Raw genomic sequence first — 56,400 nt, 5'->3', positions numbered from 1 at the left:
TCATCCTGAGCCAGGATCAAACTCTCCATAAAAGTGTTTGTCTAGCTTCAAAAAATAAATGTTGACGTTTTGTGTTTCGTTCAGTTTTCAAAGAGCTTTTCTTGCTGACAAGATATTATCTTACAGCATCTTGCCACATTTGTAAATATCTTTTTTAAAAATTTCATTTCGCTCACTGACGAATCAGCGGCGGAATCAAAATATAACATAGGATTGATTGTTACGCAACCCCTATACTACAAAAACTTTTCACATGCCAACAGCATGACATAGAGTCTATTTCTATACCATTCATGATAAGAAAAGCTCCTATGTATGGCAGAGAAGAAGGGATTCGAACCCTCGCACCGGTATCCCGGCCTACTCCCTTAGCAGGGGAGCCCCTTACAGCCGCTTGGGTACTTCTCTATAATGGTGCGGGCGAGAGGACTCGAACCTCCACGGTGTTGCCACCACTAGCACCTGAAGCTAGCGCGTCTGCCATTCCGCCACGCCCGCAAATACAATTTGCACAGCCATTCAAATCAGCTTTCGTAAGCCGCGTTCTGTTCATGCTGCGCTGCAAACGGACTCTGTCCTCGCACAAGCATGGAGAATCATCTATCTCATGGCATATGCCATGGCGCCGGTGCGGTTCTGTTTCCCTGCCGGCGCTTCCCTGACCAATATTTAGGTTTCTCGCTCGTGGGGTTTACCTCGTTCCACCTCCGCCGTTTCCAGCAGAGCTTCGTCACTGTGGCACTTTCAGAGTAGTAAAGCCATATCCAACCGGACTTAGGCTTGTTCCCCGCCGTCAGCCAAAGGCTGCCCCGGCTTTCACCGGGCACGAACACTACAAGCATCACAGCTTGTGCGAGCACGGACTTTCCTCACGGAGCAAGAGCTCCGCGCGATTCTCTCGGGCTGATTTGAATGGATGCAAAATGCGGCTGAGAGGACTTGAACCTCCACGATGTTGCCACCACTGGCACCTGAAGCCAGCGCGTCTGCCATTCCGCCACAGCCGCATGTCTGGCGGAGAGCGAGGGATTCGAACCCTCGATACGCTTGTGACGTATACACGATTTCCAATCGTGCTCCTTCGGCCTCTCGGACAGCTCTCCGTATTTCCATCGTACTGATCTCGTTCAGCACATACTCATCATACATTATAAATCGCGTTTTTTAAATATATATTTCACTTGTACTTTTTTCCAGAAAGGATTCTTTTTCAAACACAATCGTCATGCACTGTAGAAAGCCGGAGATTCGGCTTTCTACAGTGCATGACTGAATATAATCGGACCCTCAGGCGCTTCATTTTCCGCATCAGGCTCGATTGTAATCGCAATCGTATCCCATTTCTCCTCCGGCACAGAGTAAGCCACCGCACCGTCCCCTTTCTCATTCGGCACAAAGGTGCCGGCACGGTACGGTTTTCCGCCCTTCAGCAGCCAGACTTGATACACTTGCTTTGACTGCAGCGCCTGTAAGCCGCTGGCCTGCACAAGCACTTCTGTTTTGTCCTTCTTCTTCAGCAGCATCGCCGTTGCCTCGGCATGCGTGGAATCTGCGGGCTGCAGACTGACAGTCCGGTCCAACTGATCTACGACCACCTGCTGTGGCGTGTCATTCCCTTTCATAAGCCAATATGCGTTGCCAAGCAGCGATACAAGCAAGGCCGCCGCCAACAGAGGCTTCTGCCATTCCGTCTTGCGCACTGCAGAAGCAGGCTGTTGCTCTGCCAGGACATTTCCCAGAATACGCTGCTTCATGCCCGCCGGGGGCTCCGCCTCTTCCACTGCATACGGCAGACCTTCCGTTAGTTCCGTCCACTCCCGCAGCTCTGCCTGACAGCTCTTACAGGAAGCCAGATGGCTTTCGAAGTTCACCTGCTCTTCGTCTATTAATGCTCCGTTAAAATAGTCCAACAGCTTTTCACATTGCTCCTGTTTCACTGCTTCATCCCCTCCCGTCCCAGTAGATGTTTCCGTAAGTGCTGTAAGGCCAGCCTGATTCTCCCCTTTACTGTGCCAAGCGGGATTTGGCACACGTCAGCAATGCTTTGCTGAGACATAGCCTGAAAATAGAAGAGGTCGACAATTGCCTTTTGCTCTTCTCCCAGCTCTGACATGGCCTCCCGCAGCCGCGCCCCTTCTTCCTTCCATTCCACAAGCTCTTCCACACCCGGCTCCTGGCTGGCCAGAGCTTCCGGCACCTCTGCCATCTGCAGCGTTTGTTTATTTTTGCGCAGCAAATCAATGCTGGCATTACGTGTGATGGTTAACAGCCAGGAAGAGAATTTTCCCTTCGTGCTGTCATAAAGCCCCTTTTTTGTCCATAGCTTCAAAAACACATCCTGTACAGCCTCTTCCGCAAGCTCCTTCCGGCCGGTCATCCGGTAAGCAAAGGAAAACAACAGCTTTTCATATTTATCGTACAGCTGCTCCAGCGCCTGCCTGTCACCCTGCAGAACGCTCTGATACAGACTTACATCTTGATCGTTCATACAGCTCTCCTTTGTCATCATAATTCCAATTCACTTCAGTATAGCATGCGGAAACATAAAAGATGTGTGCGCCCCAACAGAAAAAGCACCGCTGCAGCGATGCTTCTTTTCTTATTTCATTTGCGGTGTGAGCGACAAACTCATTTGCTTGCCGTCACGGTAAATTCCCAATGTCACTGCTTTTCCGCTTGTTGTTTTTGTATATAAATATTTACGCAGATCCGTCACAGTTCCGACTGCCGTGTTATCAATGGAAACAATGACATCCTTGGCCTTCAGCCCCGCCTGCGCTCCCGGTGAACTTCCTTCCACGCTTGTTATGACAATCCCTTTCTCCAGACTGGAGGGAACAACCAGCTCCCCGCTCTGTATATACTGCGTCAGTTCACTGAGATTTTTCAGGCCCACCCCAATATACGGGCGCTCCACCTTTCCACTTGTCATCAGCTTTTCCACAATTGGAACCACATCTGCACTCGGAATGGCAAAGCCGAGGCCTTCCACACCTGTTTCGGAAATCTTCATGCTGTTGATGCCGACAACCTGTCCGGCACTGTTAATCAGCGCGCCGCCGCTATTGCCCGGGTTAATGGCTGCGTCCGTCTGGATGACATTCATATCCCATTGTCCTGCAGAGGTGGATACAGGGATGCTTCGGCCGGTACCGCTCACAATCCCTTGTGTCACTGTACTGGACAGGTCCAGCCCAAGCGGATTGCCGATGGCAACAACCTGTTCTCCCGTCTGCAGCTTGGAGGAATCGCCGAAGCTTGCTGCCTTGGCGGCATACTTGCTGTCCATTTTAATAACAGCAAGGTCCGTCAGGGAGTCCGCCCCTACAATTTGCGCCGACACCCGTTTTCCATCCGTCAGAGCCACTTCAATCTTGTCAGCTCCTTCGACAACGTGGTTATTTGTGACGATATAGGCCTCATTGCCGGATATTTTGAACACGACGCCTGATCCGGTGCCGCTATCCTTGTCGCTGCTGCTTTCCTGGTAAAAGCTGCTTGCTTTCTGCATGTTCACAACGCCCACAACTGCCGGCTTCACCTGATTAATGGCGGAAATTAAGTCTGTTGCAGCAGCCGCTGTCTGCTGCACTTCTGCCTTCGGGGTCTCCTGCGCCGGCTGAGTCTGGTTCTGCTGCACCTGGTTCAGCTGGGCCGTTGTCTGCTTGAAAAATCCCGGAAGCAAACCGCTCTGCTCCAAAACGGGAGCGCCATATATGGTCAGCATTCCCCCGATTACAGCTCCTACTATAGAAGAAGTGAGCACGGTGAACGCTCCTCCTGATTTTTTGACCGGCATGGGTTTCTCTTGTTCTTGTATATACATTATGGATGGCTCCTCTCCTGGAAATCTTCTTGTTGCTCCAAGTATGACAGCCAATTCTTAATTCTTACTTAAAACAGTCCAAGGGTAACATGTATATAAAAAAGGGCAGCGACGGCTGCCCTTTCCCATTTTCCTTAGTATGAATACAGCTTCGAAAAGATCTGGAAGCGCTCTGCCGCAAGTGCAACATCCGGGGCCAGAAAACCGGCCGCGCTGTCCGCCCAGCCTACCTGCTGCAGGAAGTACAGACTCTGGCGGCTGTACAGGAGAGGCGCCAGGCACATCGCAATATTGAAGATGCACAGCCGCTCCTCCTGCGGATACGGCAAATGCAGCGCATCCAGATAGGATTCAATGATCTCCTGTTCTTCTGCGGTCCACCGGGCATCCTGTCCAGCCTGCAGGTGTGTCCGGGCATCTGCCAGCAGCTTGCTTAATGAAAAGAACGGCAGTGTAACCACCGCTTCCTCCCAGTCAAAAATCAGCCGGCCGCCGGCAGTCAGAACAACATTTCCGGTATGCAAATCCAAATGATACAAAGACAGGGGACAATCAAAATGGGAAAGCACTCTGCAGGCCTGCTGCACTTGCTCCCGCAGCCTTGGAAGGGTTGCCTCATCCGCCAGCAGCTTCAGCTGCTGCTCCGGAATGTGGAACTGTTCCATCAGCTGTGCCGCGTTTTGCCGCCACTCGGGCTGATACACTGCTTCCAGCCTGTCCAGAAAAGCAAGACAGGCTGCCTGCACCTCCTCTACACGGAAAAGAGGCACATCCGGCTTTTCTTGCTTGATCAGGGCAGCAGCCTGGTTTTGAATCTCAGCCAGCGCCACCGCCGTCTGCTGAAAGTCCGCCAACGCCTTTTTACTCTCCAAAGCCGGAGGAAAAGGCTCAAACAATAGCCATGTCTGGTCTCCAATCGTCTCTCCGGCAACCAACTTCGGAACCTGGACGGAATGCAGCCTTCCCAGAAGCCTGTAAATGGCCGGTGAGGTCTGGAAAACCGGCAGAAAGCCAATTTTACAGACATACTCCCGGTCTCTCGCATGAAATGCAGCCGTGATCCCCCAAGCATTCGAGCGAAAAATCTCCGTTGGACCCGCAATACTTTCAGCGCCGGTTACACGCTGCAGCCAGTCCTTTACCGACTGCAAAGATACCTTCTGTTCCTGCCATTCCTGTTTCATTCCGCCTCTCCTTTACGCTGTGCCAGCCAATCCCCGCGCAGCAAGGAGAAGCAGCACTGATCTATATAGCCATCCCCGGCGGATGCGTAGCCGCGCAGCACGCCGTCCTTCTGGAAGCCGACAGACTCCAGCAGCTTCATGGATGGCACTGCGTCCGGATTTGTGAATGCCTCCACCCGATAGAAGGCGGCTTCCTCAAAGCTGTAGGCAAGAAGGGCTTCCATAATCTCTGTCATGTAGCCCTTGCGCCAATATGGTTTGCCTAAGTCGTAAGCAATCTCCACCCGTGAGCCTCTGTTCGTCTCCCATCCATTGTAGCCGCAGGTGCCGACCAGCTGGTTGTCCTCTTTACGAACAATCCCCCAGCGAAATGCGATTCCTTTTGCAAACAAATCATTCATGAAGCGGATCAGGCCCTCTGCCTCCTCTATGCTTGCGAACGCTTGAACCCCCATATCCCTTGTCACATCCGGATCAGACAGGTTGGCCAATACAGCCGGCGCATCGTCCGACTCCATGCCGCGCAGCAGAAACCGCTCTGTCTCCAAGCGGGGAATTGCTTGAAATAGTCTCATATAAATGTCTCCTCATCCTCTTCAGTTCTTCCAAATCATACCACAGTCCGCAGGCGGCTGCGTTATGGATTTGTTCCTTTCTTTGGACATATTCGGAGGCATTCCGCATACATTTAGAACGGAACATGCCCTGGCGCGCGGGGTGTACAACGCTCAGTTTGCACTGAGCTTTTTCAGGAGGTAATCATGATGAAACGAAGTCGCATTCTCCCCCTCATCCTCATGCTGACGGCAGCAATCCTGTTGTTTGCGGCCTGCGGGACGACGAAGGAAGCAGCTGCCCCGGCAAAGGACAAGAAGCCTGTATTTACATTCGGCATGAGCGGCTTGTATAAGCCCTTCAACTATCGCGAAGGCGGGAAGCTGGCTGGATTTGATGTAGAAATTGGCGAGGCGCTTGCGGAAAGAATGGGCATGACACCGAACCCGGTTACAAATCCATGGGAAACCATCATCCAGGGCCTGCAAGCGAAAAAATATGATGCCATTCTCGGCAGCATGGGCATTACCGAAGAACGGAAAAAAAGCGTGTCCTTCTCCACCCCTTATTACCGCTCGGGCGCACAAATTTTTGTGGCCAAGGACAATACCGGCATCCAAACGCTGGAGAGCTTAAAGGGCAAGAAGGTCGGCGTTGTAAAAGGAACGACCTTCCGGGCCTTGGTGCAGCCGTATGCCGGCCAAATTGTGGACTATGACAGCGACATTACCGCGCTGATGGATATCCCGACAGGACGATTGGACGCTGTGGTGACAGACCAAATGGTGGGCCTGCGCATGATGAAGGAAGGCAACGACAAAATCAAGGATGCCGGCCAGCCGCTTTCCACCGATGAAATTGGAATTGCCGTGCGCAAGGAAGACAAAGAGCTGCTTGAAAAAATCAACAAAGCATTGGATGAAATCATCAAAGACGGCACATACGACACCATCAGCCAGAAATGGTTCGGCCGCAGCATCCTCGGAACCAAACAGCCATGAGCAAGGACCGGTCCGGATGATTGATATTCTGATTGCAACATTCTCTGTATTCCCTGCGGCAGCGCTGTTGACCCTGAAGCTGACCCTTGTATCGCTGCTGCTCGGGTCGGCTGTAGGTCTTGTCTTTGCCTTTCTGCGCATCTCAAAATACAGAATGCTGCGGGCGCTTGCCCACGGCTATATCGGCCTGGTGCGCGGCACCCCGCTGATTGTACAAATCGCCATTTTGTATTTTGGCATTTCGTCTGTCGTGGTCCTGTCCCAATTTTGGGCCGGGGCACTGGCGCTCGGAATTCATAGCGGCGCCTACATCGCCGAGATTTTCCGCGGAGCCATCCAGTCCGTTGACCGGGGGCAAATGGAAGCATCCCGTTCGCTCGGCCTGTCTTACGCGCAGGCCATGCGGCATGTGATTCTTCCCCAAGCCTTCCGGTGCTCCATTCCGCCGCTTGGCAATCAATTCATCATCGGCCTGAAGGACTCCTCTCTCGTTGCCTACGTCGGCATGGCAGAGCTGTGGGGCAGCGGTTTAACGGAAGCCGCCTCCAACTTCCGCCAGCTGGAAACATACATGGTAGTGGGATTATACTATCTTGTGCTCATCCTTCTATTTACGTATCTCGTTGGCTTGCTGGAGAAGCGTTTGGGGACTTGAATAAGAAAAGGCTGGCTCAAGTATCACTTGAACCAGCCTTTCTCTTTGGACTGCGTAATGGCTTCAATCCGGTTTTTCACTTCCAGCTTATCCAAAATCGTGGAAATATAATTGCGGACCGTTCCGGCTTTAATCCTGAGCTCATCCGCAATTTCCTTCGTATTCTTGCCGTCGGCAACCAGTTCCAGCACTTCCTTCTCCCGGTCGGTCAATGGATTTTCTGTCGTGCCGTAAGCATCCTCAATCAGCTCAGGCGCATAAATGCGTCTGCCGGCCATGACGCTGCGGATGGAGTTGGCCAGTTCTTCACTCGGGCTGTCCTTCAGCAGGTAGCCGCTGACCCCCGCCTTTAAAGCCCGCTGAAAGTAACCGGTACGGGCAAAAGTGGTTAAAATAATGACCTTGCACCCAAGACCTTTGATTTCTTCGGCAGCCTCCAGCCCGCTCTTGCCGGGCATCTCAATATCCATGATACAAACATCAGGCTGAAGCTTCTTGACAAGCGCCACTGCCTCTTCTCCATTCGAGGCTTTCCCGACCACTTCCATATCCTCCTCCAGGCTGAGCAGCGAACCGAACGCGCCAAGCAGCAGCTTCTGGTCTTCCGCAATCACAATCGTAATCATGGTTCTCCCTCCTAATCCGTCTGTTTCACATCATTGGGAACCCTGAGGATGAGGGTCGTCCCATTGTCCGCCAGCAGCTCCAGGCTGCCATTCACAAATTCCAGCCGCTCCTTCATCCCCACAAGCCCATGCCCCTGCGACAGGCTCTCAGCCGTCCCTTTAAAGATGCCGTTATCCCGGACCTCGATAATGATTTCCTTCCATGTCTGCTCGATGGAAATCCAGCATTGCGTTGCGCCGCTATGCTTTACAATATTCGTGACGGCTTCCTTTAAGCACATGCTTAATATATTCTCTGTCAGCAGAGATACATTCGTGAGCCGCAGCTCCTCCACCCCGTTCAGCTGGATTTGCGCCGCCTCCAGCAGCTCCTCCACCCGGACAAGCTCATCCTTTAAGCGGATGCCCCGCATGGAGGACACCATCTTCCGGACCTCATTGAGGGCCGTACGGGCAGTTTGCTGAACATCCTTCAGCTCGTTGCGCGCCTGCTCCGGATTTTTCGTGATCAGCCTTCGCGCCAAGTCGCTTTTTAGACCAATGAGGGAAAGCTTCTGCCCCAATGTGTCATGCAGGTCTCTGGCAATACGCTGCCGTTCCTCCAATTTCACCAGCTCGGCAATCCGCTTATTCGCATCCTCCAGCTTTTCCTCCAGCTGTCCCATTTCCTTCCGATTGCGGATGGTGAAGGGCAGCAGAATAATGCTGATCCACACAATCACCACAAAGGGCAGCTGCTTCAGGAAGAAATTTTCCTGCAGAATGATATTGTAATTGATTGAAATGGAGGTCCCGATTAAGTGAATATAATACAGGACAAGAAAGGCCGTGCGATTTCGAATATTGCCGATCAGATATGCCAGGAAAAAGGCGAAGTAAATGTAGCTGAACACGTAAAGCGCAGTCAGGGAAAGCACAATCAGGATGCTGGTCCAGACATAAATGCTCCAGCCTTTGGCAATAAAAGCGATACGGTAAATTACAAAGAAGACAAGCGTCAGCAGAATGCCGGCCGCAATCTGGAGCGTGGACGACGCCTGCAAAATGAAGTAAAACGGCAGAATGCTGAGGATGGTCCAAATATACGGGGAAATCCCACTGTTCTTCAAAAAGCCAACATATCTTCTAATCATATCGAGACCTCATTTATGGAATGCTTTTCTCTATTGTAGCACGAACAGCCCCTGCTATATGCCGGAAGCGCTCGTCTTCGACACATAGAGGGGCTGATTTGCTACGGCTTTGTTTGGACGGAGACAGCCTTCACGTTCTTCAGCTGCTTCAGGTAGCTGAAGCCTACGAAGTTGTTGCTCTCCTCATCCCACAGACGGAACTTCAGGGACTGCAGGCTTGTTGCCAGCGTAACCGTCGGAACATGCGCCAAATCCGCTGTGTTGTAATGGGCTGCTTCCAGTTTATAGTTTGGCACGCGCGGGCTCAAATGGTGCACATGATGGAAGCCGATGTTGCCGGTCAGCCATTGCAGCAGCTTTGGCAGCTTATAGAAGGAGCTTCCTTCCACGGCAGCCAGCACATACTCCCAGCGCTCATCCTCTTCAAAGTAGGAATCCTCAAACGTATGCTGTACATAAAACAGCCAAATACCAGCCGCTCCGGAAATCCAGAAGATGGTGCCTTGCACAAGCAGGAAGGACTGCCAGCCAAGCAGGTAGCAAAGCAGAGCCACAATGGCAACAATGACAACATTCGTCAAATACGTGTTCAAGCGCTCATTCATGCGTGCGCCTTTCCGGTTGAAACGGTTTTTAATGACAAATACATAGATCGGACCAAGCACAAACATTACAAACGGATTGCGATAGATACGATAAGCCAGCTTCGTCATCGGCGTTGCTGCCAGATACTCATCCACAGTCAGCATCCAAATATCGCCGACTCCGCGTTTGTCCAGGTTGCCGCTTGTTGCGTGGTGTACAGCATGGTCATGCTGCCATTGGTGATACGGAAACAGTGTCAAAATTCCCGTGATTGTACCAAGAACCTTATTGGCCGTGCGGCTCTTGAAGAAGGAATAATGACAGCAATCGTGAAAGATGATGAACATCCGTACCAGGAATCCAGCGGCCACCACAGCGATCGGCAGCGTCAGCCAGTAAGAAACAGACAGACTTTGATAGGCAAGCACCCATAGCACGAAAAACGGCACAATGGTATTGAAAATTTGTCTGACACTATCTTGTATATTTGCCCCTTCATAAGGCGCCATTTGTTTACGCAGTGCAGCTTGTTTTTGCTTCGACATGTGTACCCATTCCCTTTCTTCTTCATGTTATCTCCCATTATAGAGAAGAGAGTCACAGCTGTGCAGACATAGGTGTCATACACAAAACCATGACAAATGTCATAGTCGGTTGGAATAGCTTTCCACATCAAAGTTTCTGCACAAAACTGCCAAATTACACCGACATTTTTGTGTCTAACGAAGACAATTTTATTTTTCAGCAGTCTGAAAAAGGGAGGCGGGCTCTCTTCCTTTTATTTGGCTGCCCGCGCTTCCCGAATAAAATCCCTGACCTTTGCCTTATAACGGCTGATCCATCTCCGCAGCAGCTGCGGCATCTTTTGCTTTTGTTCAATGCCGGAGCGGTACACCCGCACGTGTACATACTGATGCTGTCCCATCACTCGGACAACAGCCTTCTGGATGCGGTGCACCCTCAGCTTGACCGGCTCCTCCAGCCGCAGCGGCACAAACTGCTGAAAGTTCAGACAGGTGCAGCTCACACAGCACAGCCAGCGGCCGCGCTCCATATCCGGAATTTGTGAAATGCTTCCTTGAAACCGGACTGTATGGCCATCCCAGAAGAATGTCAAGGGCACATGCACATCCAGCAGCTCCCCATGCCGCCGCAGCTGCAGCCCCACCTGTAAATGCTCACGTACAAGCGCAGTGGCTTCCTTTTCCGGCAATCGAATATGTCCTTTTACTGTGATGCCGGCTGCTTCATACTGAACGAAGGAACAGATTGCCTCTACATTCTGCAGCTGCACCCTCCTGGTCTGTTGCAGACGCGCCTCCGCCAGCACCTGCAGCCAAGCCTCCGCCACCCTTTCTTCCGTAAGCCGGCTGACAGAAGCCTTCGCTTCCAGGCCAAGCCGTTCAGTTTTATCCTTATTTGCAAATAAATCAATCATGGCAGCCGCCAGTGTCTGCCTGTTTCCCGGGATCAGCAGGCCGTTTCGCTCATGCTCAATGAGGTCCGCGGGACCGTACTTACAATTATAGCTGATTACCGGTGTTCCTTCGTTCATGCTCTCTGCCAATGACATGCCAAAGGCCTCTGATTTAGAAGTGCTGATGGAAAAGGCCGCCTGCCGATATACGGCTCCAATATCTGCCGTAAAGCCCTTCACCTGTACATGCTCCTGCAGCCCCAACCGCCGGATGAGCCGTTTGTACTTCCACTCCTGTTCCCCAAATCCCCAAATCTCCAGCTTGGCCTGCGGCACCTGCCGTACGACCTGCCGCATCGCTTGAATGGCATGGGGAATTTGCTTAATTCCTTCGTATCTCGCCGCCATTACTACCTTGTACGGGTCCCGTTCTGCCAATGCCGACGCTGCCGGGACAGGATGGCCGATTGTATGAATCGTTTGCAGCGGCCCAAAGCGCCGCCGAATGTCCTCTGCCTGGCGTTCTGTCAGTACAATTAACGCGTCCAGCCTCTGCAAATTTGTAAAAATCGCTTCATTTCCCGGAACGAGGGAGCTGCCGTACTCATAAGGGAACTGTAAATGATTGCTGTGCAGCACCGCCGCTTTGGCGACATCGGGATGCTTGAGACCCAGCATGAAATGTACCGCAAAGCGTCCGTCCGCCACTACAACCGGCTGCTCCCGCTGCCGCAGAAAGCCTTGTACAACATAATCCCGGAGCTGGCGCATGCTTTTGAAGGATTTGCGCACTTCGTTTCTTTCATTGTACCAAATACACGTTTTGACCTTTCCTGTCTTCGCATCATAGGAGCAGCTCAGGAAGCACACACCATCCGGGCGGAAAAACCATTCCCAAATGACCCGTTTCGTTTTCAAGTGAAAGCAAGTCCGCTTGCGCAGGCGCCCTTCCCGGTCATACAACTCGCGCATATCACGGCTTCTTCCGTTTCCAAAGTATTCAATCCATTGCAGCTGGCCGTTCTGGTAGCCTTTCACCTTTTCCTTCCGCCCCTGCCGATAGCAGTAATATACCCCTTCCCGCTTGCGGTCCTTCCGAATAATATATCCAGGCTCTTCAGGCGGGTGCAGATGTACAGCCTTGCTGCTCCGGCTGCAATCTCCCATTAGAAACTCGTACAAGTTATACAGCTTCATGCCTTCCTGCCAAAGCCCGGCCTGCTTCAGCCGGGAAAGGGTATACTCGTAATCCGGATTAAAATCAAAGGTAATGAGGCCAATTTCTTCATAATGCTTGCTCAGCATACAAGCGCGGCGCAGCATGGCCTTTGTCATGCCGCCGCTGATCAAGTCCATTTTATACTTCATAAAATACAAGCCAGAAGGATTCATAGATTTCCGCTCCCTATCCCACAAAACTATTCCTAGCATGGTCAACAGAGAAAAATCTATACAACCAGAAAAGCGCAGCCGGCGGAGCTGGACACCAAAGAAAAGCGGCCGGAGTCCTCCTCCAGCCGCTTTTTTCATCCTTGCTGCAAATAGGTGTCCAACAGCCGGAACATGCTGTGCAGCTTGTCCTTTGGAACATCCGCATACAAGTCCCCGATGCTTGCCTCATAATAACAGCCGCCCTCGCCGTTTTCGCGCAGGTTCCCCGTAAGACCGATACCGGTTTCCCCGTACAGCTGAATCAGGATTGGCTCCACTGTTTCCTTCGGCAGGCTGAAGTGGACATGAAACATGTTGGATACAGGAACCGCCGGTCTTGTCTGCACAGCATGGCACTCATTGAACAAGGCTGCCAGTTCTTTGGCCTCCTCATAATATTGCTCCATTTTATGGACGCGCTGCTCAAAGTAAAAATCAGCACTTACAATGTATGGATACAGGCTGATCAAATCGCCGCCATGCCGTCTCTTCCACACCTTTGCCTCTTCCATAAACGGCTTGTCTCCCGCCAGAATTGCCCCTGCAATGCCGCCGATTCCCTTATACAGAGAAACATAGACACTGTCGAACAAGGCGCAAATCTCTGCTGCTGTCTTCTGATAATACGGCAGCACTTCAAACAACCGGGCTCCATCGAGATGAAGCCGGATTCCTTTTTCGCGGCAATATGCTGAAATCGCCTCCAGTGTCTCATAGGATGGCAGCTGTCCGCCAATTTCACGCTGCGGCAGCTCCAGCAGCAGGCAGGCAATCTCCTCCTGCAAGCCTGTCACATCCTCCAGTTCAATCACCCGGTCCTTGTCCGCCAGTAAAATCGGCTCCAGATGATGCAGCTTCTTCGGCCCATCCTGCTCATGAATTTCCAGGTGGCAAAGCGGGTGATATGCCACCTTCCTTGTTCCCTTCTCATCACACCACATGCGAAGGGCAATCTGCTGGGCCATGGTGCCGCTTGGAAAGAATACAGCTGCTTCCTTCCCCAAGCAGGCAGCCAGCTTGTCCTGAAACTGTTCAATGACCGGGCCGGCACCGTAGATATCGCTCTCCATGAGGGCATCCACGTCCCGGAAGGCATCCTGCAGCACGCTCATGTTGCGGAAGCCATGCCCGCTCAATTGATATTCCGTTCTCTTTAACGCTTCTAGTAATGATAGCTTGTCAGTCAAGCTGCCTCACTCTCCCTGTTCAGGTTATGTCGATTCTCCAACCATAAAGCTCACTCTCCATTTTACTGGAATTCCTCTGTATTTACCCGAAAAATGCACAAAAAGGACAGCGGGGCTGCCCTTTTATACGCTTGCATTCCCAGTGTGGGGCACCGTCTTCTTTCTCTTCCGAATGATCGCTTCAGCCACATACAGATTAATGAGAATCCCAGCGGCAATTGCCAGCGGAAAGCCCGCTGCCATGCTCATCCCGGCCATCACCAGCAACGGCATAAGCACACGGAAGGTCAGAAACACGAGCGTCACTGCGTAGCTCCGCAGCATCCAATTCTCATGCCCGGCCGCATCACGCTTCAGAATACGCCGCAGTCCAATCCATGTCGTCGTAAACCAAGCGGTATTGAGGATAAGAAACCCAATGGTGGAGCCAAGTCCGCCGGTTGCGTAAAATGCCAAATACACGCCGGCCGGTACACTCACAAAAATAGAGTACACATAGATTCTTCCCAGCAGCCGATGCACCCGCAGCCTTCTTCGGCTCCATCGCAACAGCTGTACGGAGCCTGTGATCAACGCCGTTGCGCCTGCAGTAATATGAATGTAGAAGAAGATCTTCCACACATCGAACGGAAAAGCAGGCTGCATGAGCTTCGCCGCCACGATTCCGGCATTCCGCGGATCGTTCCAGAAGTACTGCACCCCAATATACAAAACAGAAGCCAAAAGGATGAGATACCCCAACCAAACAAACAGATTTGCTTTGCTTGCTTTCATTCTGTCCATTCCCCCCTAAAGTCCCCGGAGCATGGCCTCTACCTGAAACCGGCTGAAATCGCCCGTATCCCAGCCGAACCCCGGAAATGTAATAAGCAGTGATGTCGTTCCATGCAGGGAGGCCCACAAGGACTGCGACACGAGCCTCACATCCTGCCGCTGCAGCACACCTGCCTCCATCGCCTCCCGCACCAGCTCCTCAAGCAGCCTGAAGCCTTCGTAGCGGTCATTGTCCGGCAGCGCCACATGCTGCAGCTGATCCAGATTATCAATAAAAATCAGCTGATAATACTGCGGTTGCCGCAGCCCGAATTGGATGTAGCCATGCAAAGCCGCACGCAGACGCTGTTCAATGCCTTGTTCCCGGCATTCCTTCACTGCCGCCTGCAAGCAACGGAGAAACTCACCGTAGCAATGCCGCAGCAGCTCCACCAAAATCTCTTCTTTGTTGGCAAAGTAGCTGTAGATGGCAGTAGCGGAGTAATCAATGTGGGCGGCAATTTTTCGCATGGACACATGTTCATATCCCTCAGCTGTAAACAAGTGTACCGCCGCACGCAAAATTTCCAGTTTCATCTCGGCAATCTCTTGCTCTTTCTTTGCTTTACGCCCCATTCTGCCATTCATACCCCTTTTAATTTAACACTGTTATATTTTTATTACACTGTTAATGATATGCTTCAGCTACCCACCTGTAAACCTCTGAATTGGATTATTTTTCAAAAGATAAAGCTCTGTTTTATAATTTCTAAAGGAAGGGGGCATCCAAATTGGATCGGATTGAAAAAGCCATGCAGCAGGCAAAAGCTTCTTTACGGATTTCAGGCTTGGAGATAACGCAGGAACTGGAGGAGCTGGTGCGCGCCGTGCTGGCAGGCGCCATATCAGAAGAGGAATTTCAGAAACAGGCTCTCGCTTTGGCCCGCAATCACAAATAAAAAAGGAAGCTGCCTCTGCAAAAGACAGCTTCCTTGCCAATCAGCCCAAATCTACGTTGTGATACACGCGCTGTACATCATCCAGATCCTCAAGCGCGTCAATCATCTTCTCAAACTTCGCCAGTGCATCCTCCGGCAGCTCCACTTCATTTTGCGCCAGCATCGTAATTTCCGCCACAGTAAAGTCCGTCACGCCGGCAGCCTTGAACGCCTGCTGCACCGCGTGCAGATCGCTCGGTTCGGCATATACGATCACATGGTCTTCTTCCTCCAGAATATCACGCGCATCCACGTCTGCTTCCATCAGAATCTCCAGTGCTTCCTCTGCCGTTTTGCCTTCTACGCCGACTACGGCAATTTCATCGAACATGTAAGCAACAGAGCCGCTCACACCCATGTTTCCGCCGTTTTTGCCGAATGCCGCGCGTACATCGGATGCTGTACGGTTCACGTTGTTTGTCAACGCATCCACGATTACCATGGAACCATTCGGTCCAAAGCCTTCATAGCGCAGCTCGTCGAAGGTCTCGTCAGAGCCGCCCTTTGCTTTGTCAATCGCGCGGTCAATGATTGCTCTAGGCACGTTGTATGTCTTGGCGCGCTCCAATACAAAGCGCAGCGCCTGATTGGATTCCGGATTTGGCTCACCGCGTCTTGCCGCCACGTAAATTTCACGGCCAAATTTTGCATAAACCCGGCTTGTATTTGCGTCCTTGGACGCCTTCTTTTCTTTAATGTTATTCCATTTACGACCCACTGTACTCCACTCTCTTTCCGCTTTCAATCTGTAACTATAGAATCCCTTGCTCCTGCATCAGAGGAGACTCCCATCCATTATTATACTATGACTCCCTTTTTTCAACAAACGCCTTACACCGGCAGCCGGTAGACGAGGAAGCGTTCATACGGATTGTGCTCAAGCCCCGGCAGGGTGATGTCCGCCCACGGTTCAAACGCTGTCTCCGTTTCCAAAAAGTACATATAGTCCTCCGAGGCATAATACAGCACCAAATCCATCTGCCGCGGCGCCTGCTCTGCCGAAGCCAAAATCCGGTGCACCACATTCCGAAAAATCTGTACGGAAAATGGATTGAAGAAATAAAAGCAATTGTCCTGCGGCTGAACCTCGTACTCCTCAGCCAAGCAGCAGACAAACCGAATTTTATCTCCAGCCCGCTTTCTCTTCCTTACATAGCTCTCAAGGTTCATCAGGGCTTCCTGATGGAAGACCTCACTCATTTCCACCCCGGTGACCGAGGCTTGAAAGAGATGATGGATATAGAAGTTAAGCCGGCCCTTGCCGCAGCCGAAGTCAACAACATGGTCCCTGCTGCTCAGGCTGTATTGACTGAACAGCACCTCCAGTGCGCTGTAGGGTGTGGGCTCATAGCGGTGATAATGCAAAGAGGGGTGAAATCCTCTTTGCTCCCCCGCCGTTTTAATATGTAACATGGCATCATACAATTGCTCGTTCATGCTTCCCTCCGCTTTCCGCTTATGTCACCACCTATTATACACGAACTCAAACGCGGAAAAAGGCTGACACATCATCGCCCCGTGTCAGCCTTGCTGTACATGCTCTGCTCGCGCCACATCTGAAATCCGTAAATAAGAAATGAATAGCAGGTGAAAAAGAGCAGGATATACCGTGGCTTAAAGCGCAGCAGCCGATAAAAGCCAAGCCTTTGAAACACCGTATTTAATGGATAGGAAAACAGAACATCCATGACAAGATTGGCAGCCATGTAGCGCTTTATATCTCCAAAGGTATAACGGAAAATCCAAATCGTCCCGATGAAGAAAGGGCCCATAATAAAGCTGCCGTCATTCAGGACCTTCTCCTTCCATCTGCCTCCGACCGTCCACCATTTGTACGGAACAGCCAGCACACACATGCCGGCCACCAATGCCGCCGCAAAGCCGGCAACAGGTGTGTACCTTTGCCAATCCTTCTTGGAAAGAAAGGGCGCTGACAGCCACGGTACAAGCAGCAGCAAGAGCCGGGCAATCATTATCTTTTTCATGTTGGTTGCTCCTTCTTTACAATTACTCATCCTGTAGTTTCCTCCAGTCCTTCTCCCCCTATGTAAAAAAGAGCACAGGTAATTGATCCTGTGCTCTTCCTCGCATTATTCTGCCGCCCGCGCCTTCAACTCCTGGCCGCCAGGCATCTTTTTTGCATCCTCGACCTGCTTGGTGCGCTTGACAAAGAAAGCCAAGACCAGTGAAACGACAATGATCCAGGCAGCCACAAAGAAGGCATGGTTGATGCCATCGAGCATCGCCTTCATCATGATTTGCTGCTTCATTTGAGCAATCACTTCCGGCGTCGGCTTAACAGTCAGCTTCTGCATCATCTCTTTGCCGATCTCCGTCGCGCGCGCTTCGGTGCGGTTTGACATCACCGTAATCAGCAAAGCGGTGCCGATTGCGCCCGCTACCTGGTTCAATGTATTGTTCATAGCTGTACCATGCGGATAAAGCCGGGCCGGCAGCTGGTTCAAGCCGTTTGTGGAAACCGGCATCATCACCATCGACATGCCAAACATCCGTACCGCATGCAGCACCATCAAATGGGTATAGGTTGTGTCCACCGTTAACTTACTGAAGGAATACGTGGTGGCAACCGTAATCGCAAGACCGGTGACCGCCAGCACCCGGCCGCCGAACTTATCAAACAGCCGTCCTGTGACAGGGGACATAAAGGCCATGACAAGCGCCCCCGGCAGCAGCATAAGTCCCGCATCAAACGGAGTGATGCCGCGAATGGTTTGCACATAAATCGGCAGCAGGAGCATCCCTGAGAACATAGCCATGTTCATTGTCATCGCAATGGCGGAGGACAAGGCGAACATCGGATAGCGGAACACCCCGAAGTTCAGCATCGGACGCTCCTGCTTTGTTTGCCGCAGAATGAAAACGACCAGAGCGACTGCGCCGACCGCAACCGTGCCATACACCTTTGGACTGTCCCAGCCTTCTCTGCCGGCGGAACTGAAGCCGTACAGCAGGCCGCCAAAGCCCGCACTGGACAGAAGCAAGGAAATAAAGTCAAGGCGAATGTCCACCTTCTCTTTCTTATCCTTCAATAAGAATGCCCCCAGCAAGAGGACGATAATGGCGATCGGCGTTACGAAATGGAACAGCATACGCCAATCATAATGCTCGATAATCCAGCCGGACAGCGTCGGGCCGATTGCCGGTGCCGCCATCAGAATGAGGCCAAATACACCCATGGCTGTGCCGCGCTTTTCAATCGGAAAGCTGACCAGCATCACGTTCATGAGCAGCGGCATCATAATTGCCGAACCGGAGGCCTGCAGCATCCGCCCGCCCAGCAGGATTGGAAACACATGCGCAATTCCTGCCAGCAGCGTTCCGAGCGTGAATAGTGTCATAGCCGCCAGAAATAGATGGCGGATGGAGTACTTCTGGATCAAGAATGCCGTAGTCGGAATTAAAATCCCGTTCACCAGCATAAAGCCTGTCGTCAACCATTGGACTGTGGAAGCATCCACATCCAGATCCTTCATGATGGACGGCAGAGCAATGTTCAGCAGTGTGTTATTCAGGAAGGCGATAAATGCGCCAACCATTAGAACTGCCAGGATGCCATACGGCGGCCTTGCAGCTTGTTGTGCGGAATTCCCCATAGTTGCTCCTCCTTATACAGTTAGTTCATTATTTTAGACTGTTGTTACACACAACCCATATCATATACCATGTGTATATTTTTTACAATCATGAAAACTCCTGTTCATGCAAGGTTTGTGAGAACAGCTGAAATGATGTACGATGATTTTAGACATACAGTCCAAATTAGATTGAAGGTGATGTAGCATGCATGACCGAAAGCAGCATGTCATGAAGATGGCCCATCAGCTGTTTATTGACAAAGGCTTTCAGGCCACCTCGATTCAGGATATTCTTGAATACAGCGGGATTTCAAAAGGAACATTTTATAATTACTTTTCCTCAAAAAATGAGCTGTTAATCTCACTCTTTAAGACGCTTCATCAGCAAATGGAGCAGGAACGGAATGAGCTGCTGATCGGCCAGGATCCGGCCGACCTGGCTGTATTTGCCCGGCAAATTGAACTGCATCTGCAAAGAAACCGCGAAAACAAGCTCATTACCCTGTTTGAGGAGGTTATGTTCTCCAATGATGAGGAGCTGAAGGAATTTTTAAAGAAGGGGCAGCTGCAGACTGTCAATTGGGTCTACCGGCGCTTTCTTGACCTGTTCGGCGAGGCCAAGCAGCCCTTTTTGCTGGACTGCGCCATTATGTTTCTGGGAATCCTGCACCATAATCTGAAATACTATGGCATGGTGCACCAATCAAATGCCAATCTCGATAAAGTTGTACATTACAGCGTGGCGCGTCTTGTAAGCATGGTGGAGGAAACTGCCGCTTCTGATGACCAGCTGTTTCCGCCGAAGCTGCTCGAAAGCTGGCTGCCCGAATATCAGGATAAGGGGCGGGCACTGCAGGGTGAAATCCGTGAATGCTTGACTTCACTGAAGCAGCAGCTTTCCCCTGCCGATACAAGGTACATACAGCTGCTGGACTTCCTGCAGGAGGAGTCGCACATCCGTGAACCGCGCCGCTTCCTAATGGAGAGCGCATGGCTTTCGCTGCAAGCAGGCCCCTTTCCGCAGGATGACCTGCGGACACTCCAGACATTGCTTGCAGGCATATAAAAAGAGTGCCTGCAAGCGGGTCACTCTTTTTACATTGATCTATTCCTGAAATGTATTTGCCGCTTGCCCGGCCTTACATACATGCCCTATCTCAGCACGTGCTGAATGACCCGGTCTGTAATATTCGGCACCATCTCCAGCGAGTAGGTCATCTCCATCCGCTCCAGCTTCTTGTGCGCATCCAATCCATAGGGACCAATATTGATAACGGGTACATTGAGCTTGCGGATGTCTTCATAGGCCACATAATGCTTCGTTCCCCAGCCTGGATTATTGTTTGTCACAGCCCCAATACCCGCTTCGTCATCACTCAAGGCAACGAAGCTCATATCCGAAATGTACGGGAAGAAGTTTCTTGTCACAATCGGATGCGGATACGCCGGCTGCACGTCCTGCACCGCTTGGTCCAGTGCCGCAATCAGTGCTTCCTCCGCTGCTGTCTTGCCTGTCAGTTCAATGCGCGGCGAGTACAGGGAAGAGTAGAACAGGATCATAGCCGGCGCCTTGTCCTTCATCCATTTCCAAGCTTCCTCCACCACTCTCGCTGCGAACATACGCGTATCCAGCGTCGCATCCTGCAGCAGCACAGCTTTCCACTCATCCATATGCTTGGTGAAGGCTTCTCCATGCTCCGCAATAAGAAGCTGCTCCATCTCTTCATAGGTGAACACGCGCGGCTTCCATGGCAGCTCCACATACGGCTCGCCGCTCAGGCTGCTGTACTGCTTGTATCGGTCCGCAAAGGCCTGCAGAGCATTGTCAAAAGCAAGATGGGCCTGCTGCTTCAGCTTCTCCAGCACGTCCTTCGGCGACCAGGAATGAATAAAGAAATTATAGTATACATAAGCGGACAAAGCGGTCTGTACTGTATAAGACGGCTTCAGATCCATCTGCTTCAGTGAGACCGGCGGCACGGTCGTCTCGCCGAAGGCTTCATTGCAAAGCTCCGGATTATAGTTGATTTGCTTTGTCAGCTCCGCAGCCAGGAAATTGGGATCCAGCCCTTCAAAGCAAGAGCCGACATGTGTCTCAGCCCCGGTGATAAAAAATGATGGCAGCAGCTTCCCCACAGTTCCCTTGTATATGTAGCGGTTCTCATCCCCGGCATAGCGCGGGGACACAAAATCCGCGTTGATGGCTGCGACATACTGGAACCCATGCTCCTCCTTCCAGCGCTGCAGTGTCTTGAGCGCCGAGAGTACACCATGGGAGCTGTCCTCCTCATCGCATTCTGCCAAAAAGATAAGATTGCCGTCCAGCTCCTCCGGATGCTCGGAGTAGTGGCGCAGCAGGTACAAATGGCTCGCCACGCCGCTCTTCATGTCCAGCACACCGCGGCCAAACAGCCAGTCTCCCGACTCCAGGTGCTCCTTCGCCGAAGGCGGCAGCTCTTCCTTCTGCAAAGCTTCCATCAATTCGTCCGGTGAACAGGCGTATTCCTTCAGCTGATTATAATCGTCAATGCCGACTGTATCCATATGTCCCATTAAAATAACTGTCCGGCTGCTCGTCCCCTTTGTTCCTTTTACAAAAGCAAGTACATTGTAGCGTTCCTGCTCATCCTGCACCGTTCGCTCCATCGTGACAAAGGATGGATGTTTCTTGAAGTACGGGAAGGCTGAAACCAGCTCCCGCAGGGCGCCGGCAATCCGCTTCTCCCCTTCTGTATTCACAATGCTTTCAATGGCCACAAGCTGCTTCGTAAAGGCCAGTACATCCTCTCGGCATGACCGCATGCTCCTATCCCCTTTTCTCAAAAAATGGCTGTCTGAGAGAACTGTATCCTGCCTGCCCCTTACCGTCAAGCAAACCCCGCAAAAATGCAACAATCCCTTTTGTAAAGACGCTCTGCTTCCGGAACGCTCCTTACAAAAGGGATTGTTGATTTATATAGAAGATGGTACGCTGCTTCACTTAGCCAGACCCACATGCTTTCCAAGCACTCTGTTCACAGCGTCATGCACTGCATCCACCAAGCGGAACAGCCAGCCCATCACAATGCCAAATGCCAATAACCCGCCAAGCAGTGGGGCAAGGATAATGATGAAAGGACTTAGGATTACCAAAAGCATAAACATAACGAGAAACATATGTCTCACTCCCTGTCGTATGATGAAGAGATTTCTATCTCTTACACGTTCATTATAGTGCGCAGGGAGTCCCCAAAACTAAAGGAAGTGAGGACATTATGTGTATGATTTATCACAAATTTGTGACCTTGGCCGAGAGGGATTCGGCTTTAGTTTTGAGCCTGCCCCCTCGCATATCCATTGGCAAAATACTCGAGAATTTCCTCCTCATCCTCTTCCAATTCCCGTCCGGCGCATTGCTGGTACGCCTGCTTCATAGCCTCCAGCCTGCCCTGGCATTCCTCTGTAATGCGAGCCGCATGCCGCATGATGGACACTTCCCGGCGAAACTCTTCCTTCGAAATCGGCTTCCAATGTGAAATCACATATGTATCCGCCTCAAATGCCTCTAATGTATCGAGCAAATCCAAGGTCCGTTTGACTGTATAGTTTGCCGGTGGCGAGAAGATATCCTGATACATGCAGTCCCCCAGAAACAGAAGCTTCTCTTGGGGAACGTACACGACAACAGAGTCGGCCGCATGATCGCCGCCTACCTGCTGCAGCACACAGGTGACTCCGCCAAGGTCTATCTCCAGCCTTCCCTCGAAAGTGAGCGATGGCAACACAATCTCGATATTCCGCTCGTTTGGAAACTCATGCCCGATCGCCGTTGCACAAAACTCAATTTCCGTTCCGGCTGCCACACGTTCAGCCAAAGCTTCATCCGACCAAGACAACGGGAGCAGCTTCTCCATCTCTATCTTTGTAAGAGCAGATGAAATAGAAACGATATCCCCAAGCCCGGACAGGCCAAAAATATGGTCCCAATGCCAGTGCGTCAACGCAACAAAGCTCGGCTGCGGCATCCCCTGCTTCTCCAGCTCTCTAATAAATAGCTGGGCATGCGCCTCAGAATTGCCGGCATCAATCATGAGTGTCCGGCTTTTGCCGACGACCATCCCTAAGATGGGGCGGTCTGTCTCTGACACCGGTGTCATGTACCAAAAGTGCCTGCCGATTCGATGGATCTCCTGCACAGAAATTCCCCCTTAGAACTCTATGTTTTCTAAATGTAATCCTCCCGCTTCCGCCATGCGTCCGGTCTGTACCCGCTCTTTAGACTCCAGGATGCCGGGAATACTGCTTGGGGCTATCGCACCCAACCCCGCCTCAATCAGCGTGCCCGCCAGCTTCCGGACCATGTTATAGAGGAAGCCTTCCCCCCGCACCCGTATCTGAATAAAGTCGTCCTCCTCAAACACTTCCACAGAGTAAATCTCTCGTACAGATGATTTCTTTTTTGACTTGGCATTGGAGAAGGCCGTGAAATCATGGGTGCCGACAAAGTATTGGCCGGCTTCCTTCATCTTGGCCACATCCAGCTTCTCTGTCAGATGCATGCTGTACTTTCGCATGAACGGATGCGGATGCTCTTCATTCCAGATCTTATACAGGTATGTTTTTGCCTTCGCATTGTACCGGGCATGAAACCGGTCTGGAACAGAGGTGACCTCCACTACACTAATATCTTCGGGCAGATAGCGGTTTAAATAAGCCTTCACTTCGGCTGGCGCAAAATCCTTCTCTGTTTTGAAATTTGCCACTTGGGCAAAAGCGTGCACTCCGGCATCCGTCCGGCTGGAGCCAATAATTTCGACTTCCTTGCCGAGCATTTCAGACAACACACTCTCAATTTTCCCCTGAATCGTATTCTCGCCGTTGCCAAGGCGCTGCCAGCCCTTATAGCGGCTGCCATCATATTGAATTAACAATCTATAGTTATTCATAGCATTCTCCTTGCATCGCATTATAGTTGCCGTTACCCAGTCTGCAGGGAAACCTACCAAAGTATACCTTGTCCCATAGAAGAATACTATCTTAATTTCACACGGTACAAGCGCATTGCAGCCAGACTGCCTTCTGCCTCAAATACCCCCTGCTGCACCAGGCTCCTGAGACGGTATTCCAAGAAAGCATTGCCCAAATATTGGTCCAGATGCCCCAGCACCTCGCCAATGATTCTGGAGGCCTTCATGAACTCCCGCTTATTCCCCAGCCTTTTGGCATGCTTGATCATATACGGGTCATAGTAGTCTTCCGGGAGAGAGTGAATGCGCCCATTGCGCCAGATACGGAGCGGCTCAGGGGTGGCGGCAAGCTGCAGCCACCCCTGCTCCAGATGCTCCCGCTCATGATCACTTAAGCACGTGCCGCATCCGCTCTCATAGATGACTTCCAGCTTCTCCGGGGGGAGCTCGCCTGTATGCAGCACCTCGTATTGTATGTTCGGCCTGGCAAACAGCTGTTGATACGCATGCGCCGTGTTAACGACGGAAATATCGCTGCGCTTGTCCCGCAGCAGGTACGCGATATAGCTGAGCATCGTCTGTTCACTGGCATTTTCACATGTCCAGACACAAACATGGCTGCCCGCGGGAAGCGCTTGGAGCTTTTCTGTAGTACGGATAAAATTGTCTTCGTCCTCCGGCCATCCCTGATACGGGTCAGGCATAGCCTGCTGCAGCCAAGCATAGCGCGCCACTCGTCCTGCCTCCTCATGTAGCTGATGGACAGGCCCGACAGAAAGAGTACCGAACAGCGGCAGCAGGTGTCCCTGTTCCTTTGCTCCTTTGCCCCGAAGCATGAACCGGAAGCTGCCTGCAGCTGCTTGTCCCGATATGATATGAATCATGTATACTCCCCTTTCCTGCATTTGTAGACGATAAAGCAGAGTTATAGCAGCCAACCTTCTCCCGTTTCTTGTTGCGTGAAAGGAATCTTGAGAACTATGTAGAATATTGCAATAACATGAAATAACAGAGCTACTATGGGAACATAGTCTTAGAAGGAAGGGTTCAACATGATTAGAATTCTCTTATGCTGCGCCGGCGGCTTTTCTTCAAGCGCCTTGGCAGCGGGTGTGGAAAAGGAGATTGTAGAAAATAACCTGCAGGACGAGTTTTATATTGAATTTGCCCCCTTTTCGCTTGCAAAGGAGAAGATGTCTGCATTTGATGTGATTCTTTTCTGCCCTCATTTACAGTTTGAAGTAAAAAGAATGGTCAAGACATTGAGTCCGGACAAACCCATGTATATCCTTCCTCCAAGAATGTACGGCTTGATGCGCTTTCAGGAGCTGTCATTAGACGCTGTGGATGTAATTGAATTGTATAAACAAACCAAGATGAAACCGGTCCATTTTCCTGGGGAGGAGAATACCATGAGACTCACTAGACACGTTGCTTACAGGAACTTCAAATCACAAGCATAAGATCATCCCCGCCTTATGCAGGCGGGGACTTGTGCAGAGAAGCCCGGTTGTCCTCTCCATCTGTAACAGTCAACATGTTCTTTCAATGCTGATGGGCATGCAGCTTGGCGAAAATGCCATCCTCCTGTGACAGAAGCTCTGCATGCGTACCATCCTCGGCAATGCCCTCCTCTGTGATGACAAGGATGCGGTCGGCCTTCTTAATTGTGGCAAGGCGATGGGCAATCACCAGCGTCGTACGGTCCTTTGCCAGGTCGTTCAGCGCCTCCTGGATGATGGCCTCCGTCTCTGTATCCAAGGCGGAGGTTGCTTCATCCAAGATAAGGATTGGCGGGTTTTTCAGGAACATCCGGGCAATCGCCAGACGCTGCTTCTGCCCGCCGGACAGCTTCAGGCCGCGCTCCCCGATTTGTGTGTCATAGCCATCCGGCAAGGATGCAATCAAATCTGTTAAGTGTGCCTTTCTTGCCGCTTCCTCAATTTCCTCCTGCGTGGCGCCAAGCTTGCCGTAGGCGATATTTTCGCGCAGTGTGCCCGTGAACAGGAACACATCCTGCTGCACGATGCCGATATTGGCGCGCAGTGACTCCTTCGTCATGTCGCGGATGTCGAGGCCGTCAATGATGATGGACCCGCCCGTTACATCATAGAAGCGCGGAATGAGCGAGCAAATCGTTGTTTTGCCGGCCCCGGAAGGACCGACAAAGGCGACCGTAGTTCCCGCCTCAATGGAAAAGGAGAGATCCTGCAGAATCGGCCGGTTGCTTTCATAGCCGAAGCTGACATTGCGGAACCGGATGTCGCCGCTTAAGGTAGATACTGCGACCGCATCCGGGGCGTCCTGAATCTCCGGCTCCATGTCCATCAGTTCAACAAACCGCTTGAAGCCTGCCATCCCCTTCGGATACAGCTCCAGCAGGGCACTGATTTTATCGATTGGCTTAAACAATGCGTTCAGGTATAAAATGAACGCAACAAGTTCCCCGTAGGACAGCTTCCCGGAATAGCTGAGCCATGCTCCGTATACAAGAATGATCAGCGTCATCAAGCGCGTCGCCAAGTAAATGCCGAGCAGGTTCCAGCTCATTACCTTGTACGCGCGCAGCTTGCTCTTGCGGAAGAACAGGTTGTTTTTGTTGAAGCGCTTCATTTCATACTGTTCATTCGTGAAGGACTGCACGACGCGGACGCCGGACACGCTGTCCTCCACCTGGCCATTCACATTGGCAATGTCCCCGTACATATGGGACCAGGACTTGTTCATTCTGATGTTGGAATGAGAGATAAGCCAAATCAGGAACGGCACAACAATGATGGCAACAAGAGCGAGCTGCACATTGATGGTCAGCATAATCCAGAATGAGCCGACAAACGTCATAATGGCGATAAACAAATCCTCCGGGCCATGGTGTGCCAGTTCGCCGATATCCATCAAATCATTGGTAATCCGGCTCATCACATGGCCGGTCTTTGTATTGTCAAAGAAGCGGAATGATTGCCGCTGCACATGGTTGAACAGCTCGCGGCGCATATCCGTTTCAATATTAATGCCGAGCTTATGCCCCCAGTAGTTGACGACAAACTGCAGGCCGGAGCTCATCACATACAAGGTTAGCAAACCGGCGCTCACTGCAGTGATGGTGCTCCAATTTCCTTCCGGGAGCAGCTTGTCAATAAACCAGGACACTGCCAGAGGAAATCCAAGCTCCATCAACCCAACAAGCACAGCACAGAAGAAGTCGATATAAAACAGCTTCCGGTGCGGTTTATAATAGCTGAAAAAACGCTTAAGCATCTATGCACCCCAATTCTTTCTGTATAATAGGCAGATATTTTCACCTTACCACATACAGAAACATCGGGCTACAGATTACTTTTTCCTCCTGACCGACAGCTCCTCTTCCAGCATACCGTACATTTCCGCCACTCCTTTTTCCGAGGCTTCCCAGGCGTAGGCATCCTCCGCCTGGATACCTATGCTCTCCGCCTCCCTGACGGCATCCATGTTCGCACCAAGGAAGATGAACTCCCAGCCGTACTTCTCCTGCTGGTGCTGAATCATTTGGCTTACCTTCTCATGCGTAAATTCCCGGCTCACATTCTCCAATCCGTCTGTTGTGATGACAAACATAACCTTGCCGGGACGCGCTGCTTCAGGTGTCTGCGACAGTCTCCGGCCTGCATCCAAAATCGTTTTGCCGATGGCATCGAGCATTGCTGTACAGCCCCTGACATAATACTCACGGTCCGTCAGCTGAACTCCCTTCGCATCTGCGCCGCTCCAAAGCACTTCATACTCATCATCAAACAAAACTGCTGTCAGCCTTGTTTCTCCGGACCGGCATTGTCTGGCAACCAAGGAGTTGAATCCGCCGATCGTATCACTCTCCAAGCCTGCCATGGAGCCGCTGCGGTCCAATAAAAAGATAAGTTCAGTCAATTTATGATTCATGGAAGCCTTCCCCTCTCAAATTTTGGATTATGCTATAATACTAGTAGATTAGGCTTCGTATTTGGTCGCTTGCAAAGCGACATTTGAGGGGGAGATGAGATGCTGAAGCAGGAGCTGTTACAGGAGCTGGAGGAGTATGTGCAATCCCAGTCCTTATTTGCCCCGGAGCTGCAGAGGGTGATGGAGGCTCCCGCAAGTGAACTGGACGATTTCATTGAGCGGCGCCGCAAGCCTTCGCTCAGACAAATGCTGTTTCACTTCATTGACCAGGCCGGCATGAGCGATCCGGAGGTTTATAAGAAGGCCGGCATGGACCGCAAGCTGTTCTCCAAAATCCGGTCAAACCCGGACTACAGACCGAAGAAGAATACCATTTTGGCATTGGCCTTTGCGCTGGAGCTGGACCAGAGCGACACAGAGGATTTATTAAACACTGCGGGCTACTCTCTGTCAGACAGCGAAACCTTTGATCTTGTCATCCAATTCTGCCTGGAACGGCAGATTTATGATCTTCATGATGTGAATGCAGCCTTGGACCACTTCCGGCTTGAGCCGTTGCTGCACTAAAAAGAGGATGACCCGGCTCTTTCGGGGGCATCCTCTTTTTGTCCTGATGCTTATGCTTCCTACAGCTTCTGCGCGAACTCATTCAGCTTTTGCGCCATCTCCTGGATGTGTTCCACGAAGGAAGAAGTCTTTTGAATCGATTGCGCCTGCTCCTGTCCAATGGCTGCGATTTTGTCGATGGATACCGCGATGGAATGCATCGCTTCCTTCACCTTCTTCATTGCTTCATTGATTTCTTTTGTGGACTCCATGGTCTCGCTGGACAGCTTTCGGATTTCGTTCGCCACCACATCAAAGCCACGGCCCTTCTCCCCGGCCCGCGCTGCCTCAATGGCGGCATTCAACCCGAGCAAATTGGTTTGATCAGCCACGTGCTTAATGATTGAAAGCACTTCGGTGGACTTGTTCACATCCGCATCCGCCTGATGAGAGCGCTCCAGCAGCTCTTGCGAAAAATCCGAAAGAGAGCCTGAACCGCGGGCCACCTGGCTGATTTGTTCATTTGCCTGCGTAAGAGATGCCGAGATCTGGTCCGCAATGCTCCGCAGCTCTGTCTGCCGGCGCAGCTGCACGGCCATACCACCGATGACCCTCCCTCTGCTGTCATGCAAAGGATGGGCGGTGCCGGTGAATTCAAAGCCGTAGAAGTCGGCAGGAACATCTGCGCGCAGCGGCTTGTTCCGCTTCAGGGCTATTGCCAGTGGTTCCTCCGGATGCAAGAGCTGGTTCACCCCAATGCCTAAATCGATTTCCTTGCCTGGAAAGTAGGCAATGAATTTTTCCATATCGCAAACGGCAATAGACAGGTCTGCAGGGATGGCTTCCTTCATAATGGGTATAGCCTCCAGCAAGCTCTCCAATGAAGCAATTTTATTCATGTTGCGCCCCCCTATTTTTCTGGATCCTTCTCCTCTTCCTCACCTAACTCACGCGAGTACTCTGTAAGCAGGCTTGTCCGATACTGCAGCGGCTGGGCCACCCGCTTGAGAGGCGCCTCCGCACGGGCGCGCCTGCGGGAGCGGATGGCCAGGTACAGGAGCGAATAAGCAGCCGTTGCCGCAAGACCGGTAATGAGCCCTGTTCCCTGTCCCTTGATCAGAGGCATGCTCAGCAGAATCACCACCAAACTGATTAAGGCAATCCAAGAGGTATACGGATGACCCGGCATCTGGCAGTCCCCGGTCGGCGGGCAGCCCTGTGTTTTCCGGAACCGGATGTGGCTTGCCATGATGACGGCATACGTAAACAGCAGCGTGAAGCCGCTCGTTGTAATCAGGACGAGGTACACACGCGGAAACAGCAAGCCGAACCCAAGGCCAAGCAGCATCGCTCCTCCCGAAAACAGGATGCCGCGGTACGGCACATCCGTCTTATCCTTCAGCCATTTTGGGCCGTGCTCCTCCTCCACAAGAGAACGAATCATCCGCCCCACCGCAAAGATGGAAGCCATCATGGTGGACAGGCTGGCAGTAATAAGCACAACATTAATGGCGGTTCCGGCCCAGCCAATGCCCCATCTGCTCAAGGAAGCCACCATCGGACTGATGTTTTCATTCAGGCTTGCTGTCGGAATCAGCGGCAGCAGCACGATGGCGTACAACACATACAGCCCCACCAGTGTAATTACTGTATAACGGATGGCTCTCGGAATGGTACGCTGCGGATCGCGCACCTCTGCCGAAGCCAATGCAATCACCTCAAAGCCGGCATAGGCAAATACAACAAGCAGCATGCTGCCGGCAATGCTCGTAATTCCGCCCGGCATCAGCGGCTGATTCGCCAGTTCGCCGACTCCGATGGCCGCTCTTCCCGGGAGCAAGCCGAAAATGAGAGTAAGTGCACCCAGAATGAACAGAACAATAGTCAGCAGCTTAATGGAGGACAGCCCGCTCGTCAGCTTGCCGATTTTCTCCACCCCCAGCAAATTCAGCAGCGTCACCCCAATGATAATGGCACTTCCGAACCAGCTGATGGCCACACCCGGATAGAACTTTTGGACGAGAATCGTAATAGCCGTCGCCTCACTGGACATGCCAAGCACCGTTCCTGTCCAGTACAGCCAGCCGACCACGAATCCGACGCCGGGACCAAGATTGCGGGTGGCAAAGGTGCTGAAGGAACCAGCGGATGGGTCGGCCACCGTCAGCTCAGATAATGCGAACAAGATTAAGTAAATCAGAGCACCCGCAAGGATGTACGAAATTAAGATGGAAGGACCTGCCGCGCTTATAGCCAGTGAGGAGCCGAGAAAGAATGAGCTCCCGATCACACTTCCGAGCGCCATCATCGTCAGATGCGGCACTGTTAATCCTTTGTTTTTTTTCTCCATGCTTCTTCTCCTATGCAATATATTTTCTAAGCTGATATGGTGGTTAGTATTGCCCTGGAGTGGTGAAAAATGCAAAAACAGCCTCTCGCAATGAGAGGCTGTTTCGTGTTTACACGGAAGAAACGTCGAATCCTGCTTCCTTCCAGGCAGCTGTGCCGCCTTCGATGAAAGAAACGTCTGTGAAGCCCATTTGCTTCAGTGTGTATGCGCCAAGTGCTGCTTGTCCGCCTGCACCGCACGTAATGATAATGGGGCGGTTGCGGTCAGCCAGCTTCGGCTCGCGCAGATGCTCAGGAACAAGCAGGTCAGCGCGGATTGGCAGCATGCCCAATGAGATGTTCATGCTGCTTGGGATCAGGCCGCATGCTCCCGCATCAGCAGCATCCTGTACATCAATGACCAGCGTGTCAGGATTTTGCTTCATCTTTTCACGTGCTGCTGCTGAGCTGATTGCAGGCACGTTTTCGCGTGCTTCTGTGACCATATCACGAAATGTCTTTGCCATATGAACTCCTCCTATTTCTCATTTCACACCTCCTATCATAACACAAACCAACATTTCCCATTCTTAATTTATTCCTTTTCTTCCACCTATTAAGCTTTTATTCTTTCATCTGAATTATTCTATAATTAAAATATAAAAATAAAAGGAGCGAAGAGAGATGAGCAACAAGATTGATACTTCCATGTCAGAACGTTTTGAAGTCGCCTTCAATCGCATCCACAAAAAGCTCCAGCAGCTTGCCGCCCCAGGCGGCAACGACCGCTTCTCCTTCCTGGTGAAGGAAGGCGCCAAACGGCACGGGGTGATCCGCCAGTATGAAGAACAGCTGCAGCAATACGCCCGGCTGCGCAACGCCATGGTGCACGAGAAAACAGATGTCCGCTTCTATATTGCCGAACCGCATACAAGTATTGTGAAGGACATTGAACACATCGCTGGACAATTTCAGCGGCCGCAAAGCGCACTTTCCATCGCCACGGCGCCCGTTGTCTACTATTATGATTACACACCTTTAAAGGAAGTATTGGCAACCATTCAAAAGCATTCGTATACACAATTCCCGATTTATGATAAAACGGGTGAATATAAATGGACACTGACGTCCAATATGATCATCAACTGGATGGCCAACAACCAAAACGGAGACGTCATCCACCTGGAACAAGTGAAGGTGCGTGACTTGCGCATCCGCAAGAAGCCCAACGAGATTGCGTTCATCTCTGCCTTCTCAGATATCTTTGAAGCAAAAAGCTGGAGGCTCTTATTATTACCGTCAATGGCTTGAAGCATGAGCCGCCGGTTGGGATTGTGACGTCCTGGGATTTGCTGCAGCTGAAGAATGATATGCAGTCATCTTAATAGGAAGAGAGGCAGCCTTTTGTGGGGCTGCCTCTCTTCAGTATGGTCTTCCATATACACAGATTCTTTCCCATCCCCTCTTCTTCCACACCTCTTGTCCGCGCTGCTGCACTTCCGTCCACATCTTTTCCCGAAAAGCCGGATGAACATGCATCGGCGACAGGAACATCCAGTACGGCTCGATGAGTGCCAAAGCTTCCTCCCATGTGCCTACACATTCCGATTGAGATGTTAGCAGATGCCAGTCCTCCTCATCCAATAGGCTGGCAAGCGCGGATTCATTTCGTTCCCTGCAAAATAGCCAGTTCCCATCTTTCTGCAGTCCATACAGCGTAATGCTGCCGCCCTCTCCGCCCAATACAATGATCTCTTCCCAGTTTGCTTTCATCTTGACCTCCCCTAACATAATTTCACAGCATCTCAAGCCATTCAGGCTTATACGACTGTATCCCGATAGATGCGGATTAGGTCCGTAACCATTGCTGCCCGCTTATTCATGACATGCGGGCATACATGATAATACTCATCATGTTTTGGATGTTCCTTTCCAAATGAAGGAATTCCGGCTTCCTTTACACGCTTCCGCCACTCATCCTTAACTACTCGCAGATGGGTCCATTTCACTCTTCTTTCCACTCCCCATGCAAACAGAATCCAGGGGTGCTGCTGTAGAGTCTCTATATTGATTAAAGAGCTTTTCACATCATAGTTTCCTGCTTGAGCCAATTCCTCCATCATGTCAATGGCCTTGCTATTCTTAGGACATTGAATTTGAAACAGATTGTATATATGCAACCTGCCAGCCAGCTCTTTCTCTCCATATATTCCTTCCACAATCTTGATGAGCTGCTGCATAGTTGGATCCGCGGTTTGAACCAATCCGTCGGCTTCTCCAAATGTATGCAGGCTACGCTGCAGCCTCGGCTCAAGCACTGCAGACCCTGGATTCAGCATCAGGCATGCCCCCAAAGACTCCTCGGACTCCCCCCATTGAATATAAGCCTCAGTCCGATAAATGTACTCCCCCGCCATTTTAAACGTGCCATATGCCCTTGGTTTAGACATAAGCTCCCTCCTCATCTGTATCCCGAAGCAAAATCTCTCTTATCTTCATAGCACGCTGTAAATTGCTGATGTCCCCCACTCTGCATGCCCCCTTTCATGTTAAGCTGCATGTTATTACTTCTTCTATAAATTCCTTTTTCCTTCTATTCAAAAGAAAGCATCCAGAAGAAGCTGTTTAAACCCTGTTATTCCGGACAATCTACAAGAAACAAGCCATTCCTGATAAAGGAGCACCCGGTATGTATGAGCTAAAGCCCCAGCAAGCGCAAAGCATCGTCGACCGCATGATGAAGGATATCCCTTATAACATCAACATTATGGATCCGAACGGCATTATTATCGGAAGCGGCAATCCAAAACGCATCGGCACGCTCCATCATGGAGCGGCAGCTGCCATTCAGCAGGGAAAAGCGGTGGAAATTGAACAGGATGAAGAGTTTGTCAAAAAGGGAATCAATCTGCCCATCACCATGAACGGCACCATCGTGGGCGTAGTGGGCATCAGCGGAGCCGTGGAGGAAACGCGCCCGTTTGGAAACCTGGTGAAATCTGCTGTCATTCTGCTGATTGAGCAAGGTGCCGCATTGGAGAAAAAGAGGCTGGAAAGCAGCCTGAAGCAGGAATTTTTCAGTCTTATTTCTGACCCATCCGTTTCTTACACAAAAGAACTGGGGGAAAGAGCTGCAGCCTATGGCATCCGGCTGCTGCAGCCTTCGCAAATTGTATACGCAGAGTTTCCCGATGAGGTGGAGGAGCGTTTGATTCAAACCTTTCCTGCATTCAAAACCTCACCGCATTCCCTGTGCATCATTGTCCAAGAAGCGGAGCGGCTGGAGCATTTGCAGGCACAGCTGCAGCGGAGTCCCGGCGTCCTGCTTGCTGTCAGCCTGATGAATGACAAAATTGCGGACGGGCTGCGGCAGGCAAAGTCCGCTATGCGGGTGCTGCAAGGACTCTCCCTGGATGAGCGCTCCATTTCCTATGGGGATTGCCGATTCCTTGCTGATACAGCCAACCTGCAGGGGCCGGCGGCGGCAAATCTTTCCGGATTGCTGGAAAAGCACGATGACTTAATCCAAACATTGCAAACCTATCTGAAGTGCAACCTGAATGCCAACGAAACCGCCAGCCGGCTCATCATCCACCGGAACACCCTGCATTACCGTCTGGATCGGATTCACAAAATCACCGGGAGAGACCCCAAACATGTATTAGAGCTGGTGGAGCTGATTTTCATGCTGATCAGCCGTGTGCCATAGCAAAAAGGGCCGGCTCCAACTCAGAGCCAGCCCCCGCATGTTATTTCAGCAATCTCGCAATGCTTTCCGCTGTACGGGCCACATTCTCTTTCCCGTTCGCCAACAGTGTTTCAATCTCTGCCGCGCCTGGCACGATGCCAAAGATCGCATCAAAGCCTTCGTCGTACAATGCCTCCACATCCTTGCCGATATAGCCTGCCAGTGCGATTACTTTCATGCTGCTGTCGACGCTTTTTGCCGCCTGCGCCACCCCGTATGGCGTCTTGCCGAACTTCGTCTGGAAGTCGATGCCGCCCTCGCCGGTGAAGCAGTAGTCTGCCCCCTGCAGCTTTTCATGCAGGTGTGTATACTCAATGACAATTTCTACACCCTTTTTCATAACGGCGTTCGTAAAGGCAAGCAGCCCGCCGCCAAGCCCGCCGGCCGCTCCGGCACCTGGTACATCCGCCATATCGATGCCGAGCTGCTCCTTTACAACCTTGCTGTAGTGCTTCAGGTTTCGGTCGAGAACCTGCACCATTTCCGGAGTTGCACCCTTTTGCGGGCCAAAGACGACAGATGCGCCGCGTTCCCCGCAAAGCGGGTTCGTTACGTCTGAAGCAACCAGAATACTGATTTGCTTCAGCTCCGGCAGCACGCCGGACATTTCGATTGTATGCAGGTCATCCAAAAAGCCCCCGCCAAGCGGCAATTGATTGCCGCTCCGGTCCAGGAACCGATAACCGAGCGCTGCTGCCATGCCGGTGCCGCCATCATTTGTGGCGCTGCCGCCAATTCCAAGGATAATGCTTGTGATCCCCCGCTCAATGCAATCCCGGATCAGTTCGCCAGTCCCGAACGTAGTCGTGATGAGCGGGTTCTTCGTCGCCTTGGTGACATGGTGAATGCCGCTGGCAGAAGCCATTTCAATTACACCTGTTTTTCCATCTCCCAAGATGCCGTACTGCGCCAAAACAGGCATGCCCAGCGGGCCCATGACTTCTTTTTGGACGAAGACACCGCCAGTCGCATCAACCAGCGACTGGACAGTTCCTTCTCCCCCATCCGCCATCGGCACATGAATGCATGTCGCATCCGGCACGGCTCTTTTAATCCCAATCTCCATTGCTTCACATACTTCTTTTGCTGTCATGCTTTCCTTAAAAGAATCCGGAGCCAATAAGAATGTTTTCCCCATAGTGTCCACCCTTTTTCTATTTATAAGATGAAACCGTACATCAGAATCGCCACGATTGTCATTGTCAGACCAACCATACTTTCAAACAAAACGACCTTCATCCGTTCCGCCATGCTCATCTTCATCGCATCACGAGTCACGTGGAAGTAAGTGCCGTGCGGCAGGTGGTCAATGACTGTCGCACTTGCATGAAGCATAACGGCCGCTGACAACGGTGCCACACCTGTATGCAGGATTGCATTTGAGAAAGAGCCTGTTGCCAGGATCACACCCGTTGAAGTGGATGCTGTTGCTGCTGCCATGAGCGCACCGGCGATTGGCGCCAGGAATGTTCCGGAAATGCCTGATGCGTTTACAAGAGCCACTACCTCTTTCGGCAGGCTGGATGCTGTAATCAAGCCGCCGATGGCACCGGCACCGATGATGATCAGAATCGTTGGTGTCATACGATTTAAGCCGGCAGAGCAGTAGTTCAAGATTTCTTTTCGCTTGCCTAATGCCAGGGAACCGACAACGCCCGCAAACGGCAGGATGAACAAGGAATCAATCTTCAGCTTTGCCAGAGCATCACTGCCCAGCATAGAGCCGATTGGACTGATCATTAACAGTACGATTGCGATAAGAGGCGTTACCAATGCTTTTGACAATGCCGGCAGATGTGCCGTGCTGGATTGCTCCAGTTCAGCCACCTCAGCATCTGTTACCTTTGTTCCTTTATGCTTAATCAAAGATGCCAGCAAAATTGCCACTGCTACACCGAAGATGGCCGGTACAAGTCCGCCAAGCATGACTTGGTTCACGTCGAGCTTAAATCCGCCTGCAGCCGCAATTGTATTTGGGTTCGGAGAGATAATGTTGCCGGCTTTACCGCCGCCGGACAGCGCAACCAGCAGCGCCACCTTGGAATAGCCCATTTTGTTGCCGACAGACAAAGCAATCGGCGCCACAATCAATACCGCAACCGGAATGAATACACCTACTGCTGTGATAATCATGGTGGCAAGCGCCAAGGACAGCATTGCCTTTGTGCCGCCGAGCTTGTCCACAATCACCTTCGCAATTGTTTCTGCAGCTCCTGATTCCATCATAACACCCGCAAATACGCCTGCGGCGATAATCCGGATGACTGTCCCCATTACACTTTGTGTTCCGGTAACCAGAATGGTCACTGCTTGGGCAAAGTCAGCGCCGCCGATGAAAGCGCCGACAATTGCGCCCAGAATTAAGGAGTACGTTGGTGCCAAGCGAAACAGAATGAGGATAATTGCCAATGCCAAACCGCTTAACGCGCCAATCCAGCTTATATCTAATGCTGTTGCAGCCATGTTGAAGCCTCCTAATTATGATGTAATTGTCTCAAAAAAGGGCCTTGTTTCTAAAGCTCACTGATATAATGATAAAATTGCAAAAATCCTTTGTTCCTATTCTGATACACTGTTTGCCAGCATGCTGTATCAAATCCTCTTAAGAAAGCCCTTTCATCGAGCACACTTTCATTATATTGATATGTAGATTCGACAACAATCGGCAATCCGCCAAACTATCTTGTGCAGATGCACAGCCTCTTCATCCATGAAAAAAAAACCCGATATGAATCGGGGTTCCCTTCCATCTCTTAGCCTTGCAGGCTGAGCCACAGCTCCATGGCTGCTTCCAGCTCCCGGCTCACCTCGAGCTTACGGCCGTACAGCTCATTCAGCCGCTCATACTCCACTCCGTCAGCCGCCATGGCCGCGTCCACTTCGGCCAGCTCCTGCTCCAGCTTCTCCATCTTCGCCACCAGCTTCTCCTCATCTACTTCCGGTTTCCGCTTCGGCTGCTCCTTCTGCTTCTTGCTCTTTTCCTGCCTTACCGCAGGCTCCTTTGGCGCGCTTGCCGCTTTTACAGCTTTGTAGTAGTCATAATTCCCCGGATAGCTTTTCAGCGCAGAGTCCTCGACGGCAATCACCCGTTCCCCCATCTTATTGATAAAATAGCGGTCGTGGGAAATAAAGAAGATGGTTCCGTCAAATTCCTCCAGCGCCTCCTCCAGCGTTTCAATGGAATCAATGTCCAGGTGGTTCGTCGGCTCATCCAGAATCAGCAGATTGATGTCCTGATACAGCAGCATCCCCAGCTTCAGCCGGATTCGCTCGCCGCCGGACAGGTGCTTCACCTTTTTGAAGACACTCTTTTTATAAAACATGAACTTCGACAGGTACTCCCGCGCCTTTCCCTCCAAAATGGAGATATCCTCGCGGAAGCATTCCAGCACCGTCAGCTCCTCGTTTTGAAAGGTCACCTTCTGCGGCAGGTAGGCAGCCATCACACTGGCACCGAGTTCCACCACTCCGCTGTCCGGCTGCTCCTCGCCAAGCAGCATGTTCAGGAAGGTCGTTTTCCCGCTGCCGTTTGCCCCAAGCAGTCCAACGCGTTCACCGAACTGAACCAGGAGATTGGCATCGCGGAACAGGACTTTGTCCTCATAGGACTTGGAAAGGCCAATTGCCTTAATCGTCTCCTTGCCGGACCGTTCCGCCGACTTGAGGTCCAGACGCATATTCCGCCTCTCAAACACCGGCTTTTCAATCCTCTCCATTTTGTCGAGCTTCTTCTGGATGCTGGCAGCCCGCTTGAAAAACTTGTTGTTGTCGGCGCGCATCGCCCAGTCACGCAGCTCTTTAATGGTGTTTTTCATATTCGTGATTTCTTTTTGCTGCTCGCGGAAGTGCTCGAATTGAATCCGCAGATTCTCCTCCTTTTGCGCGACGTAGGAGGAATAGTTCCCCTTATAAGTGATGGACTCCATATCCTCAATCTCTACGATCTTCATGACGACATTGTCCAGAAAATAGCGGTCATGCGACACGACCATAACAATGCCTTTGTAGCTTTTCAAATAGCCTTCCAGCCACTCAATGGAATCCATGTCGAGATGGTTTGTCGGCTCATCCAGCAGCAGGATATCCGGATTGTGAATCAGGAGCTTTCCAAGGCCAACCCTTGTTTTCTCGCCGCCGCTCAGCAGATCAAAGTCCCTTGCCAGAAAGCTCTCGTCAAATTTCAGTCCCGTGCATACCTTCGCCAGCTTTTCCCCGGTCTCGTAGCCGCCCTTGGCCTCGTACAGCTGCACCAGGTCGCTGTATCTCTTCAGGGCCTTTTCCAAAGCATCGCCCTCGGCATGCTGCATATCTTCCTCCAACGCACGCATCCGCATCTCAAGCTCACGGACTTCTTCGAATGCCATATTCAGCACATCCAAAACCTTCAGTCCTGCTGGATATTGCGGCGTTTGCTCCAGATAAGCAACCGTGGCCGCTTTCGGGACGCTGATGAGCCCTTCATCATAGCCGGGGCTGGAGGTTTGCGGATAGCCCGGGTAGTAATGCATCGGCTCAATCCCGGCAATCAGCTTCAGAATCGTGCTCTTGCCGCTGCCGTTCGCCCCGACAATGCCGACCTTCTCGCCGGCAAACACCTCAAACGTAATATCCTGTAAAACAAGCGTCGCTTCCATGTACTTCTTCACGCCGCGCAATGTCACTTCAAACATATATGTCCCTTCTTTCCGTCAAAGTCCGCTATACGCTTCATGGACAAGGCGGAAGAAGACCTCTGTTACGATTCAGTTATATAAAAAAGACTGCAGGAAAGAATCCCTACAGTCTAAATGTCCGGTCGATCGGAAGGCACACTGCCCCCCATGGTCCGATTTAGAAAAGTAAGATGATCCTCTTCATTGCCACATTCCATAAAGAGCACAGCAAATAAACCTGAACCATGCAGGTTAAAAAACGCTCTTTACAAAATTCCATTAATTTTTTCAAAAATTAACGTTAGCAATGAGTTGGCGTCATGAGCTTACTTTCCCCCTTCACAAATTTCCTTTATTATCTCATTTTTCCATTTCATTGTAAATACTAAATGGTCATTTTCCATCCCGACAAGGCCAGCCACTTTTCCTTCTGCTCATAATCCGGCATGATTTTACCCACCAAACGCCAGAAGGAGCGGTCATGATTCATATGCAGCATGTGGCACATCTCATGCACCACGACATAATCGATCACACTCTGCGGCGCCATCGCCAGCTTCCAATTGAAGGTCATGTCGCGCTGCGAGCTGCAGGTGCCCCAGGTGCGGTTGCTGTCGGAGATGCGGACGGAGCGCGGCTTCATTTTAAAGTGCGGCTGATGGGCTTGCAGGCTTTTTTCCACCAGCGCTTTGCATTGCTGATAGTAAAACCGCTTCACCGCCTGCTTCAGCCGGTCCTCTGTCAGCTCCTTCACCCAAATATGCAGCTTGTTGTCTTCGAGCGCTGCGTAGTCCTGCTCCAGTGCAGCATCCTGGGACACCTGAATGGGATACTCTTTCCCCAAAAACAAAAAAGCCTCGCCCTGTTCATAGGTTTTTTCCTTCTCCCCCTCCAGCCGCTCCTTCATTTCCTTCGAGCTTTTCCGGGCCCATTCCCATTTTTCTTCGAGAAATTGCAGAATGTACTCCAGGGGTGTCCCCTTTGGCGCCTGTACAAAAATATTCCCGTAGCCGTCCACCCCGATGCTGATGGAGCCTCGTTTCTTGTACTGAATCTCAAAGCTGATGGTTTCCCCCAAGTATGTGTGCAGCATCCTCTTCCCTCCGTTTTCAAAAAAGAAAAACACACTGCACCAGTGCGTTTTCCCTCAGCTTAAACCGTATTCCTTAATTTTGTTGTATAAGGTGCCCCGCGAAATACCAAGCAGGCTGGCGGCCGCACTCTTATTGCCGTATGTTTTGCGAAGTGCTTCCTCGATTTCCAAGGCCTCTGCTTGCTTCCCGGACGTCTCCTGCTCCTCTGCATGTGTCATGTGCTCAGGCAGCTGCTTCTCCGTAATCAGCGCCCCTTCATGCAGGAGCATCATCCGCTCTATCGTGTTCCGCAGTTCACGGACATTGCCCGGCCAATCATAGCTGACCAGCTGCCGCATCGCTTCCGCGTGGATGTCCGGCACCGGCTTTTTGTATTTGGCGCTGAACTCCCGCACGCAGCTCTTCACAAGCGGCACAATATCCTCTTTTCTGGCCCGCAGCGGCGGGATTTCAATGGTAATGACCGATAGATGATAGTACAGCTTTTCATGGAAGCCGCCTTCCCTCAGCAGAGATTCCAGAGACTGCGAGGCAGCGGCAATGATTCTGGTTGCCGAAGTGATCTTCTCCGATCCGCCCACCCGGTAAAAGCTGTGGTCAGCCAAGTAGCTTGACAGCTTTTCTTGGATGGACAATGGCATCTTATCGATCTCCTCAATGAACAGGGTGCCGTTGGCGGCCTGCTCGATTCTGCCGGGTTGTACGGTTGCATCTGCCGCAAAGCTGTCATTTTGGAAGCCGAATAATTCAATTTCCAGCAGCGCCGGCGGGATGACAGAGCAATTCACCGTCACAAATGCACCGTCCGCCTTTGTCCCGCCATAATGGATGGCCTGCGCCAGCATTTCTTTGCCGGAGCCCGGCTCACCGGCCAGATGGACCGGAATATCCGCGTAAGCCACCTTCTGGGCGATCTTGATTGCCTCCTGCAGCTTCGGATTGCTGCTGGCCATCGCCTCGAATGGATTCGATTCCGGCACAAGCAGTGAAGCGTTGGAATCCAGCTCCTCGTTCAGCCGGATGATATTGGTGATGTTATGCTCCACGGCGACACCGCCGATGATTTGATTATGAATGATGATCGGCGAAGCATTAATCAGCACATGCGTATCCTGATTCGGCCGGTGATACTCGCCCCGCACCGGGCGCCCTTCCTGCAGAATGCGGTGCAGCACGACTGCTTCATCACTGAAATGCGTACCGATTTTGTTGCCAAGAATATATTCCTTCGCGATTTTGTATGTCTCTTCAGCCGCTGTGTTCCAGCACACCACATTTCCCGCTTCATCCACCGCCGTGACAGAATCATTGATTGTGTCAGCCAATGTATAGAAATAAGCAGCTGTCCTGCGGTTTTCCTCCATCAGCTGTCCAATTTGGTGTTCCGCTGTCAAAATACCTTTTGGCTCTTGCCCCTCCTGCACCAGGACAGGCCTGCGCCAATCCAGGTTTGAAGGCAGTTCAGCCCCGGCGGCAACTGTTGCTGATGGAAGCCAGCCCGCCTGCGCCAGCCAGTCAGCTGCCGGCACAGCTCCGTCCCCTAAGGCAATCAGCTGGCGTTCATGGCTTTGGATGACAAAGACCGGTTCCCCGGCCACCACAACAAACCGGTGCTCCTCCAGCTGTTCCCGCACTTCCGCCAGCGCCATATGGGGATCTGCAACCGCAAAGGATTGGTCCCATTCATATTTCGTGTTCTTCACCATACGAAAGTCCTTTCCTGCTTTTTTAACACTGTACCATACAAGCAGCGGCGATTGCTACCTTTGCAAGAAGCAGAAAAGCTGATCCCGCGTATGGCAGATATCAGCTTTTCTCCATTGTATTACAGCTTTCTTGACTTTGTCTTTGCCTGCGTGAACAGCAGCAGGTAGTCATATCCGCCAGCCTTGGAATCTGTGCCGGACATGTTGAAGCCGCCAAATGGCTGCGCGCCTACAAGTGCGCCTGTGCACTTCTTGTTGATGTACAGGTTGCCGCAGTGCATGTTTTCCAACGCATACTCAATGCGCTCGTCAACCTTGGAGTGGAATGCCCCTGTCAAACCATACTCAGTATCGTTATAGATGGCAATCGCTTCCTTCCAATCAGCCGCTTTCGCCAGCGCCAGCACCGGTCCAAAGATTTCCTCCTGCATGATGCGCGCTTTCCCATCCACATCTCCAAACACAGTCGGTTCGATATAGAAGCCGTTGCCAGCCGCACGGGAGCCGCCTGTCAGCAGGCTGCCTTCTGTCTTGCCAATTTCGATATAGCCCATAATTTTGTCGAGGGACTGCTGGTGGATGACCGGACCGATCGCATGGTTTTCTTCAGGAAGACCGATGGACAGATTCTTGGTCAGCGCAACCACTTTTTCTGCCACTTCATCGTATACGGACTCAACAATGACCGCACGGGAGCCGGCAGAGCACTTTTGTCCTTGGAAGCCGAATGCGGAAGCAACAATGGCTGCTGCTGCTGCATCAAGGTCCGCTGTCTCATCCACAACCACGCCGTCTTTCCCGCCCATTTCCGCTATCACGCGCTTCAGCCACAGCTGTCCCGGCTGCACCTTGGATGCTCTTTCATAGATGCGGCAGCCGACTGCACGGGAGCCTGTGAAGGAGATAAAGCGCGTTTGCGGATGCTCCACAAGGTACTCACCCACATCAATGCCGTCGCCAGGAATGAAGTTCAGCACGCCCGCAGGAAGGCCAACTTCCTCCATCAGCTCTACAAACTTCGCTGCGATGACCGGTGTAGCATCAGCAGGCTTCAGGATCACTGCGTTGCCGGATACGATGCCCGCCACTGTTGTGCCTGCCATAATTGCCAACGGGAAGTTGAACGGAGAGATGACAATGCCGACGCCAAGCGGAATGTACGTAATTTCGTTCTTTTCACCTGGGATTTGCACAAGCGGCTGATGAATGCTTGTTTCGCTCAGGCGGATCATCTCGCGTGCATAGAATTCCAGGAAGTCAATGGCTTCCGCTGTATCCGCATCTGCTTCCGCCCAGTTCTTGCCGGACTCCAGAATGAGATAAGCAGAGAACTCATGCTTGCGCTGTCTCATCAGGTCTGCCGCTTTGAACAGATATTCCGCGCGCTCAGCAGGCGCAACCTTTTTCCATGTTTCGAAGGTTTGCACTGCAGACTGCATGGCCTGTTCAGCAAATGCCTTTGTACCCTTGCTGACATAGCCCACTACTTCATCCAAGTTCCCCGGATTCACAGAAACAACCTGCTCTTCTGTAAATACCTTCTCGCCGCCGATGACAAGCGGATGCTTCTTGCCCAGCTCTTGCTTTACCTTTGCGATGGCCGCCTGCATGGCCAGCTTGTTCTCTTCCAGTGCAAAATTTGTGAAAGGCTCGTTTTTGAATGTTGGTCGTTGAATTGCGGTTGTCATGCTTCTACCCCTTTTCCCTCTATTATTTAAATAGGTTTTTCAGTACAAACCAAACGTTGGCCGGCCGTTCCGCCAGACGTCTCATGAAGTAGCCGAACCAATCGATTCCGTAAGGCACATACACACGCACCTTATAGCCTTCCTTCACAAGCTTCGCCTGCAGCTCCTCACAGATGCCGTACAGCATTTGGAACTCAAACTGCTCCTTCGGAATGCCATGCTCCTTCACGACCGATTTCGTGAACTCAATCATTGCCTCATCGTGGCTGGCCACAGCTGTGTAGTTTCCATTCAGCAGATGCTGCTTGATGATTTTTTTGTAGTTTTCATCTACATCCTTTTTCTCAGGAAACGCCACCTCCGGAGACTCCTTGTAAGCCCCTTTTACGAGACGCAGGTTGGCGTTGATCTCATTCAAGTCCGCGATGTCCTGCTCAGTCCGGTACAGGTACGCCTGAATGACCAGGCCGACGTTATCATATTCCTGGCGAAGCTCTCTATAAATATCCAAGGAAATCTGGCAGTGCGCGTAGTCTTCCATATCAATGCGGACGAAGTTGCCGTATTTCTTGGCGCGGTCAAGAATCTTGCGCATATTCTCCATGCAAAGGTCCTTGCTGATATCCAAGCCAAGAGACGTCATTTTCAAGGATAAGTTTGATGTAACGCCGGCTTCCGCAATTGCGTCCAGCGTGCGGAGGCACATATCAGCAGACTCAATCGCTTCTTCCTTCGTAAACACAAATTCACCCAGATGGTCCAAGGTGACAACCTTGCCATCGGCGTTCAGTCTTCTTACAGCATCGATAGCCGTGCGAATTGTCTCCCCTGCAATAAATCGCCCGGCGCCAAAGCGTAATCCGTATTTTTTCGCCAGCTTGTTGGCGGAAGGACTTTTCCCAAGCGATTGAAACATATTTCTCATCAGTACTTCCATACCCCTGAGCCCCCTTGTTAAAATGAGCATTTTATATTGATCTCATTTTATCTGATGCAATTAATTGAACAAAAGTGTTCATTTATTATAATTTTAAACAATATTGTCAACTTGATTATACTCCTTGCTGCTCAATTTTTGAACAAATTTGTGAAGATATTTGACACTTTTTTATAGAATTTTGAATTTATCAAAAGGAGGCTGCAGAAACAGGATACGTTATATGGAAATTTACAGCATTGCCGATAGAAAAGGCACCAAAGATAAAAAGGCCGGGGAGCTTGCTGCTCCCCGGCCTTCCCTTCTCATCCTCTATATCTGAGTGCCAGTCCCTTTAAAAAGTTTCTCGCGTAGCGGTCACCGCACTCTTTATAATTCTTATGCCCTTCCTTGCGCAGCAGGGCGCTCATTTCACTCTTTGTCACCCGTACTCCGACAGATGCCAGAATGTCGAGTATATCCTCACTTGTCAGCGACAGGGCAATTTTCAGCTTCTTCAGCAACAGATTGTTGATGCTTTCGCCCGTTGCCGGAACTACATCCGGCTGCCCCTCCTGCTTGCCTCTCTTAAATGTAACAAAACCGTTCAGGAATGATTCCATCATCTTATCATTGCACTTAATCGCAGGCTCCTCGTCATCCTTCACCTTTTTCAGCATCTCCTGCAAATCTTCCTTCGTGATTTCGATGCCGCCCAGCTTGAAAACCTCGACCATGTCGATGTCCCGAATATCCAGTGCATAGCGAATCCGCACCAGTATATCATTGTTGCTCATGCTCATATCTGTTCCTCCTAAACCATCAGCTGCTCATTTGCAGCGATATCCACTGCTTACTTTAACACTTTACACATATATTTTGTAGCTTTGCCCAAAATGAACGCTATAAGACTGCGGCTTCATTATGTATAGATCCCCCTTATTTCTGTAAAGATAAGAGATACTGGGAGGTATGTATCGTGACAAATGATCAATTTTGGAAGCAAATATACAAGCAAGGCACTGAATTGAACTCATCCTATTACTCCTATTGGAAGGAGTACTCCGACATGGGAACCTGGCAATTCTGGGCCATAGCCGCCCTGCTTATTGTTCCCTTGGTTGTGCTGTTCTTCACAGTAGACCGCAAAAGAATCTTTGAATTATTTTTCTTCGGCTATACTGTTCATATTCTTTGGACCTATATCGATATCGCAATGGGAAGAGCCGGCTATTTTACCCACAAATATTTTTTAATCCCGATTCTGCCCATTTCCTTCAGCATCACTGCTTCTGTACTGCCGGTCGGCTTCTTGCTTTTATATCAATACTGTACAAACCATAAAAAGAACTTCTACCTGTTCACCCTGCTGCTGAGCGCCATATTCGCATTCGTTTTCGCTTCTCTTGAAGAGTATTTGGGGATGGTTGCATTTCGAAAAGGGCTGAATGCACTGCACCTCTACCTGATTGACCTGGGAATTGCATGTATAGCATACTGGTCTACAAGGCTGCTTTTACAAGTAACAAGACGTGCTCATTCTTAATCAAAAGTGCCTGCCGACACAGCGACAGGCACTTTTCAGATTCGGTTGTATCTTACAGCTCTTCGCCGTTCGTTTCAATCACCTTGTGATACCAGGCAAAGGAATCCTTCTTATACCGCTTCATCGATCCATGTCCCTCGTTATCACGGTCTACATAAATCATGCCGTACCGTTTCTTCATTTCGCCGGTTGTGAAGGATACGATATCAATGATTCCCCAAGGCGTATAGCCCATCAAATCCACACCGTCGTAGTTGACTGCCTTTTCCAGTTCTTCAATGTGGGAGCGCAGGTACGCAATCCGCTCCGGATCGTGGATGGAGCCGTCCGCTTCCAGTGTATCGACAGCACCGAAGCCGTTCTCCACGATAAACAAAGGGATTTGATATCTATCATAGAAGCGGTTCAATGTATAGCGCAGCCCGGTCGGGTCAATGGCCCAGCCCCAATCGCTTGCCTTAATATACGGGTTCGCCACCCCGTTCGGCAGTGCGCCATTGATGATATCTCCGGTATGGTCCTGCTGAATGTCGCTTTTCACAGTTGTGGACATATAGTAGCTGAAGCCGAGGTAGTCCACTGTGCCGTTTCTCAGAATTTCTTCATCGCCCTCTTGGAAGGGAATCTGATAGCCCTTGCGCTCAAATTCCTTTAAGGCATAGCTTGGGTAATAGCCGCGCACATGTACGTCCGGGAAGAAGTAGCGCTGCCGCATTTCCTCTTCCGCCAGCATGATGTCCTCCGGATTGCAGGAGTATGGGTAAATTGGCACATGGGACACCATCGCCCCGATTTGAAACTCAGGGTTGATAGCCTTTCCTTTCGCCACTGCCAATGCACTTGCGACCAGCTCATGGTGCGCCACTTGATACATGACTTCCTTCGCGTCTTCGCCTTCCTTTACCGTGACACCGGAGTTTGTCCACAAGAACAGCGGATTGTGCACATCCATTTGGTTATTGATTTCGTTGAAGGTCATCCAGTACTTCACTTTATCCTTGTAGCGGCCGAAGCAAACCTCCGCAAATTTTACGAAGTAGTCCGCCACTTTTCTGCTTCTGAAGCCGCCATACTCTCTGGCAAGGTGCAATGGCATTTCAAAGTGGGACAGTGTAATCACAGGCTCAATGCCATGCTTCAGCAATTCATCGAATACATCGTCATAGAACTGCAGACCTGCCTCATTCGGCTCCGCTTCGTCGCCTTTTGGGAAAATCCGGCTCCAGCCAATGGAGGTGCGCAGGCATTTCAGCCCCATTTCCGCAAACAAAGCGATATCCTCTTTATAACGATGGTAGAAATCAATTGCCTCATGGTTCGGATAAAACTCATCCGCCTCAATTGTCTGTGTAATTTTGCGAGGCACACCGTGTGCGCCTGCTGTCATCACATCCACAACACTCGGCCCTTTGCCGCCCGCATTCCAGCCGCCCTCAAATTGGTGGGCAGCCAACGCGCCGCCCCACAGAAAGCCTTCAGGTAATTTCGCCATGTTCGTTTCCTCCCTATATTCAGCCTCACAAGCACTGAGATTGTACCGGTATAAGTAAATTATAATTAGACCGGTACAATTAATCAATTACTGTATAATTATTTTATAAATAGACAAATATGACATGTAAACTGCTTATGTTATAATACAGGTACTACATGAATCGGTGAGGAATGTGTATGCTAAAGTATCAGCAAATCGCAGCGGAAATTGAAAAGTATATTGAACAAAATGCCATGCAGCAGGGAGACAAGCTTCCTGTCCTGGAAGCCTTAATGGCGCAGTTTCAAGTGAGCAAGAGCACCATTACAAAAGCATTGGAGCTGCTGGAGCAAAAGGGCGTCATCTTCCAGCTCCGGGGCAGCGGCATTTTTGTCAGACGGCTGAAGAGAACAGGATACATCAGCCTGCTGAGCAACCAAGGCTTTAAACGGGACCTTGAGGATTTCACCATCACCGCCGAAGTGCTTGAGCTCGATGTCAGAAAGCCGACAGAAGAAGCAGCCCACAGCCTGAACATAGAGCTTGCCCATGATGTATATTATGTAAAACGGGTCCGGTATATAAACGGGCAGACTCTTTGTCTGGAGGAGTCTTACTACAACAAAGCCATTGTCACCTATTTGAACAAAGAAATTGCCGCTGACTCCATTTTTCGTTACATAAAGGAGGCCCTCGGGCTCAAAATGGGCTTTTCCGACGTCTATCTCCGGGTTGGCATGCTGAATGAGGAGGAAGCAAAGCATTTGGGGCTGGAGGCGGGCTCGCCGAAGCTGTGCGCGGAGAGCATCTTCCATCTCACAAACGGACTGCCGTTTGACTTCTCAAGGGTGACGTATAATTACCAGCAGTCACAATTTTTCCTGCAAGGAAATGGCGACTTCTCGTAAGAGTACAGGGAAAGCAGGATGAAAAAAGAGGGCAGCCACCCACAATGGGTAAGCTGCCCTCTTTTCATGGGAGTGGTTCTGGTCAAACACTCATGCCGACAAGCTCCCGATCCTGACCTCTTGGCAGGGTATGCACCTTCGTCCAAAGCCCTACACTCTTGATTTCCTTATACTTCGGCTCCCACATCGCATCGGCAACCGCCCTCTCCACATCCACAACCTCCGCTCTCGCAATCCCTTCGGACAGAGCTGCTCTTGCGACCTCGACAGCCACATACTTGGATACCTCATACAGCTTCTCAATGGATGGCAGCAGGGATGCGCCCGGTTTGCTTACATCGGACATTTCGGCAACCGCATGGGCCGCTGCCGCAAACATGCCCTTGGAAATGATTCCAGCCTTCGCGACAATAGCACCGAGTCCAAGTCCAGGGAAGACAAAAGCATTGTTGGATTGTCCAATTTCGTAGGTAACACCCTTGTAGGTGACGGCGGCAAACGGGCTGCCTGTCGCAATGAGCGCTTTGCCGTCCGTCCACTGGATCAGGTTTTCCGGCACCGCCTCTGCCAGCGCTGTCGGGTTGGACATTGGCATAATAATCGGGCGTTCCACATGCTTCGCCATTTCCTTCACAATCTCCTCTGTAAAGGCCCCGGCTTGGCCGGACGTACCGATAAGGATCGTCGGCTTCACCCGTTTCACAACCTCCAACAGAGACAGGATGCCGTCCTCATTCCGCTCCCAATCCTTCACTTCAGCAGATGTCCGCACATACGGCTTCTGGAATGGCAGCACGTCCGGTGTTTCATCCGTCAGCAAGCCCCGGTAGTCAATGGCCCAGAAGCGGCCGTAGGCTTCTTCCCGGCTCAAGCCTTCCAGCAGCATCGCATCCGCCATTTGGTCAGCGTTGCCGATGCCGGCAGCACCCGGCCCGAAAACGACAATACGCTGCTCCTTCAAGGAAGTGCCTGTCATCTTCAATGCGGACATCACGGCTGCAAGGGTAACAGCACCTGTTCCCTGAATATCATCGTTAAAGGTAAGAATGCTGTCGCCATACTTGTCCATGATATTCCGCGCGTTCACATTCCCAAGGTCCTCCCAGTGCAGCAGCACGTCAGGGAAGAACCGTCTTGCAGTCTGGACGAATCTATCAATGAATGCATCGTAACGCTCACCGCGGACACGCGGGAACTGGTTGCCGACATAGATTGGATCATCGAGCAAGGCTTGATTGTTTGTACCCACGTCCAGCACAACCGGCAGAACACGGCTTGGGTCAATACCGGCAGCTGCTGTATATACGGCAAGCTTGCCGATGGCAATATTGATGCCGCCTACCCCCTGGTCCCCGATGCCAAGAATACTTTCGGAGTCCGTCACAACAATCAGGTCAATTCCATTCTTAGGCAGGCTGAGATTGGAAAAGGCTGCTTCCATGCCTTCCGGGTCAGCAATCGACAAATACAGGCCGCCCGGGCGGCGATAGCTGTGGGAATACGTCTGAATCGCCTCGCCGACTGTCGGCGTGTAAATAATCGGGAGCATTTCTGCCAAATGGTCCTTCAGCAACCGGTAAAACAGAACCACATTTCTATTATACAGATCATACAGCAAGCCATTCTTGAACAGGTTGGTGGTCCGCATGGAATATTGGTCATAAGCCCGCTTCGCCTGCTCCTCCAGGGTAAGCACCCGCGGCGGAAGCAGACCTTCAAGTCCCAGCTCCTCCCGTTCTTCCTTCGTAAAGGCTGTTCCTTTATTCAAAAAAGGATTGGAGAGAAGCTCTTTTCCTTTCAGTGTTGTAATGATGACATTTTCAGGAGTGCTCATGGATCTTCCTTCTTTCTGTATTTTACTGGGCTGCTTTTCATATTAGCCGCTTTCTCCCGGCTTCACTAGATGATTTAACTTTTGTAATTAAAAAAAGCAGGAAGCGGTCAATCAGCTTCCTGCCTGTTTCATCAGCTCAACAGCTTCAGCAGCATGATGGCAAGAATCACAGTAGCCGCGCCGCCGATTCTTGTGGATACCTGCGCGAACGGCATCAAAGACATACGGCCGGAAGCGGAAAGAATGGCAACGTCGCCTGTTCCGCCAAGACCGCTGTGGCAGCCTGTCACAATCGCGGAATCGACCGGATACATTTTCATCAGCTTTCCGACGAAATAGCCGGTTGTCACCATCGCGACTACAACAGCCACACACACGATGACATAGGAAGGCGTTACAATTCGTACCACGTCCTTCAGCGGAATGTACAGCATGCCCAGTCCGACCATCAACGGCCAAGTCAAGCTTCCGGATACAAACTTATACATGTGATAAGCACCCTGCTCCATTTTTGCAGGCATCAGCTTCAGGCTCTTCACCAGCGCCGCGGCAATGATCATCAGCACCGGGCCCGGCATTCCCAAAAACTTGTTTCCAAGTCCGCCAAGGATGAAGAAGGTACATGCAATCAGGAGACCTGCACCCATCAGCGGGAAGTCGACAGGCTTATCAATTGTTGCGGCTTCCGCAATGCCATCGCCGCCTTTTGTTTTCACCAACACGCCATTGCCGGTAAGATGCGGCTTCTTTTGACCCAGACGGGACAGAATGCCCGCACAAATGATGGCTGCAATATTTCCAATGACAGCAGCCGGAATCAGCTGGCCGACAAAGGTTTCAGATGCTTTTCCAAGCACCTCGCCATAGCCGATGGACAGCGGCAGGATGCCTTCACCAATGCCGCCGCCGATAATCGGAACGACAATATAGAACAAGGTGTGCTTCGCGGAATATCCGAACAGCATGCCCACAAGCACCCCGGCACCAACAGATGCAAGTGTACCGAAAATGAGTGGCACGAACATGCGGGTGAAGCCTTGAATCAGAACTTTGCGGTTCATCCCAAGAATGCTTCCCACTACCAACGTAGAGATATACAGATACAGGAAGTTGGATGTTTTCATCAGCTGCGTAACAGCAGTCATCCCTGTTTTGTTGATGATGCTGAAATACACCAGAATGGACGGAACAAGAAGGGCCATAATGGCTGGTCCGCCAATCTCCTTCAGGACAGGGATTCTCATCCCGAGTTCACCCAGCAGAATACCCATAGTAATAATAATAGCAAAGCCGCCAATCATATCTGCGGGAAGAATTTTATATACAGCCGCGAAGTACACGACTGCTGCGATGATGATGTACAGCGGCAGCGGAACAACACCAATCTTCACGCCGGCCAGTTTCGCAAAAAATGTACGATCTTCTCTTATTTCCTCGGAAATTGGAGAAACAGCTTCCAATTCTGCCATGTTGAAATCCTCCTTTGTTTGACTACACACCCATCATAGCCCCCTTTAAAACGTTTTCACAGCTTATGAAAGTTTAATAACTCTTTTTGTAAATAAAAAAAGTAAGCGGTTTCGAAAACTGCTTACAAAAAGTTTTTTATCAGATGCTCTTTAAATGCATTGTATTCATGCTGGTACACAGGCCGCCCGACTGTTCCGTAGATTACCTTCACATCCAGGATGCCGATGTCCTTCAGAAAGTTTAAATACTTTCTCACCGAGACTCTGGATATCCCGACAAGCTGCGCCACATCATCTGTAGAGAACGGCCCCGCCTTCAGCTTCTGCACTGCATCCCACACCTGCTTCAGCGTATCCTTCGTCAGCCCTTTGGGGAGATCCTCCACAACCGCAGCTTCGTCCCGGTGCAGCAGGTAATTGTCCAGCTCCTGCTGGCTTACCGCTTCCTGCTTGTCCGCAAACCGGGCCTGCTCCTGATAGCCCGCAAGAGCGGCATGGAACCGTTCAAATTCAAAGGGCTTAATTAAGTAATCCACCACCCCGTAACGCAACGCCTTCTTAATCCGCTCCAGGTCCGATGCTGCCGAAATCATAATCACATCCACTTCCAGCTCATGCTTCCGAAGATAGGTTAACAGCTCCAGCCCCTGCTTGCCCGGCATAAAGATATCGAGAAGAATCAGCTGGATTTCCTCCTCCCCGAGTACCCGGATGGCTTCATCGACTGAGCTGGCCGTTGCAGCCAAACGGAACCCTTCAAGCTTTGAAAGGTACCGTTTATTAATCTCCGCCACCATTGGGTCATCTTCAACAATGAGAACACTGATCATGCTCCTTCCCCCTCCGCTTGATAAGGTATATACACGGCAAAATTTGTTCCTTTTCCCGGTTTGGACGAGAGAATCATATCTCCTTCCAGCCGTTCCATTGCCTGGGCCACAAGATATAAGCCGATGCCCCGGCCGTCTCCTTTTGTGGAAAAGCCTTTATCCAGTATTTTATTCTGAATGTCTTCCGTCATCCCCACACCGGTGTCTCTCACCTCAATCGTCAAAATGTCCTCCGCGTAATCCAGCTTGAGCTCCACCTTTTTCACTGGACTGTCCACAATTGCCTCCATGGCATTATGAATGAGATTTCCAATAATCGTAATCAGCTCATGGGTAATTTCCGGATTTGCAGGCTTGGGAAGCGCATTGGAGCAAGCAAAGGACAGAGAAGCTCCCGATTCCCTGGCAAAGCTGAGCTTGCCAATCAGAAACCCGGCCAGCACCGGGTCCTCCACCTTCTTTGTCACAAAGCCCATCTCCGTCTCTCTATGGTTCACTGTCTCATTCACATATCGCGCAAGTGTTTCGTATTGCTCAGTGCGGACAAGCCCTAGAATGACATGCAGCTTATTCATGAATTCATGAGCCTGGGCACGCAACGCATCCGCATAATTGCGTACACCTGTGAGCTGTTCAGCCAATAGCTGCACCTCTGTCTTATCCCGGAATGTGGCAATGGCGCCGACCGGCTGCTGATTCACAACGACCGGCACCCTGTTTACCAAGATGGTGACCCCATGCAGATTCTGCTCCTGATCCAGTTCAGTTTGGCCGGACTGTAGAATGCGGGTCAGGCGTGTATCCGGCAAATAGTCCTCTATCTTCAGCCCCATCGGATCCCCCTTGAGACCGGCTTTTTGAAACAGCTTGCGGGCCGCCCTGTTGACAAGCGTGATTTTCCCTTCCTGGTCAATGGCGATAATGCCCTCGCGCACAGACTGCAGCATAGAGCTCCGTTCCTCAAGCAATCTGGCAATGGCGAACGGCTCGAGCCCCAACAGAATTTTTTTAATGTATCGGGCCAGGCCGACTGCCCCGGTAATGCCGATGAGGATTCCGATGAACGTCCCGATCACCATTCCCATCCGGCCCTTGTGCACAGCCTTCGTTACATTTTCAAGCGAAATCCCGACAGCAACTGCGCCGACTTGCTTGCCCTGCGCATCCTTAATGGGCGCAAAGGCCCGCATGGAGAGACCGAGCGTACCCTTTGAGACTGATACATACTCCTTCCCTTGCAGAACAGGCCCTTCATCCCCTCCCTGAAAGTGCTGTCCCACCTTACCGGGGTCCGGATGGGACAGGCGGATTCCCTTCATGTCCATAACAACCACAAAATTCACATGCGTGGCAGCTTGGATTTGGTCCGCAAAGCGTTGCACTTCTGCCGGATTTGCCTCCCCTCCCAGCGTCCGGATGACCAGCGGGCTCAGCGAAACCATCCTGGCAATATCAAGCGCTTTTTCCTTCTGTGTTTCCTCCACACTGGAGGTAATCCTCTTGCTGATCAGCAAATCGGTAATGCCCAATGACAAAGCGACAACAAGACAGACGAATAGAATAATGCCGGCTTGTAAACTGAATCTGCCCTTCTTCATGCTTCCCTCCAGATCATTTGCTTCCTTATAGTATGAATAAGATCGGTCTATTACATAATAAGAGACCGCAAGCTCCACAAGGGAACTGCAGCCTCCATATTGAATCATTGTATGAGCAAGATAGCCCCCGCCATTAACGGGGTCAGCACCATGGCGCCTTTTAGAATAGGCAGCGGCACATTGTTCGTGAATTTTGCTCCGATATAAGAGCCAATCATGGTTCCAGCCAGCACTTGAACCAGCAGCAGGACACTGAAGTAGCCTTCAAAATAATAGCCGGTCCCACCGGCTAAAGCGATCGGCAGGATGACAAGCATCGTTGTGCCGACTGACTGCTGCACCGAAAGACCCAGCACAACCATCAGCCCAAGCTGGATGAACGGTGCCGATCCGATTCCGAACGTGCCGGACAAAAAACCGGTTACCGCACCGACAAGAGCCGCCCGCCAAATGAGGCTGCCCGCTGCCAAGGCCTCCTTCTGATCCTCCTTCAGCCTGCTTATAAGGAACAGACGGATGACAAGCATGACCGCTGACAGAAACAGCATGCCCGCCGTCAGCCAATGAAGCGAACCAACCGGAATTCCTCCGGCAACCTTTGAACCAAGATACGATGTAATGGCCCCGAAGATACCGACAATCATGCCCGACCGCACATCTATATTTCCCTGCCGGTAATGGCTGAACGCCCCTGACAGGGTTGTGAACACCATCGCCGCAAGCGAAGTACCCAATGCTGTATGAATTGGGACGCCATACACAACAGTTAAAATCGCAATAATGAAGCCGGATCCCCCTGCGCCAATGAACCCAAGCAGCAGCCCCATCGCAAACATCGTAAGTGTGATACCCAAAACAATCCCCCCAAGCACACTCTTCTCGCCAGCCAAAGCCGTCCATGTTCTATTATAATAGCAGAAGCCCATAAGACATTTTTTGTAATTAAAAAAAGTGCCCCGCAAAAAAATGACATTTTCAGACCACATTTCTTTACAAAAACATTTCATTTTGGTTACAATTTCTCATATAAGTGTTAAAATTTAATTTACTTATGAAGCAGTTGCCTGTAATGTATGTAAGTGAAGTTTTGTTTTTCATCTTATTAAAATTCAATATAGGAATTTCCATACAAAATTTCATTGATATACAAATAACGACAAAATTTACAACTTATAATCTAGTAAAATAGTTACTAGTCATTTAAGTATTCAGGTAAAATAATGAGAGCTAAAACAGACTATAGTCAGCTATAAGGTATGCAGGGGGAATATCGATGGAAAATGCAATGAATGAATTGGAAGTAGGAAGACGGCAGACCCACGCGCCCAAACGCTCTTGGAGCTGGAAGATTGCCGCACCTGTGGTTGTCAGCGCTGCTATAGTAGCGGCAGTCGGCTATTATCAGGCTACCCATTTTAATAAAAACGTGAAAATCAATGATACAAGCGTCGGCGGCCTGACTGCTGAAGAAGCGCTCAGCAAGCTGAAATCATCCGTGCTGAAAAATGAAGTCTATATTGGGAAAAATCGCGTCATTGATGAAAAGGATACCAAAATGGCCTTTGCGGACAAGGATTTGTCTGAAGTCCAAAAGCTGTTGAAAAGCCAACAAACCTTCTTCCCTTCTTCAAAGGAAGTAAGGTATTCCTTGCTGCCGGGCGAATTAGATCAATACCGGAGCCAAACGCTGAAGAAGCAGGTGGAAGAAAAGCTCCTGGCCATGAATAAGGAGCTGAAGGCGCCGCAGGATGCGCAGGCAGTTCTCGAGAAGGGTACAATCAAGGTTGTAAAAAGTGTGGACGGACAGCAATATGACGTTGCCAGCCTGCTGAAGGACTACGAGAAGCAGGAATATAATAGTGAAGTTCATCTCAATCCGGCATATACACAGCCAATCAAGGAAGACAGCCAGGTTGTGAAGGACGAGAAGAATAAGCTGGAGGCGCTTCTGCAGCAATCCACTGAGTATAAGGTGCAGGACAAGGTGTATTCCCTAAAAGCAAGTGACCTGATCCAAAACGCTTCTGTGGCGAAGGACATGAAACTTACGATTGATACAGCGCTGATCAAAAACAAAATTGCGGAGATCAACAGCGCACAGGCTACATTGAACAAGCCGTTCACCTTCAAGACCCACGCAGGCGCCACGATTTCCGTACAAGGAGAAGGCTATGGCTGGGCGCTCAACAGGGAAAGGGAAGCAGCGCAGATTGCGGATGCCTTTGAAAAGGGAACCAAATCTCTTGCGGCCGCCA

The 56,400-nt window shown here is 51.0% G+C and carries 52 protein-coding genes, 4 tRNA genes, 1 other RNA gene and 1 pseudogene (1 of these 58 only partly in view); 11 read left to right on the top strand and 47 right to left on the bottom strand.

Annotated elements, in window-relative coordinates; genetic code table 11:
* Window positions 1-316: 316 nt before the first annotated feature.
* The 10 genes from NK662_RS15765 to NK662_RS15720 form a co-directional block, all read right to left on the bottom strand.
* A tRNA-Ser gene (locus NK662_RS15765) sits at window positions 317-408 on the bottom strand.
* 4 nt (window positions 409-412) lie between these two features.
* A tRNA-Leu gene (locus tag NK662_RS15760) sits at window positions 413-498 on the bottom strand.
* Window positions 499-531: 33 nt separating this feature from the next.
* Window positions 532-905, bottom strand: an RNA gene (rnpB, locus tag NK662_RS15755) — RNase P RNA component class B.
* Window positions 906-924: 19 nt separating this feature from the next.
* Window positions 925-1,007 (bottom strand) — tRNA-Leu (locus tag NK662_RS15750).
* Window positions 1,008-1,012: 5 nt separating this feature from the next.
* Window positions 1,013-1,103, bottom strand: a tRNA-Ser gene (locus NK662_RS15745).
* A 153-nt stretch (window positions 1,104-1,256) separates the two neighbouring features.
* Window positions 1,257-1,937, bottom strand: a complete 681-nt coding sequence (locus NK662_RS15740; RefSeq protein WP_254759896.1) for an anti-sigma factor — start codon at window positions 1,935-1,937, stop codon at window positions 1,257-1,259.
* Window positions 1,934-2,488 (bottom strand): RNA polymerase sigma factor, encoded by a 555-nt coding sequence (locus NK662_RS15735; RefSeq protein WP_254759895.1) that lies wholly within the window; start codon window positions 2,486-2,488, stop codon window positions 1,934-1,936. Before NK662_RS15735 ends, NK662_RS15740 begins: the two co-directional genes overlap by 4 nt.
* Before the next feature lie 111 nt (window positions 2,489-2,599).
* Window positions 2,600-3,826, bottom strand: coding sequence for a S1C family serine protease (locus tag NK662_RS15730; protein WP_254759894.1), 1,227 nt, complete (start codon window positions 3,824-3,826; stop codon window positions 2,600-2,602).
* 134 nt (window positions 3,827-3,960) lie between these two features.
* On the bottom strand, window positions 3,961-5,010 hold the full coding sequence (locus NK662_RS15725) for an aminoglycoside phosphotransferase family protein (RefSeq protein ID WP_254759893.1): 1,050 nt from the start codon (window positions 5,008-5,010) through the stop codon (window positions 3,961-3,963).
* A complete protein-coding gene (locus NK662_RS15720; RefSeq protein WP_254759892.1) occupies window positions 5,007-5,585 on the bottom strand; it encodes a GNAT family N-acetyltransferase in 579 nt (192 codons plus the stop codon). The genes NK662_RS15725 and NK662_RS15720 overlap by 4 nt, the downstream gene beginning before the upstream one ends.
* Before the next feature lie 189 nt (window positions 5,586-5,774).
* Here NK662_RS15720 and NK662_RS15715 point away from each other — a divergent pair, with 189 nt between their 5' ends.
* On the top strand, window positions 5,775-6,566 hold the full coding sequence (locus NK662_RS15715) for a transporter substrate-binding domain-containing protein (RefSeq protein WP_254759901.1): 792 nt from the start codon (window positions 5,775-5,777) through the stop codon (window positions 6,564-6,566).
* A 16-nt stretch (window positions 6,567-6,582) separates the two neighbouring features.
* Entirely contained in the window at window positions 6,583-7,221 is a 639-nt protein-coding gene (locus NK662_RS15710) for an amino acid ABC transporter permease (protein WP_254759891.1), read from the top strand.
* Between the two features lie 23 nt (window positions 7,222-7,244).
* Here the strand turns inward: NK662_RS15710 and NK662_RS15705 are convergent, their stop codons facing one another.
* From NK662_RS15705 to NK662_RS15675, 7 genes are all read right to left on the bottom strand, one after another.
* Window positions 7,245-7,847 carry a response regulator transcription factor gene (locus tag NK662_RS15705; RefSeq protein WP_254759890.1) on the bottom strand — a complete coding sequence of 201 codons (603 nt, stop codon included), beginning with the start codon at window positions 7,845-7,847 and terminating at the stop codon, window positions 7,245-7,247.
* Between the two features lie 11 nt (window positions 7,848-7,858).
* Window positions 7,859-8,980, bottom strand: a complete 1,122-nt coding sequence (locus tag NK662_RS15700) for a sensor histidine kinase (protein ID WP_254759889.1) — start codon at window positions 8,978-8,980, stop codon at window positions 7,859-7,861.
* Window positions 8,981-9,081: 101 nt separating this feature from the next.
* Entirely contained in the window at window positions 9,082-10,110 is a 1,029-nt protein-coding gene (desA, locus tag NK662_RS15695; protein ID WP_254759888.1) for a Delta(5) desaturase DesA, read from the bottom strand.
* A 233-nt stretch (window positions 10,111-10,343) separates the two neighbouring features.
* Window positions 10,344-12,374, bottom strand: a complete 2,031-nt coding sequence (locus NK662_RS15690) for a glycosyltransferase (RefSeq protein ID WP_254759887.1) — start codon at window positions 12,372-12,374, stop codon at window positions 10,344-10,346.
* 134 nt (window positions 12,375-12,508) lie between these two features.
* Window positions 12,509-13,600 (bottom strand): threonine aldolase family protein, encoded by a 1,092-nt coding sequence (locus tag NK662_RS15685; RefSeq protein WP_254759886.1) that lies wholly within the window; start codon window positions 13,598-13,600, stop codon window positions 12,509-12,511.
* Window positions 13,601-13,723: 123 nt separating this feature from the next.
* A complete protein-coding gene (locus tag NK662_RS15680) occupies window positions 13,724-14,374 on the bottom strand; it encodes a DUF2306 domain-containing protein (protein WP_254759885.1) in 651 nt (216 codons plus the stop codon).
* Between the two features lie 15 nt (window positions 14,375-14,389).
* Window positions 14,390-14,950 (bottom strand): TetR/AcrR family transcriptional regulator, encoded by a 561-nt coding sequence (locus tag NK662_RS15675; protein ID WP_254759884.1) that lies wholly within the window; start codon window positions 14,948-14,950, stop codon window positions 14,390-14,392.
* Between the two features lie 194 nt (window positions 14,951-15,144).
* Here NK662_RS15675 and NK662_RS15670 point away from each other — a divergent pair, with 194 nt between their 5' ends.
* Window positions 15,145-15,312 (top strand): antitoxin VbhA family protein, encoded by a 168-nt coding sequence (locus NK662_RS15670; protein WP_254759883.1) that lies wholly within the window; start codon window positions 15,145-15,147, stop codon window positions 15,310-15,312.
* A 40-nt stretch (window positions 15,313-15,352) separates the two neighbouring features.
* Here NK662_RS15670 and NK662_RS15665 read toward each other — a convergent pair whose 3' ends face one another.
* The 4 genes from NK662_RS15665 to NK662_RS15650 all read right to left on the bottom strand — a co-directional run bounded on the left by NK662_RS15665 (window position 15,353) and on the right by NK662_RS15650 (window position 18,965).
* The gene (locus tag NK662_RS15665; protein WP_254759882.1) at window positions 15,353-16,069 is read right to left on the bottom strand and encodes a YebC/PmpR family DNA-binding transcriptional regulator; all 717 of its coding nucleotides are present in this window, start codon (window positions 16,067-16,069) and stop codon (window positions 15,353-15,355) included.
* Window positions 16,070-16,182: 113 nt separating this feature from the next.
* Window positions 16,183-16,788, bottom strand: coding sequence for a class I SAM-dependent methyltransferase (locus tag NK662_RS15660; RefSeq protein ID WP_254759881.1), 606 nt, complete (start codon window positions 16,786-16,788; stop codon window positions 16,183-16,185).
* 71 nt (window positions 16,789-16,859) lie between these two features.
* The gene (locus NK662_RS15655; protein ID WP_254759880.1) at window positions 16,860-17,336 is read right to left on the bottom strand and encodes a hypothetical protein; all 477 of its coding nucleotides are present in this window, start codon (window positions 17,334-17,336) and stop codon (window positions 16,860-16,862) included.
* A 105-nt stretch (window positions 17,337-17,441) separates the two neighbouring features.
* Window positions 17,442-18,965 (bottom strand): DHA2 family efflux MFS transporter permease subunit, encoded by a 1,524-nt coding sequence (locus NK662_RS15650; RefSeq protein ID WP_254759879.1) that lies wholly within the window; start codon window positions 18,963-18,965, stop codon window positions 17,442-17,444.
* Between the two features lie 187 nt (window positions 18,966-19,152).
* Between NK662_RS15650 and NK662_RS15645 the strand changes: the two genes are divergently transcribed.
* A complete protein-coding gene (locus NK662_RS15645) occupies window positions 19,153-20,013 on the top strand; it encodes a TetR/AcrR family transcriptional regulator (protein WP_254759878.1) in 861 nt (286 codons plus the stop codon).
* Window positions 20,014-20,099: 86 nt separating this feature from the next.
* Here the strand turns inward: NK662_RS15645 and NK662_RS15640 are convergent, their stop codons facing one another.
* The 5 genes from NK662_RS15640 to NK662_RS15620 form a co-directional block, all read right to left on the bottom strand.
* Window positions 20,100-21,749, bottom strand: a complete 1,650-nt coding sequence (locus tag NK662_RS15640; protein WP_254759877.1) for a M20/M25/M40 family metallo-hydrolase — start codon at window positions 21,747-21,749, stop codon at window positions 20,100-20,102.
* Window positions 21,750-21,923: 174 nt separating this feature from the next.
* On the bottom strand, window positions 21,924-22,103 hold the full coding sequence (locus NK662_RS15635; RefSeq protein WP_254759876.1) for a hypothetical protein: 180 nt from the start codon (window positions 22,101-22,103) through the stop codon (window positions 21,924-21,926).
* Between the two features lie 149 nt (window positions 22,104-22,252).
* Window positions 22,253-23,122: an MBL fold metallo-hydrolase gene (locus NK662_RS15630; protein WP_254759875.1), complete on the bottom strand. Its 870-nt coding sequence runs from the start codon at window positions 23,120-23,122 to the stop codon at window positions 22,253-22,255.
* 12 nt (window positions 23,123-23,134) lie between these two features.
* Window positions 23,135-23,872 carry a tRNA pseudouridine(38-40) synthase TruA gene (gene truA / locus NK662_RS15625; protein WP_254759874.1) on the bottom strand — a complete coding sequence of 246 codons (738 nt, stop codon included), beginning with the start codon at window positions 23,870-23,872 and terminating at the stop codon, window positions 23,135-23,137.
* Between the two features lie 86 nt (window positions 23,873-23,958).
* Window positions 23,959-24,777: a DUF1835 domain-containing protein gene (locus NK662_RS15620; RefSeq protein ID WP_254759873.1), complete on the bottom strand. Its 819-nt coding sequence runs from the start codon at window positions 24,775-24,777 to the stop codon at window positions 23,959-23,961.
* A gap of 168 nt (window positions 24,778-24,945) precedes the next feature.
* Here NK662_RS15620 and NK662_RS15615 point away from each other — a divergent pair, with 168 nt between their 5' ends.
* A complete protein-coding gene (locus NK662_RS15615) occupies window positions 24,946-25,356 on the top strand; it encodes a PTS sugar transporter subunit IIB (protein WP_279664801.1) in 411 nt (136 codons plus the stop codon).
* Between the two features lie 82 nt (window positions 25,357-25,438).
* On the opposite strand, the gene NK662_RS15610 is transcribed toward NK662_RS15615, so the two are convergent.
* Together NK662_RS15610 and NK662_RS15605 are read right to left on the bottom strand one after the other, a co-directional pair.
* On the bottom strand, window positions 25,439-27,151 hold the full coding sequence (locus NK662_RS15610) for an ABC transporter ATP-binding protein (protein ID WP_254759871.1): 1,713 nt from the start codon (window positions 27,149-27,151) through the stop codon (window positions 25,439-25,441).
* A gap of 75 nt (window positions 27,152-27,226) precedes the next feature.
* Complete coding sequence (locus NK662_RS15605) at window positions 27,227-27,808, bottom strand: vWA domain-containing protein (RefSeq protein ID WP_254759870.1); 582 nt, start codon at window positions 27,806-27,808, stop codon at window positions 27,227-27,229.
* Window positions 27,809-27,907: 99 nt separating this feature from the next.
* Between NK662_RS15605 and NK662_RS15600 the strand changes: the two genes are divergently transcribed.
* The gene (locus NK662_RS15600) at window positions 27,908-28,375 is read left to right on the top strand and encodes a hypothetical protein (RefSeq protein WP_254759869.1); all 468 of its coding nucleotides are present in this window, start codon (window positions 27,908-27,910) and stop codon (window positions 28,373-28,375) included.
* A gap of 59 nt (window positions 28,376-28,434) precedes the next feature.
* Here NK662_RS15600 and NK662_RS24360 read toward each other — a convergent pair.
* The 3 genes and pseudogenes from NK662_RS24360 to NK662_RS15585 form a co-directional block, all read right to left on the bottom strand.
* Window positions 28,435-28,764: pseudogene (locus NK662_RS24360) on the bottom strand (methyl-accepting chemotaxis protein); the annotation flags it as partial.
* A gap of 500 nt (window positions 28,765-29,264) precedes the next feature.
* Entirely contained in the window at window positions 29,265-30,704 is a 1,440-nt protein-coding gene (locus NK662_RS15590) for an amino acid permease (protein ID WP_254759868.1), read from the bottom strand.
* Between the two features lie 109 nt (window positions 30,705-30,813).
* Window positions 30,814-31,209 (bottom strand): rhodanese-like domain-containing protein, encoded by a 396-nt coding sequence (locus NK662_RS15585; protein WP_254759867.1) that lies wholly within the window; start codon window positions 31,207-31,209, stop codon window positions 30,814-30,816.
* 157 nt (window positions 31,210-31,366) lie between these two features.
* Between NK662_RS15585 and NK662_RS15580 the strand changes: the two genes are divergently transcribed.
* Window positions 31,367-31,993, top strand: coding sequence for a CBS domain-containing protein (locus NK662_RS15580; protein WP_254759866.1), 627 nt, complete (start codon window positions 31,367-31,369; stop codon window positions 31,991-31,993).
* A 111-nt stretch (window positions 31,994-32,104) separates the two neighbouring features.
* On the opposite strand, the gene NK662_RS15575 is transcribed toward NK662_RS15580, so the two are convergent.
* Complete coding sequence (locus NK662_RS15575; RefSeq protein WP_254759865.1) at window positions 32,105-32,455, bottom strand: hypothetical protein; 351 nt, start codon at window positions 32,453-32,455, stop codon at window positions 32,105-32,107.
* Between the two features lie 47 nt (window positions 32,456-32,502).
* Window positions 32,503-33,132 (bottom strand): hypothetical protein, encoded by a 630-nt coding sequence (locus NK662_RS15570; RefSeq protein ID WP_254759864.1) that lies wholly within the window; start codon window positions 33,130-33,132, stop codon window positions 32,503-32,505.
* A 239-nt stretch (window positions 33,133-33,371) separates the two neighbouring features.
* Between NK662_RS15570 and NK662_RS15565 the strand changes: the two genes are divergently transcribed.
* Window positions 33,372-34,391 carry a CdaR family transcriptional regulator gene (locus tag NK662_RS15565; protein WP_254759863.1) on the top strand — a complete coding sequence of 340 codons (1,020 nt, stop codon included), beginning with the start codon at window positions 33,372-33,374 and terminating at the stop codon, window positions 34,389-34,391.
* A 40-nt stretch (window positions 34,392-34,431) separates the two neighbouring features.
* Here NK662_RS15565 and NK662_RS15560 read toward each other — a convergent pair whose 3' ends face one another.
* The 8 genes from NK662_RS15560 to NK662_RS15525 all read right to left on the bottom strand — a co-directional run bounded on the left by NK662_RS15560 (window position 34,432) and on the right by NK662_RS15525 (window position 45,289).
* Window positions 34,432-35,568 (bottom strand): glycerate kinase family protein, encoded by a 1,137-nt coding sequence (locus tag NK662_RS15560; protein WP_254759862.1) that lies wholly within the window; start codon window positions 35,566-35,568, stop codon window positions 34,432-34,434.
* A 20-nt stretch (window positions 35,569-35,588) separates the two neighbouring features.
* Window positions 35,589-36,893, bottom strand: a complete 1,305-nt coding sequence (locus NK662_RS15555; protein ID WP_254759861.1) for a GntP family permease — start codon at window positions 36,891-36,893, stop codon at window positions 35,589-35,591.
* A 290-nt stretch (window positions 36,894-37,183) separates the two neighbouring features.
* A complete protein-coding gene (abc-f, locus tag NK662_RS15550) occupies window positions 37,184-39,100 on the bottom strand; it encodes a ribosomal protection-like ABC-F family protein (protein WP_254759860.1) in 1,917 nt (638 codons plus the stop codon).
* Window positions 39,101-39,467: 367 nt separating this feature from the next.
* Entirely contained in the window at window positions 39,468-40,175 is a 708-nt protein-coding gene (locus tag NK662_RS15545) for a M48 family metallopeptidase (protein WP_254759859.1), read from the bottom strand.
* 54 nt (window positions 40,176-40,229) lie between these two features.
* Entirely contained in the window at window positions 40,230-41,882 is a 1,653-nt protein-coding gene (locus NK662_RS15540) for a sigma-54 interaction domain-containing protein (RefSeq protein ID WP_438503631.1), read from the bottom strand.
* A gap of 119 nt (window positions 41,883-42,001) precedes the next feature.
* A complete protein-coding gene (gene pruA, locus NK662_RS15535; RefSeq protein WP_254759857.1) occupies window positions 42,002-43,570 on the bottom strand; it encodes an L-glutamate gamma-semialdehyde dehydrogenase in 1,569 nt (522 codons plus the stop codon).
* Window positions 43,571-43,592: 22 nt separating this feature from the next.
* Window positions 43,593-44,507, bottom strand: coding sequence for a proline dehydrogenase family protein (locus NK662_RS15530; RefSeq protein WP_254759856.1), 915 nt, complete (start codon window positions 44,505-44,507; stop codon window positions 43,593-43,595).
* Between the two features lie 305 nt (window positions 44,508-44,812).
* Window positions 44,813-45,289 (bottom strand): YehS family protein, encoded by a 477-nt coding sequence (locus NK662_RS15525; RefSeq protein ID WP_254759855.1) that lies wholly within the window; start codon window positions 45,287-45,289, stop codon window positions 44,813-44,815.
* A 176-nt stretch (window positions 45,290-45,465) separates the two neighbouring features.
* On the opposite strand from NK662_RS15525, the gene NK662_RS15520 reads away from it, so the two are divergent.
* Complete coding sequence (locus tag NK662_RS15520) at window positions 45,466-46,032, top strand: hypothetical protein (RefSeq protein WP_254759854.1); 567 nt, start codon at window positions 45,466-45,468, stop codon at window positions 46,030-46,032.
* A 52-nt stretch (window positions 46,033-46,084) separates the two neighbouring features.
* On the opposite strand, the gene bglA is transcribed toward NK662_RS15520, so the two are convergent.
* The gene (bglA, locus tag NK662_RS15515) at window positions 46,085-47,524 is read right to left on the bottom strand and encodes a 6-phospho-beta-glucosidase BglA (protein ID WP_254759853.1); all 1,440 of its coding nucleotides are present in this window, start codon (window positions 47,522-47,524) and stop codon (window positions 46,085-46,087) included.
* Between the two features lie 179 nt (window positions 47,525-47,703).
* Between bglA and NK662_RS15510 the strand changes: the two genes are divergently transcribed.
* Window positions 47,704-48,414, top strand: a complete 711-nt coding sequence (locus NK662_RS15510) for a GntR family transcriptional regulator (RefSeq protein WP_254759852.1) — start codon at window positions 47,704-47,706, stop codon at window positions 48,412-48,414.
* A gap of 82 nt (window positions 48,415-48,496) precedes the next feature.
* Here the strand turns inward: NK662_RS15510 and NK662_RS15505 are convergent, their stop codons facing one another.
* The 5 genes from NK662_RS15505 to NK662_RS15485 all read right to left on the bottom strand — a co-directional run bounded on the left by NK662_RS15505 (window position 48,497) and on the right by NK662_RS15485 (window position 54,999).
* Window positions 48,497-50,248: an NAD-dependent malic enzyme gene (locus NK662_RS15505; protein ID WP_254759851.1), complete on the bottom strand. Its 1,752-nt coding sequence runs from the start codon at window positions 50,246-50,248 to the stop codon at window positions 48,497-48,499.
* A gap of 131 nt (window positions 50,249-50,379) precedes the next feature.
* The gene (locus NK662_RS15500; RefSeq protein WP_254759850.1) at window positions 50,380-51,717 is read right to left on the bottom strand and encodes a 2-hydroxycarboxylate transporter family protein; all 1,338 of its coding nucleotides are present in this window, start codon (window positions 51,715-51,717) and stop codon (window positions 50,380-50,382) included.
* A 122-nt stretch (window positions 51,718-51,839) separates the two neighbouring features.
* The gene (locus NK662_RS15495) at window positions 51,840-52,547 is read right to left on the bottom strand and encodes a response regulator (RefSeq protein WP_254759849.1); all 708 of its coding nucleotides are present in this window, start codon (window positions 52,545-52,547) and stop codon (window positions 51,840-51,842) included.
* The gene (dcuS, locus tag NK662_RS15490) at window positions 52,544-54,145 is read right to left on the bottom strand and encodes a DcuS/MalK family sensor histidine kinase (RefSeq protein WP_254759848.1); all 1,602 of its coding nucleotides are present in this window, start codon (window positions 54,143-54,145) and stop codon (window positions 52,544-52,546) included. The genes NK662_RS15495 and dcuS overlap by 4 nt, the downstream gene beginning before the upstream one ends.
* A gap of 104 nt (window positions 54,146-54,249) precedes the next feature.
* A complete protein-coding gene (locus NK662_RS15485; RefSeq protein WP_254759847.1) occupies window positions 54,250-54,999 on the bottom strand; it encodes a sulfite exporter TauE/SafE family protein in 750 nt (249 codons plus the stop codon).
* Between the two features lie 419 nt (window positions 55,000-55,418).
* Here NK662_RS15485 and NK662_RS15480 point away from each other — a divergent pair, with 419 nt between their 5' ends.
* Window positions 55,419-56,400: the 5' portion of a L,D-transpeptidase family protein gene (locus NK662_RS15480; RefSeq protein ID WP_254759846.1), read on the top strand. 455 nt of this gene lie beyond the right edge of the window; the window shows 982 of its 1,437 coding nt (coding positions 1-982); its start codon is at window positions 55,419-55,421; its stop codon lies beyond the right edge, outside the window.

Origin of the sequence: Ectobacillus ponti, assembly GCF_024294785.1 — a bacterium.
In the GTDB taxonomy this organism is placed as follows: Bacteria; Bacillota; Bacilli; order Bacillales; family Bacillaceae_G; genus Ectobacillus; species Ectobacillus ponti.
Note: the sequence above shows the minus strand (reverse complement) of the source record. Positions and strands in the feature narration are given on the sequence as shown.

Bases quoted from the DNA above. Each gene is read 5' to 3' on its own strand.
- NK662_RS15735 (WP_254759895.1), bottom strand. From the start codon at position 2,488: ATGAACGATCAAGATGTAAGTCTGTATCAGAGCGTTCTGCAGGGTGAC.
- NK662_RS15730 (WP_254759894.1), bottom strand. From the start codon at position 3,826: ATGTATATACAAGAACAAGAGAAACCCATGCCGGTCAAAAAATCAGGA.
- NK662_RS15725 (WP_254759893.1), bottom strand. From the start codon at position 5,010: ATGAAACAGGAATGGCAGGAACAGAAGGTATCTTTGCAGTCGGTAAAG.
- NK662_RS15720 (WP_254759892.1), bottom strand. From the start codon at position 5,585: ATGAGACTATTTCAAGCAATTCCCCGCTTGGAGACAGAGCGGTTTCTG.
- NK662_RS15715 (WP_254759901.1), top strand. From the start codon at position 5,775: ATGAAACGAAGTCGCATTCTCCCCCTCATCCTCATGCTGACGGCAGCA.
- NK662_RS15710 (WP_254759891.1), top strand. From the start codon at position 6,583: ATGATTGATATTCTGATTGCAACATTCTCTGTATTCCCTGCGGCAGCG.
- NK662_RS15705 (WP_254759890.1), bottom strand. From the start codon at position 7,847: ATGATTACGATTGTGATTGCGGAAGACCAGAAGCTGCTGCTTGGCGCG.
- NK662_RS15700 (WP_254759889.1), bottom strand. From the start codon at position 8,980: ATGATTAGAAGATATGTTGGCTTTTTGAAGAACAGTGGGATTTCCCCG.
- desA (WP_254759888.1), bottom strand. From the start codon at position 10,110: ATGTCGAAGCAAAAACAAGCTGCACTGCGTAAACAAATGGCGCCTTAT.
- NK662_RS15690 (WP_254759887.1), bottom strand. From the start codon at position 12,374: ATGAATCCTTCTGGCTTGTATTTTATGAAGTATAAAATGGACTTGATC.
- NK662_RS15680 (WP_254759885.1), bottom strand. From the start codon at position 14,374: ATGAAAGCAAGCAAAGCAAATCTGTTTGTTTGGTTGGGGTATCTCATC.
- NK662_RS15675 (WP_254759884.1), bottom strand. From the start codon at position 14,950: ATGAAACTGGAAATTTTGCGTGCGGCGGTACACTTGTTTACAGCTGAG.
- NK662_RS15660 (WP_254759881.1), bottom strand. From the start codon at position 16,788: ATGAACGAGCAATTGTATGATGCCATGTTACATATTAAAACGGCGGGG.
- NK662_RS15655 (WP_254759880.1), bottom strand. From the start codon at position 17,336: ATGAAAAAGATAATGATTGCCCGGCTCTTGCTGCTGCTTGTACCGTGG.
- NK662_RS15650 (WP_254759879.1), bottom strand. From the start codon at position 18,965: ATGGGGAATTCCGCACAACAAGCTGCAAGGCCGCCGTATGGCATCCTG.
- NK662_RS15645 (WP_254759878.1), top strand. From the start codon at position 19,153: ATGCATGACCGAAAGCAGCATGTCATGAAGATGGCCCATCAGCTGTTT.
- NK662_RS15640 (WP_254759877.1), bottom strand. From the start codon at position 21,749: ATGCGGTCATGCCGAGAGGATGTACTGGCCTTTACGAAGCAGCTTGTG.
- NK662_RS15635 (WP_254759876.1), bottom strand. From the start codon at position 22,103: ATGTTTCTCGTTATGTTTATGCTTTTGGTAATCCTAAGTCCTTTCATC.
- truA (WP_254759874.1), bottom strand. From the start codon at position 23,872: ATGAATAACTATAGATTGTTAATTCAATATGATGGCAGCCGCTATAAG.
- NK662_RS15620 (WP_254759873.1), bottom strand. From the start codon at position 24,777: ATGATTCATATCATATCGGGACAAGCAGCTGCAGGCAGCTTCCGGTTC.
- NK662_RS15615 (WP_279664801.1), top strand. From the start codon at position 24,946: ATGATTAGAATTCTCTTATGCTGCGCCGGCGGCTTTTCTTCAAGCGCC.
- NK662_RS15610 (WP_254759871.1), bottom strand. From the start codon at position 27,151: ATGCTTAAGCGTTTTTTCAGCTATTATAAACCGCACCGGAAGCTGTTT.
- NK662_RS15605 (WP_254759870.1), bottom strand. From the start codon at position 27,808: ATGAATCATAAATTGACTGAACTTATCTTTTTATTGGACCGCAGCGGC.
- NK662_RS15600 (WP_254759869.1), top strand. From the start codon at position 27,908: ATGCTGAAGCAGGAGCTGTTACAGGAGCTGGAGGAGTATGTGCAATCC.
- NK662_RS15590 (WP_254759868.1), bottom strand. From the start codon at position 30,704: ATGGAGAAAAAAAACAAAGGATTAACAGTGCCGCATCTGACGATGATG.
- NK662_RS15585 (WP_254759867.1), bottom strand. From the start codon at position 31,209: ATGGCAAAGACATTTCGTGATATGGTCACAGAAGCACGCGAAAACGTG.
- NK662_RS15580 (WP_254759866.1), top strand. From the start codon at position 31,367: ATGAGCAACAAGATTGATACTTCCATGTCAGAACGTTTTGAAGTCGCC.
- NK662_RS15575 (WP_254759865.1), bottom strand. From the start codon at position 32,455: ATGAAAGCAAACTGGGAAGAGATCATTGTATTGGGCGGAGAGGGCGGC.
- NK662_RS15570 (WP_254759864.1), bottom strand. From the start codon at position 33,132: ATGTCTAAACCAAGGGCATATGGCACGTTTAAAATGGCGGGGGAGTAC.
- NK662_RS15565 (WP_254759863.1), top strand. From the start codon at position 33,372: ATGTATGAGCTAAAGCCCCAGCAAGCGCAAAGCATCGTCGACCGCATG.
- NK662_RS15560 (WP_254759862.1), bottom strand. From the start codon at position 35,568: ATGGGGAAAACATTCTTATTGGCTCCGGATTCTTTTAAGGAAAGCATG.
- NK662_RS15555 (WP_254759861.1), bottom strand. From the start codon at position 36,893: ATGGCTGCAACAGCATTAGATATAAGCTGGATTGGCGCGTTAAGCGGT.
- abc-f (WP_254759860.1), bottom strand. From the start codon at position 39,100: ATGTTTGAAGTGACATTGCGCGGCGTGAAGAAGTACATGGAAGCGACG.
- NK662_RS15545 (WP_254759859.1), bottom strand. From the start codon at position 40,175: ATGCTGCACACATACTTGGGGGAAACCATCAGCTTTGAGATTCAGTAC.
- NK662_RS15540 (WP_438503631.1), bottom strand. From the start codon at position 41,882: ATGGTGAAGAACACGAAATATGAATGGGACCAATCCTTTGCGGTTGCA.
- pruA (WP_254759857.1), bottom strand. From the start codon at position 43,570: ATGACAACCGCAATTCAACGACCAACATTCAAAAACGAGCCTTTCACA.
- NK662_RS15530 (WP_254759856.1), bottom strand. From the start codon at position 44,507: ATGGAAGTACTGATGAGAAATATGTTTCAATCGCTTGGGAAAAGTCCT.
- NK662_RS15525 (WP_254759855.1), bottom strand. From the start codon at position 45,289: ATGAGCATGAGCAACAATGATATACTGGTGCGGATTCGCTATGCACTG.
- bglA (WP_254759853.1), bottom strand. From the start codon at position 47,524: ATGGCGAAATTACCTGAAGGCTTTCTGTGGGGCGGCGCGTTGGCTGCC.
- NK662_RS15510 (WP_254759852.1), top strand. From the start codon at position 47,704: ATGCTAAAGTATCAGCAAATCGCAGCGGAAATTGAAAAGTATATTGAA.
- NK662_RS15505 (WP_254759851.1), bottom strand. From the start codon at position 50,248: ATGAGCACTCCTGAAAATGTCATCATTACAACACTGAAAGGAAAAGAG.
- NK662_RS15500 (WP_254759850.1), bottom strand. From the start codon at position 51,717: ATGGCAGAATTGGAAGCTGTTTCTCCAATTTCCGAGGAAATAAGAGAA.
- NK662_RS15495 (WP_254759849.1), bottom strand. From the start codon at position 52,547: ATGATCAGTGTTCTCATTGTTGAAGATGACCCAATGGTGGCGGAGATT.
- dcuS (WP_254759848.1), bottom strand. From the start codon at position 54,145: ATGAAGAAGGGCAGATTCAGTTTACAAGCCGGCATTATTCTATTCGTC.